Source organism: Cobetia sp. 1CM21F (assembly GCF_023161745.1).
GTDB lineage: Bacteria > Pseudomonadota > Gammaproteobacteria > Pseudomonadales > Halomonadaceae > Cobetia > Cobetia amphilecti.
The window spans coordinates 300,744-358,414 of the sequence record NZ_JALNTQ010000003.1 but is presented as its reverse complement, the minus strand read 5'-3'; the positions used below and the strand labels follow the sequence as shown (position 1 = coordinate 358,414).

Here is a 57,671-nt window from a genome sequence, read left to right as displayed (position 1 = left end):
GCGGCAAGTTCGGCGCTTTGAGCGTCCGTCTCGGTCTGAGCGTACGTCTCGGCCAGGGGGCCTGTCTTGGTCAGCAAGCCCTGCTCGGTCAGCGGCGTATCAGGCGACATCCTCTCCTCCCCTGCCGTCGGCAACCGAGCGGCGCTGGCCGATCACCACACCCGTGAAGGTCTGGTTGATGTGCATGCCGTGGTGCTGCTCACCGTAGGTATTGAAGCCGATCACCCGGTGCCGCCTGAGCATGCGCGAGGCCTCATCCTCCAGCGCCAGCGCCTCGATCTCCATGCGCCGCAGGAAGCAGTCGCAGCCGATGGTCAGCGCGGGCGGCCCCAGGCGCGCCTCCACCTCGGCCAGGCGCTGCTCGAGCTGCTCGAGAATCGGCGTGGCCTGCATGGCGGTGAGCACGATGCCGGTCTCCACCGCGCAGTAGAAACTCAGGCTGGCATCGTCATTCACGCGCTGGATGGAGCGCACGTAATGCGCCTCGCCGATGCGCACCGCCAGCGGGCAACGCGCGAAGACCGCCTCCTCCAGCGCCTCGGGCGCGACGCCGGCCAGCCGGGCGTACTCCTCGGCGGCGGGTTCGGCATTCAGCTCCAGCACGCGGCGCGAATCACGATCCACCGCCGTCACCACCAGCTTGTCGGCCAGCGGCGTGAGGTGATGGGTGCTGATGACCTCGAACGGCAGCCGCGTATTGACCACCACCACGACCGCCGCCTGATCATGGAAGACGCCATCGGCGTAGACATAGGTGTGCGACAGGCGATTGTCATCCCCGGCGGAGCCACCGAAGGCGGGAATGCTGCCCAGCGCCGCATCCAGCGTCGCCAGCACCTGCTCCTCGCTGCTCGAGAGCCCGTCGAGCAACGTCAGCGCGAAGCTGTTGCCCATCACCGGCGCCACGGCCTGCTCGCGACAGCGTGCCAGCAACTCATCACTCAGCGCCTGGGCACGCGGAAGATCGAAACCGCTCAGATCATCGATCAGCACCTGCGCCAGCGCGAAGTCACTGCGCGCAATGCCGATGGCGGTGATGGAGCCGCGCGCATAGCCCGCGGGCGTGATCTCGCCGGCGGTGGTGCAGCCGCTCACCGGCACCTCGCCGAAGGTGGCGGCCAGCGCCTGGCCCAGTGCCGCCAGCGGATAATCCGCCGAGCAGAAGAACAGCACCCCGCCGAGCCGCTCGCGATCTCCCAGCGCCAGATCAAGCGTTCGGGCAATCTCGGCCACTGCCGCCTGCGGGTCCTTGAGCTGACTGGCCGCCGTGGCCAGCGCCACGGCATGCATCTCGCTCTGTGGCTGCGCCCTTTCCTTCACGCGACTGCTGACGTCCGTCATGTCCCCTCCTCCCGTCGAGCGCGGCGGAGCCGGAGATGACGATCATCCGTCGGTGTCCGGCCTAGAGCACCAGCCCGCTGGCTCTCACCACGCGTCGTTCAATGGCGCCTTCCAGCGTCTCGCGGCGGGTTCCCGCCAGCGTGACCCGTGACTTGGCCCGCGTGATGCCGGTGTAGACCAGCTCGCGGGTCAGAATCGGGTTGGCGCCCTCAGGTAACACGAATAACACATGGCGGAACTCGGAACCCTGCGACTTGTGGACCGTCATCGCGAAGACGGTCTCCACCGCCTCGAGGCGTGACGGCAATACCGCGCGCACGCCACGGTGGAAGCGCTGGATGTCGGTGTCCTGCTCATCACGCTCGGTGTCTGGCGTCGCCTCCTCCTCGACCGGGAAGAACACGCGCAGGCGCCCGCCAGCGGCGGGGGCCGGCAGGGTGATGCCGACATCGCCGTTGTAGAGCCCCAGCGCGCGGTCGTTGCGCGTCACCATCACCGGGCGACCGGCGTACCAGCCGCGCTCCTCGGCGATCAGTCCACGCCGCATCAGCACCCGCGCCACACGCTGGTTGAGGCCATCGACGCCGTAGGGGCCACGGCGCAGCGCGCACAGCAGCTGGAACTCGAGCAGCAGGTCGATCACCTCACGCGCCGGACGCCGCTCACGCACGGCCTCCAGCGCCGGGCGGTAGCCATTGACTACCAGCTTCTCGAGATCGCGGTCCTCCGGGCCACTGAGCTTGAGCCAGGCGATGTCGCGATAACCGGCCTTCCAGACCTCGCGCAGTGCCTGACGATCACCGGCGTTGCTGGCGCGTGCCAGCGCGCCGATGCCACTGTCGGCGGAGAAGCGATAGCTCTTCTGCAGCACCACCACGTGATCGGCGAGGCGGCCACGTGTCGCTGATGTTTCCTCCAAGTCCTGGCCATCAGGCACGGCGATGGCCTGCTCCAGGGTTTCGCCGGTCAGGCGGCTCAAGTCGGCACACAGCGCCGGCGAGTAGCGCGGCGGCAGCGCATGCTCGCAGAGATCGCCCAGCACGGCGCCGGCTTCCACCGAGGCCAGCTGGTCCTTGTCGCCGAGCAGAATCAGGCGGGCGTGGGCGGGCAGCGCGCCAAGCAGCGCCGCCATCAGGTCGAGATCGACCATCGAGGCTTCATCCACCACCAGCAGATCCAGCGCCAGCGGGTTGCCAGCGTGATGGCGGAAATAGCGCGAATCCGGGCGAGCGCCCAGCAGGCGGTGCACGGTGCTTGCCTCGCGCGGGATGGCGGCGCGTACCGCGTCTGGCACCTCGAGCTTCGCCACCGCCCCTCGGATCGACTCCGACAGCCGCGCCGCCGCCTTGCCGGTCGGGGCGACCAGGCGGATATCCAGCGCCCGCCGCTCGTGCGGTTGGGCTGTCTCATCGCTCTCCACTTTGCCCTCTGCACCGTCAGCGCCACCCGCCAGCGCCTGAGCCTGCAACAACGCCAACAGGCGCGTGACGGTGGTGGTCTTGCCGGTACCGGGGCCGCCGGAGATCACCGTCAGGCGCTGACGCAGCGCCAGGGCGCAGGCCAGCTTCTGCCAGTCCGGCTCGCCGTGCGGGTCCGGCTGATTGCTGGCGAACAGCTCGCGCAGACGCTCGCCCAGCGCATCACTGACCCGCGTCTCGCCCTCCTCGCTCGGCCCCATCCGCGCACGCAGCCCCGCCGCGACCTCACGCTCGGCCTGCCAGTAACGGCGCAGATAGAGGCGCTCGCCCACCAGCACCAGCGGGCGCAGCGGCAGATGGCCTGCCGGGGAATCGGCCTGCGCCAGCACGCTGACCAGCCGCGATGCCGCCAGCTGCTCGGCCCAGTGGCCGGCATCGATATCCGCCAGGAAGGCTTCCGGCAGGGCCACGCTGACCTCGGCCAGATGCGCCTCGGACTGCTCCAGCGGCGGCAACGACAGGGTCGCACGTGGCTCGGCCAGCGCCCGCGACAGCGACAGGCACACATGCCCGCGCCCCAGCTGGTGGCTGGCCAGCGCGGCCGCCAGCAATACGCTGGCCGGGGCCTCCGGCACATGGCGCGCCATGAAGCGCACCAGATGGGCATCGACGCGCCTAAGCCAGCCCAGCTCCACCCACAGGCCGAGCGTGGCGAGCAGGGTGTCGGCAGTCGGGGCATCAGGGGCAGCGCTGAGCTGCTGCGTTGGCACAGACATGGTGTCAGACATCGAAGGCCCCCTGCTGGCCGCTTTGCGTGAGTGGCGAGGTGTCGGTGGTGTTGAGGAGCAAGCTATCCAATGCGGAGCTGTCGCCGCCCAGCCAGAGATCCAGCGCCTCGATCAGCGCCTGTGATGGCCGCCGCTGGAAGACGCCGGGCGTCGCTGTCCCTTCAAGGGGCCGGCCGGGCGTCGCTTCAGTCTCATCCACCGCAAGCGCGGGTGAGCCACCGCCGGCATCCAGGCCACGCAGGAAGACATACAGCACTCCGCCCATGCAGCGCTCGTAATCGTAGTCCTCACCGAGGCGCGCCTTGAGCAGGCGATGCAGCGCGAGGGTGTAGAGCACGTATTGCAGGTCGTAGCGGTGCTCGACCATGGCGCGGGCCAGCGACTCGCCAAGATAATCCTCGGGGCGCTCGCCCAGATAGTTGGACTTCCAGTCCAGCACGTACCAGCGGCCGCCGGACTGGAAGGTCAGGTCGATGAAGCCCTTGAGCATGCCGTGCATGCGACGTGGCGCGAGCCTGGGCCGCGAGCGCGGTAATGGCTCAAGCGCGGTGACCACGGCATCCAGCGGCAGACTGCGTGCGTGCACGGCCGGCAGCCAGAATTCCAGCTCCGGCAGCCAGGCCTCCAGCCGGTTGAGCAGGATAGGCTCGCCCTCGAAGCCCTGCAGCGGGCGGGTCAGCGCCTGCTCCAGCCAGTCGGTGAGGCGCGGCTGCCAGCTGGCATCGAAGCCACCGAAATGCAGCCGCGAGCCCACCAGCCGTTCAAGCTCGCCGCGATAGTCATCCGCGCCGAGGCGATCGAGGTCCACCGCCTCCAGCAGGCCATGCAGGAAGGTCCCCGGGCGCGGTCCGCGCGGGAAATCATGCAGATGGATCTCGCCCACCGTCATCGGCAGGCCGCCGGCCAGCAGCGGGCCGGACTGCCCCGCCACCTCGCGGTCCGGGCGCGTCAGGCCCTGCTCGCCCTCTTCCAGCGCGATCTCGGTGGCGCCCTCGGGCACGCGGTCATCCGCGGCATCGGCGGTGTCTTCCAGCGCCGCCGTCACCTGACGGGCATCGGTGAGCAAGGCGGTGTAGGAGGCGATCCACCAGTCATCCTCGATACCGCCCGCGAAGTGGCGCGCGCCGTGGAAGTGCTGATCGCGCTCCGCCGGGGGCTGATATTCGTGGCCTGCTGGCATGGGCAGGCCGGAAAGGCGCGCCAGCCCGGCAGACTGCTGATCACACCAGCCGTGCAGCGCGGCCTCGATGGCGCTGGCCTCGATATCCGGGGTGTCACTCAGGCCGAGCAGGTAGCCGACGGCGGTGGACGGCAGGCTCAGCTGCTTGCTGAAACCGCCCTTGCCGATGGGCGCCAGCCCCAGCCAGCAGGCGAACTTGGGACGCGTCAGCGCTACATAAAGCAGACGCACGTCTTCCATCAGCCGTGCATGATCGGCCGCCGCGATGGCCTCCCTGGAGGGCTTCTTGACCAGGATGCTGTCATCGAGAGCGTCATCCTCCTGATCGACTCCCCGAGCAGACACTTCCTCGTTATCGTCTTCCTCGTCAGCGCCTCCCTCGTCATCACCTTCCACGTCAGCCGTGGCCAGCCAGCGCTGCTTGAGGGTCAGCAGGCCGAAATTCCTGTCCGGCTCGGCCGCGCGGAAGCTGGCCATGAACGGCAGCAGCACGATGGGATACTCAAGCCCCTTGGACTTGTGGATGGTGACGACACGCACCAGCCCCTCATCACTTTCCAGTCGCTGACTGAGGCTGTCGCTGTCCAGCGCCTCATGGCCGGATTCCAGCGCCTGATGCCACCAGCGCAGCAACGCCTGCTCACCATCGAGGCGCTGGGCGGCATTCTGGGCCAGCTCGCCAAGGTGCAGCACGTCCGTCAGGGCGCGCTCGCCCCCGGCGCGCGCCGCCAACCGTTCCCCGACCCGGAAGTCACGCATCACGCCGCGCAGCATCGGCAGCACGCCACGCCGCTGCCAGTCGCGGTGATAGCCATCGAAGCGCTCGACCTCACGCTCCCAGGCCAGCTCATCCACCGCGAGGCGCTCGACCAGCGAGAGATCCTCGGCCAGCAGCCGCGTCGCCAGCGCCGCGCGCAGACGGCGGTCATCACGCGGATGGGCCACGGCCTCGAACAGCTGCAGCAGCTCGAAGGCCTCCGGCGTGTCGAATACCGAGCTCTTCTCGCTCAGATAGACGCTGCGGATGCCGCCTTCGGCCAGCGCGCCCCGCACCGCCGCGGCCTCGCGGCCGTTGCGCACCAGCACGGCGATATCGCTGGCGGCCACGCCACGTGGCGTCGCATCCCCTTCGTCCATGAACACCAGCCCCGGCTCGCCCGCCGCCAGACGCTGCTGCCCTTCCAGCAAGGCCTGGATCTGGGCGCGACAGGCACCACTCATGGCGCGGCGATGGTCATCGGCGCTCAGACGCTCACCGCTGGCCCACCACAGATTCAGCGCGCAGGCGGCCTCTTCGCGGCCATCCGCATGACGCAGCACCAGCCGGGTGCGCGTGCCCTGGGCCTCGACCGGCTGGAAGGGAATGTCCTCACTGCCGAAGGGCGCCTGATGCTGGGCGAACAGGGCATTCACCGCGGACACCATCGCAGCGCTGGAGCGGAAGTTGCGCGGCAGGGTGAAGCGCGAGCTGGTGACCTTGCGCGCCGCCAGATAGGTGTCGATATCGGCGCCGCGGAAGGCATAGATGGCCTGCTTGGGGTCACCGATCATCAACAGCGTGCTGGGCGCCTCGCCAGCATTGCCATTGACGGCATCGTTGCCGATGGCATCGTCGTCGGACGGGCCATCGCCCGCCGTCTGCGGATAGATGCGCCGGAAGATGCGGTACTGGACCGGGTCGGTGTCCTGGAATTCGTCGATCATCGCCACCGGCAGCTCCTGACGGATCTGGCGCGCCAGACGCTGGCTGGCCTCGCCATTGAGCGACGGGTCCAGTGCGTGATCGAGATCATTGAGCAGGTCCGAGAATTCCCACAGCCCGAGGCGGCGCTTCTCGCAGATCAGGGCGCGGGCGACGCTGTCACACGCATGCACGGCGACCTGATCCAGCAGTACGGCGTCCGGGGCGGGCACCTCGGCCAGCATGTCCAGCGCCGCGAAGAAGGGATGGCGCGGCGTCTGGCAGTTCTTCTTGGTGCCCTTCTCGAGCTTGGCCTGACTCAGCCAGCACAGCTTCTTGCTGTCGAGCATGTCAGCGGCGAAGTCGTGCTCGCCGCTGGCCAGCCAGGCAGCCGTCGCCGCCAGTCGAGGCTCGAGCTCGGCTTCCTTGTAGCTGTTGCCGTTGAGCGCCTTGCTGGCGAAGGCCTCGCCCATCACCGCGCGGATGGCCGGCTCATCGAAGCTTTCCTCGACGGCGCGCCGGGCGGCCTCCTGCTGCTGACGCCACTGTTCGGCATTGCCGAGCAGCTCGCTCAGATCATGCGGGGCCTCAAGACATTCGCCGTCGCGGTACAGCGGGCGTGGCGTGCCATCCCGCAGCAGGCCGCGCAGCTCCTCTCCCAGCGCGTCGGGCCCGGCCCAGCGCCCACGGATCAACGCCTGCCACTCGCGGGCCAGCGGATAGAACTCGCAGCGCCAGTAATCCTCGACGCAGCGCGCCAGCAGCGACTGGCCATCCTGCAACAGCTCGGCGCCGAAGCGTCCGCCGGCATCGAAGGCATGTCGGCTGAGCATGCGCTGGCAGAAGCCGTGGATGGTGAAGATGGCGGCGTCATCCATCAGGCGCGCGGCCTGATCGAGGCGCCGTGCCGCGGCAGCCTTGAGGCGCGCTGCGTCCTCGGCAGGTGATGGTGTCAGCAGCGGCGCGAGCAACTCGGCCAGCACCGGGTCAGGACTGGCACGCCCCAGCAGCGCCTCACGCGCCTGCTTGAGGCGCGCCCGAATGCGGTCTCTAAGCTCCGCGGTGGCGGCTTCGGTGAAGGTCACCACCAGTATCTCCGGCGGCGTCAGCGGGCGCGGATAGCAGACGCCCGCGTCCTGGCCGGGCAAGGGCCCGAGCACCAGCCGCACGTAGAGCGCGGCGAGGGTGAAGGTCTTGCCGGTACCGGCACTCGCCTCGATCAGATGCTGACCGAGCAGCGGCAGCGTCGGAATATCGAGGGCCTGGCCCTGCTGGCTCTGATCCATCTCGTCACACATTGCCGCTTCCTTGTCCTGAGCGATGCCACTCCTCACGCCACTCTCCACGCCGCGCATGTCTTCCACTCCGGTATCGCTCATGACGTCGCCTTCCCGGTGGCAAGCTCCACCGCGCGTTCGCCGAGAATACCCTGCCGCACACCGATCATGCTCTCGATCAGTGGCTGATAGAGCTGCACGCTGTTGAGCACGCCGCCGGCCTGTGCAAAGGCCTCGAACTCCGGCCACAGCTCGCCCAGCGCGCCTTCCTGACGCCTGAGCGCCTGGGGGCCCTTGAAGATGTCTTCGCTGAAGCGGGTTTCCATGGCGCGCGTCAGGCTGTCGGCAAGCCAGGGCTTGTGAATGGCGGCCAGCGCCGTCTCAAGGTTTGCGCTGCCGTCAGCGGCCTGCGCCTTGAGTGCGCCGAACAGGGCATTGCGATCCTCCTCGCCCACCACCTCCCAGAGGGTGGTCGCCAGTTCCAGCGCGGCCGCCAGCGGTGCCTGCCAGCCCTGGGCATACGCCTTGACGAGGTGGCGCAGCGCGGCCTCGGCCTGCTCGATGCGCAGCGCGGGGAACAGCAGCCAGCGGTCCTCGAACACCGCAAGCCACTGATAGCCTTCACGGCTTGCGTCCTGATCACCTGCCACGTCCCCGAGGCCGGGACGCGCATTGGCCATCAGCCAGTCGAGATAGCCGGCCAGCAGACGATGCGGCTTGCCGAGCTTCTTGTAGCGCCCTTCCTTGCCGGGCTTGAGGGTGCCGAAGTGGGTCGCCTCCAGCGTGGCCAGCAGGCGGCTCTCGCCCTCGGCGTCATCGTGCAGCTGCTGACGGCTGATCAAGCGCGTGGTGAGAGTCACGCGCAGTATCTCGCCGCCATCATCCTGCATGATCAGCGGTACCTCGAGAGTGCGCGGCGGCAGCGAGAGGGCATCGCTGAGCTGGTCACGCCAGCTGGCCAACTGCTGGTCGAGACGCTTGAGACGCGGTTCGATCAAGGCGTCGGCAAAGCCCAGCGCCGGCAGCCGCCCGGCCCGGCGCAGACGTTCGGCGGCCAGCGGCAGTGACTGCCCGGCAAGCGCGGCGTCCAGCAACTCGCGAGTCAGGGTGAAGTTCTCCAGCCCGTCTGGGGCGAAGGGTTCGTTGTCTTCATCCGGCACCTCGGCATCGCGGAAGCGCACGCCGACGCGGTCCAGCCCCAGCTGCCAGGGGCGGCGCAGGAAGCGCGCCAGCGAATCAGCACCGAGGCGCAGATGGGACTCCGGCGCCTGCTCCACCAGCTGCCTCAAGGCGGTCGTTGCCGCCGAACTCACCTGGCTGTCCTCGCTGGGGTTTTCCTGATTTTTTTCAGTCATTTGAGCCTGACCCGCCACGCGATACAGGCTCGACCAGCTGGCGTCATAGCTGAACAGATCGACGGCCGCCTGGGAGGCATGGAAATAGCGCCGCGAGAACGGCTGCAGCGGGTGCTCGGTGATCAGGCGCTCACGCAGCGCCGCCTCCCGCGAACGCTTGGCGGAGTGCGGCTGCTCGGGCTCCCAGCCCAGCTCGATGTAGTCGAGCAGTTCACCGACCAGCACCGAGGGCGGCCGCTCGCCGTTGTCGCGCTGGTCACGCCCGACCCACGAGATCGACAGGCGGTCCCGCGCCGCCAGCAGCGCCTCCAGGAACAGGTAGCGATCATCGTCGCGGCGTGAGCGATCGCCCGCCTGCGGGCGGCTGGCCATCAGGTCGAAATCCTGCGGCATGCGCACCCGCGGGTAGTCGCCATCGTTCATGCCCAGCAGGTGCACTTCGCGGAAGGGAATCGCACGCATCGGCATCAGGGTGGCGAAGTTGACCCGCCCGGCGAGAAAGCGCTGGGCGAGACCGCCGCTGTCCAGCTCGCCGCGCAGCGCCTCGCGCACCACCTTGAGCGACAGGCAGCCCTCGAAACCGGCCTGCTGCCAGCCCTTGTCGAGGCGCGAGAGCGCCGCCTGCAGACGCGCCAGAATGTCGAATTCCTCGGCGCTGTCCGGGCTGAGGCTCTCTTCCCACAGCCGCTGCAGCGTGGTGGCCCAGTCCGCTGGCGTGCGCGAGGTATCCAGCCAGCGGCGCCAGCGATCCAGACTCTCGATCAGCTCGCCGACCTTGCCTGCCAGCTCGGCCTCGAGACCGGCCACTTCATCGAAGGGCACCACGCCGTCGAAGCTCAGGCCGTTCATGTCGACAAGGCCGTCCATCAGATCGTCCATCGGAGCGCCATTTTGCTCATCTCCAAGTTCCCCCTGCGCGGGACCGCCGGCCGCCGGAGAGCCAGCCTCCGGGGAGCCGGCCGCCGGGGCGCCGGTGGCGTAGCCCAGCAGCATGCGCTCGAGGCCGAAGCGCCAGCTGTTCTCGTCGAGGGGCATGAAGCCGAGCTGCTCACGGTGCTCGCCGGAGAGTCCCCAGCGCACGCCGCTGTCGGCCAGCCAGCGCCGCAGACGCTCGAGCTCGCCCTCCTCGATGGCGAAACGACGCCGGAAGGCAGCGACATCCAGCGCATCCAGCACCTCGCTGACGCCGAGGCGGCGCTCCGGCAGTTCCAGCAGCATCAGCACCAGCCCGAGCAGCGGATTGGCCTGACTGGCCACGCGGTCGGCGATGGTGAAGGGAATATGGCGCGGATTGCCCGGCGGCAGCTGACCGAACACCGCCTCGATGTAGGGGGCATATCGGTCGATGTCGGGCACCATCACCAGGATGTCGCGCGGCCGCAGCGGCTCGCCCTCGCCGCGTTTCTCGGCGTCATGGGCCCGCTCGAAGGCCGCCAGCAGGCGGTCGTGGAGGATCTCGACCTCGCGCAGCGCCGAGTGGGCGCTGACCAGACTGATGGAGTCGTCATCGGCCGCGAGCAACCGCGGACTGCCCTCAGCCAGCGCACGCTCGCCGGGGTGGACCAGCTCGAGTATCTCGTCCTGGATCTGCTGCAGCAGCGGTGCCTGCTCGGGTGGCGTGTCCTCGCTGATGCGCGGCACGAAGACGTCCAGCTCGAGATCGAAGCCGCTGTCGCGCCCCGACAGCGCACTCTCGAATTCATACAGGCTGACGATGAAGTCACGCCCCTGTGCGCCAAGCCCTGCCAGCAGCGGGTTGGCCTTGAGGTGCAACTCCTCCTCCGCCAGCCCGATCAGCGCCGGCGCCTCGGGGTGCCGGGCACGCTGTTGCGCGAGGCGCTCGCTGTCCATGCGCTGGCTGTCTGCTCGCGAACTGCGCCGCACGGCTTCGCGGTCGGAGACGATATCGCCCCAGTAATGGCGACAGGGATTGGTGATCATCAGGTAGATGTCCATCACCCCGGACAGCGCATGCAGCGCATCCAGCGTCTGGCCCGGCAACGCCGAGATACCGAACACGAACAGGCGTGGCGGCAGCGGATGACGGCGGGTCGAGGGCAGTGTCTCCAGCGCGCGCGCCGCCGCGACGAAGCGGCCATGCAGGGCGGCGCGGTGATGCTGGCGGCTGCTGGATGGCGCATCGGCCAGCACCGCTCGCCACAGTGCCGGCTGCCACTGCTGGCTGTCCGGCAGGTTGTCGGGCAGCAGATTGGCCGGCAGCTCGCTTGCGGCCTGCTGGCGCGCGAAGGCATCCCGGAAGTTGTCGTCTTCAAGCCCGCTCTCCCAACTGCGCACCCACTCGGGGCGATAGTTGAGGTACTGATCGAACAGGTCCGCCAGCTGGCAGGCCAGCTGCCACTGCTGACGTTCGGCCTCCGGGCCTTCGGGCAGCGCTGGCAATGCGCCCTCACCGACCGCCTCGATCAACTGGCCACGCTCGTCGCGACACAGGTAATCCCTGAGCGGCGCATAGCATTCGGCCTGGGATTCATCGGCCAGCAGCCCCGGCAGCAGGCGCAGCAGACGCCAGGCAAGCGGGCCCTTGTCGAAGGGCGACAGCTCGGGAATCTCGTCGCCCAGCACGCCGCCCAAAACCCCGCGATAGGCACGCCATACGAAGCTTGAGGGCAGTGGAAAATCCACCGAGGCGGCGATGCCATCGGCCTCGGCCAATGACAATCTCAGCCACTGGGCCATGCCGTTGGACTGGACGAGGAAGGTTTCCGGCACCAGCGGAGGCTGAGGCGCGGCCTTGATCACCTTGAGGGCCAGATCGCGCAGGTCCTCGAGGTGATTGGCGTGAAGAACGGTAAACATGCGGGCATCCTGCTGGGAGTGACAACCCGGCCATCGTGGCCGTGGCAAGCCGCTGCGCGGAGAGACAATGAATGGCTCTATCCTAGCGTCGCCGTGGCGCCGGCCCAAACGAAAAACGCGCACCACCCAGAGGGTGATGCGCGTTTTCAGGCAGAGGCAGGCCACAATGGCCTGCCTCTCATCCTGCGATGCCGGATACGCTGATCAGACGATGCGCATCAGTTCGCGGCCACGCGGGCTGATCGCCAGCCACAGGCCGAGCACCACGCCCATTAGCGACAGCGCCGCCACGTACCAGGTGGGCGACAGCGGCGAGACGGTCATCATCAGCGAGACCAGAATCGGCGTGAAGCCACCGAAGATGGCGTAGGCGACATTGTAGGAGAACGAAAGGCCAGTGAAGCGCACCGCCGGCGGGAAGCCGCGGATCGCGATGCTCGGCACCGCGCCGACGATGCCGACGCTGAAGCCGGTCAGGCAGTAGAGCGGCACCAGCAGGCTGGGGTCTGAGTGCATGGTGGCGAGGAAGACCCAGTAGGTGATGCCCAGCAAGGCGCTCCACAGCACCAGGGTGACGCCGGCGCCGATGCGATCGACCATGTAACCGGAGACGATGCAGCCGATGCACACCGCCACGATCGCCAGACTGTTGGCGGAGAAGGCCGCGGCGCGGCTCAGGCCTTCGAGGCCCGCGATCAGGCTCGGCGTCATCAGGATCACGACCACGATGGCAGCGGTCAGAATCCAGGTGACCGCCATCGCCACGGCAATCGCCGGACGCTGTTCCCGCAGGATCATCTTCAAGGGCAGCTCGGCGGCCAGCGCCTTCTTCTGCTGCATCTCGGCGAATACCGGCGTCTCGTGCAACCAGCGACGCAGATAGACCGAGAACAGCCCGAACACGCCGCCGATGATGAACGGAATCCGCCAGGCGAAATCACTGACCTCTTGCGGGGTGTAGACACTGTTGATGGCGCTGGCCATCAGCGAGCCGAGCAGGATGCCCCCCACCAGACCCATCGAGAGCGTGCCGCAGGCCAGGCCATTGTGACGCGGTGCGACGTGCTCGCTGACGAACACCCAGGCACCCGGCACCTCACCGCCGACCGCCGCGCCCTGGAACAGACGCAGGATGATCAGCAGCAGCGGCGCCCACATGCCGATGACGGCATAGGTCGGCAGCATGCCCATCAGCAGGGTCGGCAGCGACATCATGAAGATGGACAGCGTGAACATCTTCTTGCGGCCCAGCGTATCGCCGAAGTGGGCCATGATGATGCCACCCAGCGGGCGCGCCAGATAACCGGCGGCGAAGATGCCGAAGGTCTGCACCTGACGCAGCCACTCGGGAATGTCGGGCGGGAAGAACAGCTGGCCGACGACAGTGGCGAAGAACACGAAGATGACGAAGTCATAGAACTCGAGGGCGCCGCCGAGAGCGGACAGACCGAGCACCTTGATGTCACCACGCTTGAGCGAATTTTCGTTGGGCAAATCGTGAGCAGCGGGGGCGGAGCCCGCTGCGGGGACGGAATCGTTCATGGATCTCTGTTTAGCGGGGGCTGGTGTCCAGCGATGGTCAAGGGTGATTCACGCGTCGCACATCTTGTCTTGGAGGCTTTCAGTCGGGGAGACATCATCCTGTCGAAAGACATCATCGAATCGAGAGACATCATCCTGTCGAGAGACATCATCGAATCGAAAGACATCATCCAACCGAGAGACATCATCGGTCACGGAGCGGAAGTCGTGCTGATGATGACTGAAAGCACCGGGGTTGCCCCGGAGGCGTGGCGATCATGCGGAATCCTGCCAGCGTACGACGCATCACTGTATTGCAAAAAACACAATACAGATCGATGCAATCATGCGTCTCATGTATCGCGTCCAGAGTAGCAAAGGCGACCTTGGCTGGGTAGCGTTCGCTCACTGTTTGGCAGGGGTCTTGCGGGAAATCACGCCGACCTTGCCAAGAGTTGGCATGAAAAACCCCGGCGCCTCGAGAAGGCGGACCGGGGTGGTGGACGTCATCCTGTGCAGTTCAAGCAATGAGGGATGTGGTGGGTGTCATGCAGTGAGTCATCTTCCCGCGCCTGCCGAGCGACGCCCGAGACCTGGATTCAGGCTCAGGTTCATCGACAAGCGTCAGCAGCAGTAGCCCCAGCCTTCCAGGCGTTGGCGAATGTCCTCGACCCGCTGGCGGTTCTTGCCGAGATCGGAATGCCCTCTGCGCGAGACGCTGCGCACATGACAGACCCCCTCCTCTTCATTGCAGACGATTTCCACATCATCGACGAAGCCCAGTACGGGGGTGTGGAACTCGGCGTGCAGATAGCCGCCATCTTCGCTGACGATTTCAGCATGGCCCATCGATTCTATGATGCCGTGCAACTTCTCCATCGCACTGACGCAGCAATCCTGCGGCATCGGGAGTGGCGCGACATAATGCTTGCTGTCAGTGGCCTGGGAACTGACCCCGTTGGGGGTACTGGGGGCCGGAGCCAGCATGCCATCATGCAGGCCGAGATTGTCGGGACGAGGTGAAGCAAAAAGACCTTGGCGCATTTCGAATCCTTCCTGTCATCTCTGGGCGTCGGTAACAGCATCCTCTGTCACCAGCCTGATTGTTATCCAAGTCAGCTTGAAGACTTTGCGAAGACTGTGCGCAAGAAAGCCCCATGCGGGCTTCTCCGCTGATGTGATTCGCTGAGGCAACTCCCACACGCTGCCATCGCGTGGGCTTGTCGATGAATGACAAGGGCCTCGACTTTCAGCGTAGCGACTTTTGTCGATTTTGCCCGTGGAAGGCCTTGATCCAGATCATCTGCCTGATAATGCGCCGCACCTTGAGCGGCTTGAGTCCGTGCCCTCTTCCGCCCCAGCGAAGCCAGACCGTACACTGGGCAGCATTTCACCCGGCTCGGCTTTGTCCCATAAGCAGCCCCAGCCCCAGCCGCCGGCCAGACGACTTCGCAAGGACCCCAACGTGAGCTTCCGCTTTCTGCACACTTCCGACTGGCATCTCGGCCAGAGCTTTCACGGCCAGAGCCGTCACGTCGAGCATGCTGCCTTTCTCGACTGGCTGCTCGGGCAGCTCAAGACTCTGGCGCCGGATGCGCTGCTGATCGCCGGAGACCTGTTCGATGTGGTCAACCCGAGCCTGGCCGCCCAGGAGCTGCTCTACGACTTCATCGTGCGCGCCCACGAGCAGGACGCGGCGCTGGGGATCGTGATGATCGCCGGCAATCACGATTCCGGCTCCCGCATCGAGCTGCCGGCCGCGTTGCTGGCACGTCTCAAGACCCATGCGCTGGGGCGCGTGCGCTGGGTGGATGACTCCGCCGACGGCGGCGATGCCCACAGTCTCGACTGCCAGCATCTGCTGGTGCCCCTGCATGATCGTGACGGCAAGCGCCGCGCCCTGTGCCTGGCGGTACCCTTCCTGCGCCCAGCCGAGGTCACCGGCCTGAGCAGTGGCGAACAAACCGAGCAGGAAGGGCAAGCAGCAGGCAAGGCCGAACGCACCCGCAGCGAGGCCTACCGCGACGGCGTGGCCCGCGTGCACCAGCAGCTGGTCAGTGCTGCGCGCGCCGCCCGCCAGCCCGGCGAGGCGCTGATCGCCATGGGCCATGCCCACATGCGTGACGGCGAGGTGTCCGAGAACAGCGAGCGCCCGATCCTGATGGGCGGCGAAGAGGCGCTCTCGACCAGCCTGTTCCCCGACGACATCGCCTATGTGGCGCTGGGCCACCTGCATCGCCCGCAACGCGTGGGCGGCGAGGAGCGCATCCGCTATTGCGGCACGCCGCTGGCGATGGACTTCTCCGAGGTCGACTACGGCCACCGCATCCTCGATGTCACGCTCAACAATGAAAGCCTGGAGAAGGTCGCGGAGCATCGCGTGCCCTGCCATGTCGCGCTCACGCGCGTCGGGCCTGCGCCCCTGGCCGAGATCACCACCCAGCTCACGGCGCTGGTCGCCGAGGCGCAAGCAGATCTCGAGCCGACACGCTGGCCGTGGCTGGAAGTGACCGTGCAGCTGGAAGCCCCGCTGATCGACCTGCGCGCCCGCATCGAGGCACTGCTTGAAGGCGCGCCGCTGCGTCTGATCAAGCTGGTCACCCGCTACCCGGCCCCCAGTGTCGAGCATCGCGCGCCGAAGGGCGTGAAGCTCGATGAGCTGGGGCCGATGGGGCTGTTCGAGCGTCATTATCGCGCCACCTATGACAGTGAGCCGGACCCGGCGCTGATCGAGGATTTCGCCCAGCTGCTCGAGGAGGTCGAGGCCGCGCGCGAGACGCGCCTCGAAGGCGAGTCGGCCACCCGACCCGCTCGCAAGGCCGACAAGGCGGCTTCGATAGACAAGAAAGCTTCGGCAGACAAGGCCAAGGGAGGTCAGGCATGAAGATTCTCGCCCTGCGCCTCGACAACCTGGCGTCGCTGGCCGGCGCACATGAAGTCGACTTCGAGAAGGCGCCGCTATCCGATGCCGGCCTGTTCGCCATCACCGGCCCCACCGGGGCCGGCAAGAGCACGCTGCTCGATGCCCTGTGTCTGGCGCTCTATGGCACCACGCCGCGCCTGCGCCAGACGCCGAGTGGCGGCCAGCTGGAGGATGTCGGCGAGCATCAGTTGACGCTCAAGGACCCGCGCAGCCTGCTCCGGCGTGGCTGCGGCGAAGGCAAGGCCGAGGTGGATTTCATCGGCCGCGATGGCCTGCGCTATCGCGCCAGCTGGACGGTCAGCCGCGCGCGCAGCAAGCCCGGCGGGCGCCTGCAGAATGCCAAGCAACATCTCCAGTTGCTGCCCGCCGGCGATGACACCCTGCCGGCTCAGACCCTCAACACCACCAGCAATGACGCCAAGGCGTTGATCATCGACAGGCTGGGGCTGAATTTCGAGCAGTTCACCCGCGCCGTACTGCTGGCGCAGAGCGAGTTCAGCGCCTTCCTGCGCGCCAATGACAACGAACGCTCGGAGTTGCTGGAGAAGCTGACCGATACCGGCCATTACTCCGAGATCTCGATGGCCGCCCATGAGCGCGAGCGCGCCGCCCGCGAGGCCGTCAATGAACTGGAGCGCAAGCTGGAAGGCCAGCTGCCGGCCAGCCCGCAGGAACGCCAGGCGCTCGAGGAGGAGGTCCGCCTGCGCCAGACGGCCATGACCCGGCTCAGCGAACAGCATGATGCACTGACGGCCTATCACCAGTGGACCACCACGGCGGGCGAACTCGAACAGGCTCTGCGTCAGGCGCAGCAGGAACAGACCGAGGCTCACGCCGCCAGCAATGGGCTTTCCCGTCAGCGCGAGCAACTCAGCGCCCTGGAAGCCCTCGCGCCGATTCGCCCTGCCCTGCTGCGTCTCACGGCGATCGCGCCGCAGCATGCGCAGCTGGCCACGCAACTGGCCCAGCTGGAGCAGCAGCTTGGCGCCCTGTCACCCAGGGTTGAGCAGGCCAGAGCCGCCAGGCACACCGCCGATGAACGCATGCAGCGCTGTGAGACCTGGCGTGGCGAGCAACTGCCGAAACTTGAAGAGGCACGTCAGGTGGCCTCGCGACTGGCGCAACAACGCGAAGCACACGCCAGCCAGCAGAGTGAACAACAACGCCTGCGCGACACGCTCGGACAACATCAGCAGGAGCTGGAGGCACAGGATCGCCAGCGCCAGCAGCTGGAGCAGCAACTCCAGCAGCTGCAGGCGACGCTGGTCGACGAGTCGGGCCAGCCGCTGCGCGATGCCGAAGATTATCGTGACCAACTGCAACGTCAGCGCGATGCACTACTGGAGCTCAAGCCCGTACTCAGCGAGCAGATCAGTGGTCTGGCTCGCCGTGATGAGGTGCAGCAGCGTCTTGTCGAGCTGGAGCAGCAGCTGCCCCGGCAGCAACAGGCGTTGCGGGATGTGGCTGCCCGGCAGGTGCAGGCATTGCAGGCCCGTGATCAGGCGCGTCACGAGGAGGACGCCGAACGCCGCCAGCAGGAGCAGGAGCGTCTGGCACGCAGCGACAACGTGATGGCGCTGCGCCGTGGGCTGGTCCAGGGCGAGGAGTGCCCGGTGTGCGGCAGCCACGAGCACCCCGCCGCCGGCCAGGCCGCACCGGCCGAGGCGCTGATCGCTCAGCTGGAACAGCAGGCCCGCGAGCGTCTTGACCAGCGCCGCCAGGCCACGGCCACCGCACAGCAAGCCATGGAGACGGCCAGTCACGAGCACGCCCGCCTCGAGCAGCAGCTCGGCTATCTGCAGCAGGAACAGACTCAGCTGCACACGGAGCTGCAACGCCTGCAGCAGCAGGCGCAGAGCTGCCAGACGAATCTGGCCGAGCTTCTGGCCCGGCACTCGCTGTCAGAGCAACCCCAGCTTGCACCCTTGCCGCAGCTGCCGGCTGCCCACGCACTGCAACTGATCGAGCAGCGCCTTGGGGAACTGGACGCCCGCCAGAACACGCTGGTGACGACACTGCGTCAGCTGACGCCGCTGCGTGAGCAACGCCAGGCACTGGCAACACGCCACGCCACGCTGACGACGCAATGCCAGCATGGCGAGGCGCAGCTTCAACAGTGCAAGTCGCAGATCACTGCGCTTGCGCGCGAGATCGAGCAGCTCAGAGCCACGCTTGCCCAGCAGCTTAGCGCAGACCCCAAGCGACAGCATGCCAGCGTGAGCGACTGGTCCGACTGGATCGAGTCGCTGACCACCCGGATGCGCAACGAGCAAGAGGATGCGCGGCAGGCACTGCAGGAGTTGAGCGACCAGCAACAGCAGCTGACGCAGCAGCAGGCCAACCTGCAGCAACGCCAGACGGAGCTGCGCGAGGAGCAAGACTCGCTCGACCGCGAACGCGCCCATTGGCAGACAGCGAATCCCGGCCTGGATGACGCACGCATCGCGGAGTTGGTGGCCGTCGAGGATCACGAACTGCAGGCACTGCGCCAGCAACTGCGCAGCGCCCACGAGCGCGTCGCACGCGCGGATGCCCTGTGTGAGGAGCGCAATGCGCGTCAGCTCAAACACTGGCAGGCCGCTCGGACCTCCAGCTGGCAGACGGTACTCGAGCAGCTGGCAGGACTCGAACAGCTGGCAGCGCCCGCCGTGGAGACGTCAGGAGCAGGTACCGCTGGAGAAGGTCCGGCGAGAGAAGGCACGGCGAGAGAAGGCACCGCAGGAGACGGAGCTTCAGGTACGGAAGAGACGGGCGTCATTCGCGCCCAGGCCCAGCAGGCCCTGGCGCTGCATGCTCGCTTGCAGGCTCATGCGCAACCCTCGCAAGAAGATGCCGCTGGAGAGCCGGAGCATGCGCAGCCACAGCCCGAGGAAGACACCCACGCGCTTGGCGAGGCGTTGGCCACTTTGATCGCGGCGCTCAAGACACCGCTCACTGCCGTGCGCGAGGCCCATCAATCGGCGCAGGCGGCGATACTCAATGATGATCAGCGCCGCAGCGGCAGCGCCGAACTTGGCGAGCAGCTGGCCCGCGCTCGCGCAGTCCATGAGCGCTGGGGCGCGCTGTCGGAGCTGATCGGCAGTGCCAGTGGTGCCAAGTTCCGCACCATCGCCCAGGCCTTCAATCTCGAGCGTCTGATCGAGCATGCCAATCTGCATCTGGCCAATCTGGTTCGCCGCTATCGTCTGGCGCGCGGCGCCAGCCCGCTGGGACTGGTGGTGGTGGATACCGAGATGGGTGACGAGCTGCGCAGCGTGCATTCGCTGTCCGGCGGCGAGACCTTCCTGGTCTCGCTGGCGCTGGCGCTGGGCCTGGCGGGCATGGCCTCCGGTGAGCTGCGCATCGAATCGCTGTTCATCGATGAAGGCTTCGGCAGCCTCGACCCGGATTCGCTGGCCTTGGCGATGGAGGCGTTGGATGGCCTGCAGGCCAGCGGCCGTCGCGTCGGGGTCATCTCGCATGTGGCCGAGATGCATGAACGCATTCCAGTGCGTATCGCGGTGCGACCCTCGGGCAACGGCCAGAGCCGACTGGAGATCGAAGGCTAGCGGCGGCCAAGCGTCACGAAGCCGGGTTCAGCGTAGCCGCTTGAGGCAGCTAGGTATCGCGAAGTCGCTTGAGGCGGCGGCTGGCAAGCTGGTCCGCCAGTCGGGTCGGCTCGGGCAGCTTGGTCTTGCCCAGACAGTGCAGGGTCATCGCCAGCGCTGTGTCCAGGTTCATGCGCTGGCCCGGCGAGACGAACACCGGCTTGACCTTCGCGCGCGAGCGCAGCACGGCACCCAGCTGGCTGCGCTGTTCGCGTTTGGGCAGCTCGCTATTCTCGATGATGCCGAGCTCGCCATCCGCCTCACGCACGCGATCGGTCAGCGCGACCCAGTCGCCGCGCTCATCGCCCGGTTCACCATGCTTGCCGCACAGACGCTTCTTGGCCACGCCGAAGGATGGCAGGTCACACCACAGGCCGAGATGCGCCGCCACGCCCAGGCGGCGCGGGTGCGCGATGCCATGACCGTCCACCATCAGGCATTCGGGCGCACGCTCCAGTGACTCGAGGGCAGCGATGGCGGCGGGCAGCTCCCGAAACGACAGCAAGCCCGGAATATACGGCATGCGTGTCGGCTGGCGGATCAGCTGCTGCTCGAGGGGCTCCAGCGTCGCCAGATCCAGTGTAACCACCACCGCGCGTGTCACCTCGCCCCCATCCTCGAAGCCGATATCGACACCGGTGATGGTCGCTGGCCACTCGCCGGGGCTTGCCCCCCAGGGCGGCGCCAACGTCAGTCGAGTGGCCATTTCGCGTTGCTTGGCAACGGCGGCGGCAGGGTCGAGATTCCAATCGTGCAGTGCTGTCATCCACTCACTCATGCATTCCCTCACGGTGGTTGCGGGTCTCTCTCTCTCAGATGCTATCGATCGCCCTCACCTTCAAGCTGCTTGCCCAGTGAACGCAGCACCTCCGCCGCCTGATTGCGGAAGGTGTCCAGTCCGTTGCCGACCTCCCCCATGCTGCGTTCCAGCTGGCGTGACAGGCGATTGGAAAGCGGCTGGTCCGCGCGGGCCGTCAGCTGCTCCGGCGTCATGTCGAGCACCAGCCGGTAACGGATGTCGCCGGGCGCCGCGGCCGCCAGCGGGTCACTGACCGCCTCACGGGTGAAGCGCGCGAAGTCGATGCTGGCCGCCTTGTCACCGCCGTCAGGGCGAATCAGCAGGCGATGGATCTGACCACGCGTATCACTGAGCACATCCTCGACCTTGCCCAGCGCCTCGCCCTGCGGTGACACCACCGGCGCCAGACGCAGGGCCTCCAGCGAGACCAGCGGGACGCGAATCTCCGGCGTGGCACTGCTGGCCGGCATGCCGGATTCGGCGTGGGCCGCACTGAGTGGCAGCCAAGGGGTCGCCAGCAGAGCGCACAGCATCAGCTGGCGGGCAGGCGTGGCCTGCAGGCCACGGCGCAAGGCATCGAGTGAAGAGATCATGTGGGCATCCTCGGGAAATGATGGGCGGTGGAGCTACGCAAGCACAGAATACCAGCCCCGGTGACGCCTTTCGTCCAGGCACAAAAAAACCGGCACCTCGTGAGAGGTACCGGTCTTTTCAGAAGCCGTGGCCAGCACTGCGATCAGTGCTGACCCGACTCAGGCCTGATCAGGCGCGACGACGGTCGTCGTTGCCACCTTCACGGCGCTGCGGACGAGCGCCCGCACCGTCTTCTGCCAGTTCCAGCGGGCGGCCAGCGACGCGAGCACGCGCCATCTTGGACACGATGCTGGTCGGCAGACCGCTCGGCAGTTCCACGACACTGTGCGTGTTGCGGATGTCGATGCGACCGATGCGTGAACCTTCGATGCCGCCTTCGTTGGCGAGAGCGCCAACCAGCTGGCCCGGCTTGACGCCGTCACGATGGCCGACGGCCACACGGTAGAGCTTCATGCCTTCACGCGCGACCGGCGCGGAGTTGCGACGCTCACCGCGTTCCGGACGCTCGGTGCGCTCACCGCGCTCGGAACGCTCGTTGCGACGCGCACCCGGCTTCGGCAGAGACTGGATCGGCGTCTCTTCGGCGCGAGCCATCTTGACGAAGACAGCGGCCAGCTCGACCGGATCGTGACCTTCTTCGACCAGGCTCTGGACCAGAGCGCGGTGACCGTTGGAGCTGCTGCCCAGGGCTTCGACGACGCGAGCACGGAAGGCGGCGTCACGGTGGCCACGGATCTCTTCTTCGCTCGGCAGCTGGCGTTCGGTGATGCGCTGGCCCAGGGCCTGCTCCATCCAGCGAACCTTGCGCATTTCGCGACCGCTGACGAAGGTGATGGCGCGACCTTCACGACCGGCACGGCCAGTACGGCCAGTACGGTGGACGAAGGATTCGCTGTCACCCGGCAGGTCGTAGTTGAAGACGTGGGTGATACGCGCCACGTCCAGACCACGAGCGGCGACGTCGGTCGCGACCAGCACGTCGACCTTGCCACGCTTCAGGCGAGTCACGGTGCGCTCGCGCAGGGACTGGTCCAGATCACCGGACAGTGCTGCCGCGGAGATACCGCGAGCGATCAGCTGTTCGACGACAGTGGTACAGGCGGCACGAGTACGCACGAAGACGATGGCCGCATCGACGGTCTCGACTTCCAGCAGACGGGACAGCGCTTCCAGCTTGGCGCCGCCTTCGACACGCACCATCATCTGTTCGATGGTGGAAGCGGTACGTGATTCGGACTTGATGGCAACCTTGACCGGATCAACCAGGTAGCGGTTGACGATACGCTCGATCTCGGTCGGCAGCGTCGCGGAGAAGAAGACGCGCTGCGCTTCCTTCGGGGTATCGGCGACGACGCGCTTGACGTCATCGATGAAGCCCATGCGCAGCATCTCATCGGCTTCATCCAGCACGAGGGCTTTCAGGCCGTTCAGGTTCAGGCTCTTGCGGTCCAGGTGGTCGATGACACGACCCGGGGTGCCGACGACGATCTGCGCGCCGCTCTTGAGGCTACGCATCTGCTCGCGGTAGTCCTGACCACCGCAGAGAGTGGCCACTTCCAGGCCACGCATGAACTGACCGTAACGTGTGAAGTTGACGGCGACCTGTTGGGCCAGCTCACGGGTCGGGGCCAGCACGAGAACCTGCGGTTCACGGCGGTCGAGGTCCAGACGGGTCAACAGCGGGAGTGCAAAGGCAGCGGTCTTGCCGGTACCCGTCTGTGCCTGGCCGATCATGTCACGGCCTTCGAGCAGACTCGGGATGGTCTGAGCCTGGATCGGGGACGGAGTTTCGTAGCCCAGCTTCTCGAGAGAGGTCAGGACGGCAGGCAGCAGGGCAAGATCGCTGAAGCGATCGACGACGGAAGTCGTGGTCATGTATATCTCACACCTAAATGGCTACAAGTAAGGCTTGCAGCTGAAGAATGGGTCGGGTTGAACCGACACGAAGCGTAAGGGCTCCGTCTGGCGATGCAGTCAGGCACGAGGCGCTGGCATCATCAGAAAAAACGTACGAGTGCTGGACGTCTTGGCATGGACGGGCCCGGGTTGCTCTGAAGGTGGACGCAATTCCACTTTCAGGCACAACGCTGCGGCGACCGTACAGCAACCAGAGGCTCTTCTACTCAGAGTCTCGGGGCGCTCCATCATGCACACTGTGGACAGGGACGGGTCTTGCATCGCGGCGGCCGGACATCGATCGAATCGAGGGGTCACGGATGGCTGGGGCAAGCTACGCCACGCGGTCCGGGAGGCGCGAAATACCGGCTGATGGCCACAAGAAACGGCGATCACGTCGGGCTCGGCTACTCAGGATGGTGGGTCACTACATGCGAGGAGCTGGCATTCTAGCAGCCTCTCACGCATTCTGCATCCTTTCTTTTGACCTTGGTCGCAGGCCGGCCGCCCTCGGGCAGGCATGCGCCCCGCCATCACGACTCGCTGAACAGCCACCTGACAGGAGCCTGCATGACTGACGCGCAAGACCATGACGCCCCCTCCCCACAACATCCCGCCGAGCATGTCACCACGCTGTGGGTCGACGCCGATGCCTGTCCGCGCGCCGCGCGTGACATCCTGGTGCGCGCGGCGGAACGCACCGCGACCCCCACCTGGTTCGTCGCCAACCATCAGGTGCCGCTGCCGCGCTCGATGCACGTCAAGGCGCTGTCGGTTCCACAAGGGGCAGATGCTGCCGATCAGTTGATCGTCGAGCGCGCCCACCCCGGTGACATGGTGATCACCTCCGACCTGCCGCTGGCGCTGGAAGCGATCGAGAAAGGCGCACTGGTGATGACGACCCGCGGCGAGGCGCTGGACAGCAACAACATTCGCGCCAAGGTGCAGATGCGCGACTTCATGGAGAGCATGCGCTCCAGCGGCGAGCACACCGGCGGCCCGTCCGCCTACGGCCAGCGCGAGCAACGCGACTTCGGCAATGCACTGGACCGCTGGCTGGCGAAGATCAGACGCCCGACACCGCGCGCCTGACCCAACCGCCGCTGCTCGTCATCAACTCGGGCGCCACCAACTCGGGCGCCACCAACTCGGGCGCCATCAACTCAGGCTTCAATATCTCAGGCGTGACGGCGAATGCCCTGGCCCGGCAGACGCTCGCGGTCATGGGGAGCGTCGAGCGCCAGGCTCGGGCCGAGCGGCACGATAGCGGTGGGATTGATGGTCTGCTGACTGGCGTAATAGTGGGTCTTGATATGCGCAAGATCGCAGGTCTCGGCGATGCCCGGCCACTGATACAGCTCGCGCAGATAGTGCGAGAGATTGGGATAGTCGGCGATACGGCGCTGATTGCACTTGAAGTGCCCGAAGTAGACGGCATCGAAGCGGATCAGGGTGGTGAACAGGCGGATGTCGGCTTCGGTCAGCCATTCACCGGTAAGATAGCGCGAGTCGGCCAGCCGGCGCTCCAGTGAATCCAGGCACTCGAACAGCGCCGTGAAGTGGCGCTCGTAGACCTCCTGCCGCGTGGCGAAGCCTGTCTTGTAGACGCCATTGTTGACCTTGTCATAGACCTCGGCATTGATGGCATCGATCTCGCCGCGCAGGTCCTCCGGATAGAAGTCCAGATCATTGCCGGTCAGCGAATCGAAGGCGTCATTGAAGATGCGCACCAGCTCCGCCGACTCGTTGTTGACGATGCGACCGGTCTGCTTGTCCCACAGCGCCGGCACGGTGACACGGCCGGTGTAGTGCGGGTCGGTCAGGGTGTAGAGCTGGTGGTGATAGCGCACGCCATTGATCGGATCACCGCTGGAGCCTTCTTCCTCGAGATAGCTCCAGCCATGTTCGAGCATCAAGGGGCTGGTGTAGGACATGCCGACCAGCGGCTTGAGCCCCTTGAGAGAGCGCATGATCAGCGCGCGGTGCGCCCACGGGCAGGCCAGCGAGACATAGAGATGGAAGCGGTCTGCGCTGGCGGGCACGGCCGCTTGTCCCTGCGGCCCCTCGAGCGGGGCATCGGGCGCCACGACCCAATCCCTGAGCCGCGCGCTCTCGCGCTTGAATTCACCGCCGGTGCTGTCGGTGTCATACCAGCGATCCTGCCACTTGCCGTCGACCAGTAAGCCCATCTTGCACGCTCCTTATATGGCTGAGGGGATGCCACCAGCCTAAGAGCCAAGCGCGACAGCGCAAGCGAATTCACTGCGTGGCAACGATCGAGTTTCTCGAACGATCACGCCGCGCGCTCTTCTCAAGCCCTCACGCTTTTCAGACCCTATACGCTTTCAGGAGCGCCGCTCGCTGGCCTCCTGCTCGACGGCAGCGTGCAGCTGCGCCTTCATCGCGCGGACGGCAGGGCCCGCGCGATCATCGTCCGGCAGATAGAGCATCAGCGACACTTCGCGTTCGCCGCCATTGGCCAGCGGCAGTGGCAGCAGCCGCCCTCGGGCCAGGGCCTCGCTCATGCGGGTACGGGGTAGCCAGGCGAAGCCCAGTCCGCGTTCGGCAAGATCGACTGACGTGGCCAGGTGGCTCACCGTCCAGCGCGCCTCGGCCTTGAGCCAGCCGGCATCCATGCCGCTGGAACGGCTGCTGTCGCGCACCACCAGCTGGCGATGCTGCACGAGATCACGCAGATCCAGCGGCCGTCCGAGGGCGTGCAGCGGGTGCCCCGGCGCTGCCACGGCGATGAAGGTTTCACGCAGCAACGGGGTGCCGAGATGGCCATCCAGCATCAAGCCGCTGATCAACAGGTCCGCTTCCTTCTCCTCGAACAGCTCGCGCCCGCCGGTCAGCGTCGTCTCGTGCAGCTGGACACGCACCTGCGGGTAGGCCGTCGAGAAGGCTTCCAGCGCCCGTGCCAGCACATCCGGCGGAAACAGCTGATCCACCGCGATGGCGATCTCGCTCTCCATGCCTTCCGACAACGCATCGGCCACATCCTCGAGTGCCCGCGCATTCTCGATCAGCTGACGCGCCCGGCGCAGCAGCAATTCACCCGCCTCGGTCAGCCGGACATTGCGCCCGACCGGCTCCAGCACCTGCACGCCCAGCAAGGCCTCCAGGCGATGCACGGCGTGATTCAGGGTCGAGGGGCTCTTGTGGATCGCGGCCGCCGCGCGCGCGAAGCTGCCGTGGTCCACCACGGCGGCCAGCATCTGCCACTGAGCCAGTGTCACGCGTGACGACATCGGGATTCCTCTTGCGGGGCGTGCGGGAGTGCACGGGGCAATCGTGACATGCCAGACGCAAAAAACCAGACACCTGATACTGCAACCCGACGGGAGCAAAAGAGCATTCTGTGCTGTCAGACTCCCGACATCTGGTCGCAATCCTCGGACATCAGGACGGCATCCTCTGAAATGCAGGAGGCCAAATACGCTATTTTGCGTAACTTTACAAAATTTAACACCAAGCAGGATTTACTGCCTGAACAGCGTTTCCTAAGCAAAAATGGCGCTATTTTCGCCAGACCTCATGTTGCCGGTACCGCCAATTGCGCCGTCAATGATCTAAACAGGGTTGAATTACTCATACTGGACATGCGTCCAGCCTATCGAACGATGGGAACCTTGGTTAAGGTTCGAATGCCTCATTGTTGCCATCTTTTCATTTCACATAACTTTATCGGTCACATATGCTGCGAATCCTTCATTCGCTCCCTCGCGCGCACAAGTATCTTCTTTTACCTGTTGCCACCATGGTTACCGTGCTGGGTGCTCACAAGCTTCTCGAAACATTCGATGCTCCTGATGTCTCTACGGCCTCACAGTCCATCGCCATCGACCTGGCCAGTGCAAATTCCAGCACCCCGGCCAAGCTGCCGCTGGCGATTGCTGCCGCCGATGACGCTCAGTCTCCCCTGAGCCCGGCGCAGCTCGCCAATCAGACAGCGGCCAGCTCGGCCTCCGGTGACATTCCGCTGGCAGCGCTGACGCCCAGCGAGATCGTCGCCATCGATTTCGACATGCCGACGCTGCTGACGGATGCCAACTATCATCCCGACAGCCAGACGGCAGGCCCGATCGTGGCACTGGCGCCGGCGGCAGTGAAGACCGCAGAAGCCGTCATCGGCACCGCGACCGACGAACAGGCCGGCGGCACCTCCTATGACGACCTCTCCGTCGACCCGGTCGAGCTCGGCGAAAGCCCGACGCTGCAGACCGAGCTGGCGGCCGAGGAAGTCTATGTGCCCGAGTGGCAGACCTATACCGTGCAGGCCGGCGATACCTTCGCCGTGATGGCGGAGCGCTCGCTGGGCCTTGGCTACAGCGAAACCACGCGCATCCTCAAGGCGCTGCCTGACAAGCGCGTGCTGACGCATTGGCGCATCGGCGACAGCTTCGATTACAAACTGGATGAAGATGGCAACCTGCTGGCGTTGCGCATCATGAAGGACGCGCGTCGCGGCTTCATGGTCAAGCGTGAGGCCGGCGGTGAAAGCTTCAATGTCGCCAAGATCGAGAAAGCGACCCAGGCCACTCAGCGCATGTTCGCCGGTACGGTCAGTGGCAGCTTCTCCCTGTCAGCGGAAGCCACTGGCCTGGGCGTCGCGGAAGTCAGCCAGCTGACCCAGGTGCTGGGCAAGAAGATCGATTTCCGTCGCGATACGCGCAAGGGTGACAAGTTCCAGGTGCTGGTCGAGTCCGACATGATCGACGGCACCAGCATGGATTCCCGCATCCTCGCCGCACGCTATGAAGGGTCTCGCAAGTCACTGACCGTAGTGCGCAACAGCAGCGACGGCCGCTACTACACCCCTGATGGCAAGGGCCTCGACCCGGCCTTCAATCGCTATCCGCTGGCGCACAAGGCGCGCATCAGCTCGCCGTTCAACCTCAGCCGTCGCCATCCGGTGACCGGACGCATCAGCCCGCACAAGGGCACTGACTTCGCGGTGCGCATCGGCACGCCGGTGCTTTCCACCGCGGATGGCGTCGTCGAGCTGGTCGGCAATCATCCGCTGGCCGGTCGCTATCTGGTGCTGCGCATGGACAACGGCTACAAGACCCGTTATCTGCACCTGTCACGCCCGCTGGTCAAGAAAGGTGAGCGCGTGACCATGGGTGAAAAGATCGCCCTGTCAGGCAACACCGGCCGCTCCACCGGCCCGCACCTGCACTATGAGGTGATGGTCAACAACCGCCAGGTCGATGCCATGCGCGTTCAGCTGCCGAACAACAAGTCTCTGTCCGGCAAGGCGCTCGCCAACTTCAAGCGTCAGTCAGAGAACATGCTGGCCAAGCTGGAAGCCGCCGACAACACTGGCGCCATCGCCAAGGCCTCTACCCCAAGCCAGGGTGACGAGAGCTAGACGCGAACCCAGGCGCGGGCCCGCAAGCACAGGGCCTGCGTCTGACATGAAATACGCCTGACATGTAATGTGCCCGACAAAAGAAAAGGCCCCTCACCTCACGGTGGGGGGCCTTTTCTTTTGTCGGTGTCTCGGCCAGAGATCAGGTCACTTCTTCATGCCCTTGTTGGACGCCTGCTCCAGCAGCTCTTCCGCTTCGCTGCTCGCGCCCTCCTCTCGCATCTTGGCCACATCGGCATACAGACAGACGTAGGTACCGCAGGATGCACAGAACACCTTGTCGTCTGGATTGTGGACCTGCGAGACGCGGACTCGCTGGCTGCCACAGTCCGGGCACGGCTTGGGAATACGCAGTTCCTCGGAAAGATCTGACATGAAGCATTCTCCTGTTCGGTGTCTGGGCCGCTCGCCTTGAGGCTGGTCGATTGGCGTCTCCCCAAGACATGGGGCCACTCACACGGCATGCAACCCCGCTGGCGGGGAGTCGCTTGTCATTCGGCTCGAGCTACCTCACCGAGCTACCTCGCCCAGGCACTGCCCGGCACTACGCTCAGACGCAAAGCCCCGGCACGGTGGCCGGGGCTTGAGGGGCAGGCGCGAACAGACAGGTGTCACGCGGCGCTGATGCTGCCGGCAAGCGACTCATGACTGGTGCCGTGACTTGCGGTGTTGGACATGCGTGCGACGGGGCGCTCCGGCACACGGTGCTGGCCGTGTGACCTGGCGCCATCACGCGTCAGGCGGAACTCTTCCTGCAGCGCCATCTCTCGTGCCGCCAGGCGAAAATCGCCCATCGAACACAACGCATGGCCGTTGGGGCACTTGAGGATGTGATCATCCGGCAGATCACGGGCAGGCCAATCCAGCGCTTCGTTGCATTCGGGACACTGAGGGCCATTACGGGTCGGGACTGATGGGGTAAACATGCGCGAACTCCTTTTCGACGCAAAAGATGACGATGTCATGACCAGATTCTCAGTACAGAAAACATCAAGACGTGGCTCGGTTTGCGTGCGCATGATGGAGACAGATAACGACAGACTCCATTGCACTTTCGGTTAGATGCCACAATTTTATCGCTGGTCAGTCTCTGCGCTCACGGCTGCGGAAGGTATCGCGCAGAGCGCGGAACACACTTCATGGCAGCGCGACCGGCAAGAGTCTGACAGCACTATCTTACAGTCTGATAACACCTCGCGAATGACGCAGATCAAACGCATACCAGATCAGGGGGTGTCCGCCGCACCGTTCTTCAGACGGGCGTCAGACGGGTATTCATGGGCTTGAAGCCAAAAAAATCCCGACCAAAGGCCGGGAAAACACTCTCAGGCAGAACAGGACCTATCTCGGAAGCAACGCGGCTCGCCGCAGGTCGACCAGGACGCTGAACAGTCGTCAGCGGTATCACGGAAATCTCGACTCCACCTGCAGTGCCAGACATTCAGTTTCGTTGCCTAGGGCAACAAGCCCGCGACCAGGGCGAAACAACGAATCCGACTGGCACTGAGGTAAAAATTCTTGTGCGCCCTCACACGCACTGGCGAACACTGGACCTTACAGGCGCTTGCTTCAGGCCGATGCATCCAGCTGCTGGACCACCTTCTGCGCCATCAGGGCCGGGTCAATCGCAGCTCGCTTGCGGGCACTGACTTCAAGGCGATCACGCAACATGAACCAGACACCCAGAAACTCATCACATTCTGCACAACTGACGATGTCATCATCTGCCGGGGAATCTTCGAGGTGAACCCGGTTGCTGCCACAGCGTGAACACTCCATGGGAACCTTGCGTACTGTGTTCATCTCGATGCCCTCCATTGGATCCATGATGAAAACCTTGTGCTCGAAACCGGTGGAGCGGGCGGCATGACGATGTGAAAACTTGCGGCAACCTGACAAGGGATTGAAAAAGCGGCTCTGCGGCTCCATCAATGTTGTATCAGGTGATCTCCTGCCTGCCCCGCCGTGCTTCGACAGTTGCAAAGTTAGACACTTCCAAAACCGTGTACAAGTTTTAACGCGTATCAGAACGTATCTGTATAGCTAATGTAGACGCATTGGCAGGCGTTTTCGTGTGCGCTGATCAAGCGTTTACCTCTCCCCATGCGCCCGCTGTGGCACGAGAGCGCCCCGCCAGAGCCGTGTAACACTTCGCTACAAAAAAGCCTCTTTTGACGTGTAAAAACATCCTGCTCCACTCTTCAGGCAGCCAATCAGCGAGCAGAAAAAGCCTTGAACGCGCGCTGATTGCGGCATATCCACGTGCCTTGTCTCGACTTCTTGCCTTGAACGGCGTGAGCATTGATATCCATGCAATCCTTCAGCACCTCACCTCCCTGCTCGCCCCCTCTACTCGAACCCTTCGTCAGGCCCTGCTGACAGAGCGCTTGCGGGCGGCCTGTTCGCGACAGGTACGAAGCACCAGAAAGGTCACTCTCGTGGCACGACGACATTGCCCCTTTACACCTTGCATGTGACAGACAGAGGAATTCTCGTACAAGTTTTTCTTTCACCCCCTTGAAACTTGTCGGTCTCGTCAGGATCTCAGTGGGTAGGGTCATGGTTCTGGCGAATCATTTGCGCCACGAGCGAGAAGGAAGCGCTTGAGGGACCGGACCAGAAGTACCGATTCAACACGCAAGGAGTACGGCATGAGCAATATGAACCGCAAACAGATTCTGGGTGCGATCACCGCGACCACGCTGCTGTCCACTACCAGCATGGCCATGGCCAGTCCGCAGGGGCTCTACTCCGCAGATGAGCTGATGGATGCCGATGTCTACCTGCAGAACGATGACAACAACGTGATCGGTGAAGTCGAGGACATCCTGCTCGACGACAACATGCAGGTCGCCGCTCTGGTCGTCGAAAGCGATGACTCCATGGGGCTGGACGAGAACCAGTACGTCGTGGAAACGGGCAAGTTCACCCTCGAGACCGAACAGGGTGATGATCTGGATGCCCTGGAATATCGCATCCACCTCGACATGGATGTGAGCGAGTTCGAGCAGCAGCCGAACTACACCACCGACTGGTGGCAGGACACGCGCAAGAGCGCCGCAGCGGCCTGGGATGAAACCAAGAACACCGCTGCCAGCGCCTGGCAGGACACTCGTCAAGCGACCGCCAATGCGCTGACCACCGCCGGCAACGCCATCAGCGGTGCCGCCAATGACACTGAGCAGGAAATGGCAGAAGAGACTCAGTGATAGCGACCCTGCAAGAGATCACCCGAATCGGATGATCCTCGCCAATGCAGAGGAAAACGCCTCATGCCCCACGGCATGGGGCGTTCATGGTTCAGGACCACGAGAAATCACGCCATTGATGCACTGGCGGGGGGAAAGAAGGGAAAGAAAGAACAGCAAGAGAGGCCGGAGTGACAGGCACAAAAAAAGCCGCCATTGGCGACTTGTCGGGGCACTGGAGCTTTTTAGCATCAGCTGAATGTAACCCCACTGGCAGGCATGCATGGTGGGCCCAGCAGGACTTGAACCTGCGACCAATCGATTATGAGTCGAGTGCTCTAACCAACTGAGCTATGGGCCCATGCAGCGCGCATATGATAGCGAAAGCATGAGCCTCGGGAAAGCCCGAAAACTCAACAACATAGCGATTCTCCCCTCTCGGCTGCGACGCGAGATGTGCGTTGATCATCCCCGTCAGCCTGCGGCTGCGACGAGTGTCGCGAACCCTTGGAGCCGCCGCCTGTCCAATGTCCCATCTGCAGCATCGAATCTTTTCCAGGCGCTCATGGCGGGCCTCGCCCGATCAAGCCCCTGGCCATCAGGAGTCATGACATGTCATTGCCTTTCTCTCGCTGGACCCGCGCCCTGAGTCGCACGCTTGCGCGTCGCTCGACCGGCAAACCCGCCAGCCGCCTCACCACCACAGCCGCCAAAAGCCGCTTCGGCGCCCCGATCAAGGCCGCGGCACTGGCCTTCGCCATGAGTGGCATCGGTGTCAGCCTGCCGACACAGGCCGCCTGGCAGCTGGTGCCCGACAGCAGCGGCGCTACCGCGACGCTGACCGCGCAGGGCAGCCAGGGCAATGTGGAGCACGTGCATCATCTCAATGGCCTGAGCGGCACCGTGGGAGATGACGGCAAGATGAGCATTCCCTTGAGCGTCGGACAGACCGATCTGCTCGACAAGGTCGGCGAGCTGCCGCCGTGGCTGTCCGGCGTCAGCCAGATGCGCCTGGCCACGCTGACCCTGAATCTTGATCCGCTGGCCATCGCGGCGCTGGAGCCCGGTCAGACGACGCGCATGCAGGTGCCCTTCTCGGCAACCGATGGCAACCGCACCCACCGCGAGACCCTGCCACTGGAGGTCACCCGTCAGGATGCCACCCACCTGACCTTCATCAACGCCGACCCCATTTCACTGGACAGTGCAGAAGTCGCCAGGAATCAGGTCGGCAGCACCCTGCTCAACCTGCTGGGCTACGGCAAGCTGGTAGGCGACATTCCCGTCACGCTGCAGGGCGAGATGGTCGACCAGTAACCTTCAGCACAGCGCGACGCCGCCAAGCGAGCGCGACCCAATCGCGAGCCTGCGCATCGCGTCATCAGAACCGCCCCACGGGGCGGTTTTTTTGTGTCGGTAGCAGCCGAGGATGACGGCCTGCGCCAGCCAGCGAGGGCGCGCATGACGGCGATGGTCAGCCCTCATGACACCACGACATAAGAGAATAATAAAAATAATTCTCATTCATGGTTCAGAAAGCTGACATCTGAACGTCTACCCACAGGAGAGAACGACGAACAAGAATCATTCCTATATAAATCATTCCGGATGGAACACCGCGCTCATGAAAGACTCCGCCGCACATAAAGCCACTCGCTCCCTGCTGATGACCCTGCCCAGGCACCCTCTGGCACTGGCGATTGGCCTTGGCCTGCCCTTCGCCGGTCAGGCCATGGCGGCCGACCACCGTGAGTCTCAGGACGAGACCCTCGACACCATGACGGTGACCACCACAGCGGCTACCAAGACCGACACCGGCTACCTGGAAACCCCACAGGCCGTCTCCACCATCACGCGCGACGATATCGACAAGCGCGCAGCCGAGACAGTCCAGCGTGCCGCGGACTACACGCCGGGCGTCTTCACCAACCAGATCGGTGCCTCCAACCGCTATGACTATCTGGTGCTGCGTGGCTTCTCCGATGGCAGTGTCAGCAACACCTTCCTGGATGGCCTGAAGCTGATGGGCGACTCGGGCTCCTACAGCTCGATGACCATCGACCCCTACTTCCTCGACAGCATCGAGGTGGTGAAAGGGCCGTCCTCCGTTCTCTACGGTCGCTCCTCCCCGGGTGGTCTGGTCGCGATGCAGTCCAAGCGCCCCGAGTTCCAGGACTCCGGCCAGGTCCGCTTCACCGTCGGCGATGACAACGAACGCAGCGCGGCCTTCGACCTCACCGGCCCGCTGGATGACGAGAAGCGTATCGCCTATCGCCTGACCGGCCTCGCCAGTGCCGAGGACACCCAGGTCGACTCCGTCGAGGAAGAGCGTTACGCCTTCTCGCCGCAGATCACCATGGACGTCACCGACGACACCACCGTCACTCTGATGGGCTACTTCCAGAAGGACCCGGAAGGCGGTTACCACTCCGGCCTGCCCTATGAAGGCACGGTGGTCAGCTACAACGGCACCAAGCTCGGCAACGACTTCTACGAAGGTGACGAGGACTACGAAGAGTTCGATCGCACCGAACGCATGCTCGGTTACGATTTCGAGCACCGCTTCAATGACGATGTGACTGCACGCCAGAAATTCCGCTATCTGCGCTCCGATGTCGACCTCGAGCAGGTCTACGCCTATGGCTGGGCCTCGGACACCGAGCTGACCCGCTACTACTCCGGCGGCGAAGAAAGCCTGCGCGCCTGGACCGTCGACAACCAGCTGGAGAGCCGCTTCTCCACCGGCGCCTTCGATCACACCCTGCTGTTCGGTGCCGACTATCAGACGCGCACCAATGACGTGGACTGGGAATACGGCACCGCCAGCACGCTGGATGTCTCCAGCAGCAGCGATGCCGATGTCTCCATCTATGCCACCGAGAACCAGAAGCGTGAACTGGACCAGACTGGTGTCTACCTGCAGGACCAGATCAGCTGGGGTCGCTGGAACCTGGCCGCCGGCCTGCGTCAGGACTGGGTCAACATCAAGAACACCGATCGTGACTACAACACCACCAGCGAGCTGAACGACAACGAGATGAGCGGCCGTATCGGCCTGATCTACGGCTTCGACAACGGCATCTCGCCCTATGTCAGCTACTCCACGTCCTTCTCGCCGAACTCCTACACTGATGAAGACGGTGACCTGCTCGACCCGACCACCGGCAAGCAGGTCGAGGTCGGCATGAAGTACCAGCCCAACGGCACGCGTGATCAGTACAGCGTCTCGCTGTTCCGCATCAATCAGGAAAACGTCGCCTCCAAGGACCCGGAAGACAGCTACTACACCGCCTACGGCGAGATCGAGTCCCAGGGCCTGGAGCTGGAAGCCCGCACTCAGGTGACCCGCGACTTCGCGCTGCAGGCCGGTTACAGCTACACCGACGTGACCTATGCCAAGGCGGAAGATGGCACCGAAGGCAACGATGCCAACCAGGTGCCCAAGCACCAGGTCAGCGTCTGGGGTGACTACGCCTTCAATGAAGGCCCGCTCACGGGGCTGAATGCCGGCCTTGGCGTGCGCTACTACGCCGACATGTGGGCGGATTCCGAGAACACCGAGAAGGTGCCGAACTACGCGCTGGTCGATGCCCTGGTCGGCTACGACCTGAGCCAGATCGGCTGGAGCGGCACCAGCGTGCAGCTCAACGTCAGCAACCTGTTCGACAAGGAATACATCGCGTCCTGCTACAACACCAGCTACTGCTACTACGGTGCAGAGCGCAGCATGACCGCGACACTGACCTATGATTTCTGATTTCGAAAACTCCGCAGTCCGTCGATTCTGAATCGACCCGCACGACCCGCCGGCGGCAAGGATGTCGCCGGCACCATCGCCCTGAACCACTCATCGTCTGATAGCTCTGGCGTGTCCAGCACATGACACCGGGGATGCCGGCCACCGTATTTGTCCGACACAGGGGCGCTCGGTGACGACTCACTCTGCCGATGCCCACGGCAGACGTGACTGACCACGCCGACGGCTTTGCCAATGGCTTGACCCACAGCTTCACCAACAGCAACAGCTTCACCAACAACAACGACCGCAAACGCGGCACTTGATGAATGTCCTGACTGGTCCTCGCACCTGAGCCATCTGTCCCAGCTGGCTGCGAGTCTCTTCCAAGTCTTTATCTGCGAACATTCGCATAAGGTTATGTAATGCACAGCCTTCAAGATTCCGCCGCCACCTACGGCGCTGCCGCAGGATCCTCCGTGTCTGACGCCCAGACCGACGCCTGTGCGCGCTCACTGTCCAGCTCGCCGCGCGCCGCCTTGTTCTCGCCTGCCAACATGGATGCCTGGCAGACAGGCATGGACCGCATCAGCCAGCTGGTGGCCGAACAGCTCGACAGTGTTCAAAAGCCGTTCAGTGGCATCACCCCGGAGGCCCTGCGTCCGGCCTTTGCCGACCTCGATCTCGAGACGCCCCTCGAGAACCTCGAAGCCGGCCTGGAGGAGCTCAAGTCGCTCTACCTGAAGGATGCCGTCTACTTCCATCACCCCCGCTACATCGCGCACCTCAACTGCCCGGTCGTGCTGCCCGGCGTGTGGGCCGAGAGCCTGCTGGGCGCGATCAATTCCTCACTCGACACCTGGGACCAGAGCGCCGGCGGCACCCTGATCGAGCAGCGCCTGATCGACTGGACCACCGAGCGCCTGGGCCTGGGCCCGACCGCCGATGGCATCTTCACCAGCGGCGGCACCCAATCCAACCTGATGGCGCTGCTGCTGGCGCGTGACGCGGTCTGCGAGAAGCTGCCCAACCACCCCGGCAACCAGACCCACGGCCTGCCGCCGGAAGCCGGACGCCTGCGCGTCTTCGCCTCCGGCATCAGTCATTTCAGTCTGCAGAAGGCCTGTGCCCTGCTCGGCCTCGGCCACAACGCCGTCATCCCAGTCGCCGTGGATGAGCGCCGCCGCATGGACCCCGTGGCCCTGCGTGACGCCCTCGACAATGCCCGCGCCGAAGGCCTGATCCCGATGGCCGTGGTCGCCACTGCCGGTACCACCGACTTCGGCAGCATCGACCCGCTGCAGGCCATCGGTCGTGAATGCCACGCCCGCGGCATCTGGTTCCATGTCGATGGCGCCTATGGCGGCGGCCTGATCACTTCTCGCCGCCACGGTCACTGGCTCAAGGGCACCGAGATGGCCGACTCCGTCACCATCGATTACCACAAGACCTTCTTCCAGCCGGTCAGCTGCAGTGCCTGCGTGGTACGTGATCGCACCCAGCTGCGCCACGTCACCTATCACGCCGACTACCTCAACCCGGAGCTTCAGGCCCGCGAAGGCACGCCGGATCAGGTCAACAAGAGTCTGCAGACCACGCGTCGTTTCGACGCCCTGAAACTGTGGATGACACTGCGCCTGATGGGCGCCGATGCCCTCGGCGACATGCTCGATTGCGTGATCGACCTCACCCGCGAGGGCTACCAGCTGCTCGAGGCGGCGCCGGACATCGATGTCGTCCAGGCGCCGGAGCTCAGCACCCTGGTGTTCCGCTTCCATGACGCCAGTGAAGAGACCCTCAGCGCCGAGCAGTGGGACGCCTTGAACCGCGAGATCCGCAAGCGCCTGTCACGCAGCGGTGAGGCCATCGTTGCCGCCACCAAGGTCTCGGGCCGTCAGTACCTGAAGTTCACTCTTCTGAATCCGGAAACGCGCCAGGAAGACCTGGCCGCCGTGGTCGAGTTGATCCGCCAGCACGGCCAGGCGCTGGTCAAGGCGCATCAGCTGGCCGTCAGCACCACCGCCCAACCGAACCATGGCGCACCACTGGCCGACATTCCGGCCGCCAGCCGTCGCAGTCACACCACAGAAGCCAAGGAAAGCCGTCATGCATGACACCTCGAACCCTCACGTCACAGACACTCTGGAAGCGCGCGATGATGTGCTGGACTTCGTTGCCATCGGCATCGGCCCCTTCAACCTCAGCCTTGCCTGTCTGAGCGAGCCGCTGGAAGACGTCCAGGGCGTCTTCCTCGAGCGCAAGGCCGCCTTCGACTGGCACCCGGGCATGCTGCTGGAAGATGCCAGCATGCAGACGCCCTTCATGGCGGACATGGTCTCGCTGGCCGACCCGACCAGCCACTTCAGCTTCCTCAACTATCTGAAGCTGCATGACAAGCTCTACAACTTCTACATCCGCGAAGACTTCTTCCTGCTGCGTCGCGAGTACAACCAGTACTGCCAGTGGGCGGCGCGCGAGCTGAGCTGCCTGCGCTTCGATCACGACGTCCAGGACATCCAGCATGTCGGCGACATCTATGTCGTGCGCGGCACTCGCCCCAGCACCGGCGAAGCCTTCGCCTATCGCGCACGCAAGCTGGTGCTGGGCACCGGCACCCAGCCCTATCTGCCGCAAGCCGCCGATGCCGTGCGTGACGTGGTGCCGGTCGCGGGCAGCCGCGTGTGTCACAACGCCCACTATCTGGCGCGCAAGGAGGAGCTGACCTCCCAGCCGGCCATCACCATCATCGGCTCCGGCCAGAGCGCCGCCGAGATCTATCTCGACCTGCTGCGTGAGATCGACCAGCACAGCTACCAGCTCAACTGGATCACGCGCTCGCCGCGCTTCTTCCCGCTGGAATACGGCAAGCTGACGCTGGAGATGACCTCGCCGGATTACATCGATTACTTCCACGCCCTGCCGCGTGAGCAGCGCAACACCCTGCTGGCGACCCAGAAGGGCCTCTACAAGGGCATCAATCTCGAGCTGATCGACGAGATCTACGACACCCTCTACGCCAAGCAGCTGCAAGGCGTGGTGCCCACCACCCTGATGACCAATACCGAACTGACCTCGCTGAACAAGCAAGAGACCGACGGCGACTTCACGCTGGGGCTCTATCAGCGCGAACAGCAGCAGGCCTGGCGTCATGACACCAGCGCCGTGGTGCTGGCCACGGGCTATCACTACGTGGCACCGCCCTTCCTGCGCAGCATCGAGTCACGCATTCGTCGTGACGAGGAAGGCCGCTACGCCGTCGGTCGCTTCTACGCCGTCGACACGCAAAGCACCGCAGACGCTGACGGCAACGAGGGCGATCAATCACCGTTCGCCGGCGAGATCTTCGTCCAGAATGCCGAGCTGCATACCCACTCGCTGGCCGCGCCTGACCTGGGCATGGCCTGCTATCGCAACAGCTGCATCCTGCGCGCCATCACCGGTCGTGAGGTCTATACCATCGAGCGCCGCATCGCCTTCCAGAGCTTCGGCGCGCCCGGCTCTGAAAAGGGCTGTGGCAATGGCTTTACACCACTGCCCGCCGCACACCTGCCCTACGGCGAGACGGATATTCACGCCGGCACCGCCTCTACCGACGCCGTCTCTGACACCCAGGCCAACACGACTCACACCGCTGCACCGCAACACCGGGAGACCACCGCATGAACATGCCAGTCGACATCACCAGCGCCGCAAGCGCCGAACAGTCCAGCAGCGCGGCAAGTTCTCACAGTGCGGCGACCCCGTCACAACAGATATTCGGGACGACCTCACTCGCCGCGCCTGCAACGATCAATCTGCTCAGCCCGGCGCCGGGAACGCGCTTCACCCGCCGCGCGGTGGAGCTGGAACAAGCCCAGGCACGCCTGCGCAAGCCGCAGGATGACAGCACGAGCGAGCGCGCCGAATTCGCGCTGCGCCCGCTCGACCTTGCCGCCGACATGGCGATGGTGGATGAGTGGACCAGCGGTGATCGCGCCAGCTTCTGGGGCATGAGTGATGACCTAATCACCACCAAGTACGACTTCTACCAGGGCCTGGAAGACAGCCAGCACGCCCAGGGCTGGGTCGGTTTCTACAACGACCAGCCGGCCTTTCTGGTCGAACTCTATGACCCGGCGCACGACCCGCTCGGCAAGCATTACAGTGTGCAGCCCGGCGACTTCGGCATGCACTTCCTCGTCGCGCCGCGCAGCGAGGACCAGGCCCCCATCAGCGGCTTCTCGCGGGCGGTGATCGAATCGATCATGGCGATGATCTTCGCCGGCCAGTTCCGCGATGAGCATGCCGATGAAGGGAAAGATGCAGTCCGTCCCGTGTCCCGTGTGGTGGTGGAGCCGGACAGCCGCAATCGCGCCATTCACCCGCTGAATTCCGCGGTGGGCTTCGTCGATCATGGCCCGCTGGATCTCGACGGCAAGCCGGCGCGCCTGTGCTTCTGCACCCCGCAGGACTTCCGCGCCGCCCTGGCCACTCGCAGCCCGCGTCTGGACAGCGGCGTGACCGCCAACCCGGCCGCGGCCAGCCAGCATCTCACCGGCCCGGACTGGCAGCAGGCCAATCGCCTGCTGGTGCGCAAGGCACTGGCCGAGTTCAGCCACGAGCGTCTGATCCACCCGCAATGCGCCGATGACTGCGGCACCCGCACCGCCTGCCAGAGCCATGACAACTGGCATCACTTCCGCCTGCCGCTGGCAGCGCAGGTCAGCGACACGCCGCCGGTCAGCCGCCGCGCGGCGGAATATCGCTTCGTGGCGCGCCGTTTCCAGCTCGATCACTGGCTGATCGATGCCGCCTCCATCCAGCGTCTGGATGCCGACGGCAACGCCCTGCCGCTGGACGCGCGTGAGCTGATTCTGGAACTCAACGACGTGCTGGAGATTCCGCCGCGTCTGCTGCCGGTCTATCTCGAGGAGGTCAGCGCCACGCTCGCCTCCAGCGCATGGAAGATGCAGCGCGCCGTGCGCGAGAATCAGTCCGCCCGCGTGCTGGCAGGTGCCTCCTTCCAGACCCTGGAATCGGCGATGAGCGAAGGCCACCCGTGCTTCGTCGCCAACAATGGCCGCATGGGCTTCGATGCGCTGGACTATCGCGCCTACGCGCCGGAAGCCGCGCAGCCGTTCTCGCTGGTGTGGATCGCCGTGCATCGCGACAACGCCCATTACTCGGCCGTGGATGGTCTCGATCCGCGCCGTCTGCTCGAGGAAGAGCTGGGTGAAGCCGAGCTGGCACGCCTGGAACAGCAGTTGACCGAGAAGGGCCTTGCGCCCTCCGACTACCTGATGATGCCGGTGCACCCGTGGCAGTGGAGCCACAAGCTGGCGATCACCTTCGCCGCCGAGATCGCCAGCCAGCACATCGTCTGTCTCGGCCTGGGGGAGGACCGCTATCAGGCGCAGCAGTCGATCCGCACGCTCTACAACCGCAATCAGCCGAACCGTCGCTACGTGAAGGTGGCGCTGTCGATCCTCAACATGGGCTTCATGCGCGGCCTGTCGCCCTATTACATGCGTGCCACTCCGGTCATCAATCAGTGGCTGCAGGGCCTGATCGATTCGGACCCGTCCTTCGAGAAGTGGGGCTTCCGCCTGCTGCGTGAAGTCGCGGCCATCGGCTATCGCGATGATGTGCTGGAAGACGCGGACCCTGCGGCCGTCGGCTATCGCAAGATGCTGGCCAGCCTGTGGCGCGAGAGCCCGGAAGACGTCAAGGACGAGGGCGAGCGCCTGATGACCATGGCCGCGCTGCTGCATGTCGACAACGATGAGAAGGCCTTGCTGCCGGCGCTGATCGAGCGTTCCGGCATCGGCGCCGAAGCGTGGATCGACAAGTGGCTGACGGCTTACATGACGCCGCTGCTGCACTGCTACTTCAAGCACGACCTGGTGTTCATGCCACACGGCGAGAACCTGATCATGCGTCTGCGCGATGGCGTGCCATGTGGTGCGCTGATGAAGGACATCGCCGAGGAAGCGGCGCTGTTCGCCACCGAGGAGACGCGTGCTCTCGAACTGCCGGCAGGGGTCGAGCGTCTGGTGGTCGAGGTGCCGGAACCGATCCGCATCCTGTCGCTGCTCACCGATGTCTTCGACTGCATCTTCCGCTTCGCGGTACCGCTGCTGGTGCGCGAGCAGGTGATGACGGAGGAGGCCTTCTGGTCTCGCGTCGCGGCCTGCATCCATGACTATCAGGATGCCCACCCGGAGATGGCCGACAAGTTCGCGCGTCATGATCTGTTCGCACCGCGCTTCACGCTGTCGTGCCTCAACCGCCTGCAGCTGCGCAACAACCAGCAGATGGTCGATCTCACCGATCCGTCCGGCGCCCTGCAGCTCAAGGGCGAGCTGGATAACCCCATCGCGGCCTTCGCCCGCCGCTGAGCGGTGACACTTGGCGATCACCAGGTCGCGATGACCTGGTGATCGCCATGACCCGTCAGCCAAGACCCGTCAGCCAAGACCCGTCAGCCAAGACCAGCTAACTACGACCAGCTAACTACGACCAGCTAACTACGGCCAGCTAACTACGGCCAGCTAACTACGACCAAGCAGCACCGGGACCGCCCTCGTCATGCACGGGGGCGGTCCTTGGCGTGCCTGACACACAATCATTGATAATGATTCGTAACAACAATACCATTACCCTCCCATCACGACAGATCTCATTGCGAGCCGTGGATGTCCTCTCACGCCAAGCCCCCAGTTCGGCCTCATCGCGACACGGATGAGCGAACGCCTGACGCACACGGGCCAGAAGCTGAATCGCCCGCTGAGCTGCAGGCTTGTGCTGCACAGCAATACCGCCACTCGCTGGACCAGCTGTTTGCCGAGCATCGTCACGAACTGACCGGCTTTCTGGTGCGCCAGCTGGGCTCGCATGAGCTGGCGGAAGACATCAGCCATGAGGTCTATCTGCGCCTGCGCCTGACCGGCGACTGGCCTGCCAACCCGCGCGCCTGGCTGTTTCGCATCGCTCGCAATCTGATCATCGATCATCACCGCCACCAGTCCCGCGCACCGGAATTCGAATCGGTGTCCGAGGGCGATGAGCGCGTGGCGGCCGCCCATCTGGACCCGGAGAGGAGCCTGGCGCGCCGCCAGAAGCTGCAGGTCGTCGATGCGGCACTCTCCGAGCTGGCGGGCCATTTTCGCCTCGCCCTGACCTGGTATCGCCTCGAGGGCCTGACCAAGCGTGAGATCGGCGAGCGACTCGGCGTGTCCGAGCGCATGGCGGGCCGCTACGTCACCCAGGCGCAGCAGCACTGCGAGATGCGACTGGCCGCGGCGGGCTGTTATCGCAATGAAGTCAGCCGCGACTGCGCCGCCTGCCAGCAGGACACCGCGGATTCGCCGCCAGCCGTGCGCCAAACGTCAGCCGCGCCCGGCAAGGCGCGACGACGAAGCCGGCGTGCTGACATCCCGACAACAAGAGGCGATCAGCACTGATGGCCCCGCGGAGCACGGATGGGCGAACGTCTCCGCGTCATGTCGCCCAGAATGAATCGCCCTTAGCCTGACGCCCTAGCCTGACGCCCTGACCACGGATGACGATGCTTTCATGTTCACTCTCGACCACCTGCGCTTTGACCTCGGCGAGCGCTGCCTGCTCAAGACGCAGTCTCTCGATTTCGCCCCCGGCCAGGTGCATGGCCTGATTGGCCACAATGGCTCCGGCAAGTCGACACTGCTCAAGCTGCTGGCGCGTCAGAACACGCCGACCAGTGGCAAGCTGGCGCTGGACGATCGCCCGCTCTCGCAGTTCGGCAGTCGGGAATTCGCGCGGGCAGTGGCCTACCTGCCGCAGCATCTGCCGGCGGCCGAAGCGCTGACCGGCCGCGAGCTGGTCGCCTTCGGCCGTTATCCGTGGCACGGCCTGCTCGGCCGTCCCGGCCCCAAGGATGAAGAAGCCATCGAGCGCGCCATCGCGCTGACCCACACCGAAGCCTTCGCCGAACAGCAGGTCGATACCCTCTCCGGTGGCGAACGTCAGCGCGTGTGGCTGGCCATGCTGCTGGCCCAGGGCAGCCGCTATCTGCTGCTGGATGAACCGCTGGCGGCGCTGGATATCGCCCATCAGATCGAGGTGATGGAGCTGGTCTCGCACCTGAGCCACACCCTGGGGCTGGGCATCATCATCGTGCTGCACGACATCAATCTGGCGGCGCGTTACTGCGATCGCCTGGTGGCGCTGCACGGCGGCCAGGTGCTGGCTGAAGGCGCGCCCGACGCGATGATGAACCCCGTCACGCTCAAGGATATCTACGGCGTCGAGATGCAGGTGATCACCCCGCCGCAGAGCCAGCAGCAGATCGCGGTGCCGCTATGAAGTGGCTGTTGGCACTGATCAGTCTGAGCCTGCTGGCGGTGGGGTCCGCCAGCGCTGCCGCAACGGATGAGGCAGCTCGGCCACCGGCCGGCTTCGTCGATCGCCCCATCGTGGCACTGGACTGGACCCTGGCCGAGACCCTGACCGGAATCGGAGTGCGCGCCATGGGCGTGGGCCAGGTCGCGACCTACGCAAGCTGGGTGAACCAACCGGCGCTACCGCAGGGCACGCGGGACCTCGGCCTGCGCACCCAGCCGAACCTGGAGCAGCTGGCCGCCCTCGCCCCCGCCGACATCCTGATCAGCCCGATGCTGTCCAGCCTCGCGCCGCGCCTGTCGGCCATCGCGCCGGTCACCAGCATCGCCATCTATACCCCGGACGCCGATACCTGGCAGACACTGGTCAAGGCGACCCGCCAGCTGGGCAAGCTGACGCAGCGCGAGCCCCAGGCCGAACAGCTGATTCGCCTGAGCACCGCTCGCCTGGCGGGTTACAACGCCGCGCTGCGCCAGCAGGCGGCACGCAAGGGTCAATCGCCCCTGCCGCTGTTGATGGTGCAATTCATGGATGATCGCCATGTGCGCATCTTCGGCGACAACAGCCTGTTCCAGGCCGTGATCGAGCGCATGGGCATCGACAACGCCTGGCAAGGGGACACCAACGCCTGGGGCTTCGCCACCGTCAGTCTCGAGAAGCTGGTGACGCTAAAGGGGCGCATGGTGGTGGTGGAACCGTTGCCGCCCGGCGGACACCAGGCACTGGCACATAACGGTCTGTGGCAGGCAATGCCCGGCGTGCGCGAGAACAGCCAGGCCTCGGCGCCGCTGTTCCTGCCGCCGGTCTGGAGCTTCGGCGCCCTGCCCTCGGCCAATCGTTTCGCCGCACTGCTCGCCAGCCATCTGATTGATGATGAGGCGACACTTGAGGGGGAGACCACCGATGGCAACCACTGAGCAGGCCATGAGCACTCGCCCCGCATCAAACCATCGCCCGCTGCACCTCACGCCGGGCCGGGCCTGCAGCCTGTTGGCCCTGGCCCTGGTGGTGCTGGGCAGCCTCGCGCTCAACCGTGAAGGCCTGAGCCTGATGCAGGGCCTGACCGCACTGTGGGCCTCGCCCGACTTCAGCGCTACGGCCAGTCTCGGCCAGGCAGACAGTGCACTGCTTTCTGCGCAGCTGGTGGCGCATGTCAGCTGGTGGCCGCGTCTGGTCTGCGCGCTGCTGGCCGGTGGCGCGCTGGGCATGGCCGGCGTGCTGATGCAGCAGGTGCTGCGCAATCCACTGGCCGCGCCCACCACCCTCGGCGTCGCCAGTGGCGCGAGTCTGGCGATGATGCTGGCGACGCTGTTCGCCCCGGCGCTGATGGCTGGCACGGGCGTCTCAGCCGGCATGGGGGATGACGGCTTCCAGCTGGGCCGTGAATGGGTCGCGCTGGCCGGCGGCCTGGCCGCCATGGGGCTGGTGTTCGCGCTGGCCTGGGCGCGAGGCATGTCGCCGACCGTGGTGGTGCTGGCAGGGCTGGTGGTCAACCTCTATATCGGCGCGTTGGGCATGGTGCTGTTGCTGTTCAATCAGGAGGCTCTGCACGGCACCCTGGTATGGGGCGCAGGCTCGCTGGCCCAGAACAGCTGGGATGGCGTGATCACGCTGCTCACCCGCCTGCTGCCGGGCATGTTGCTGGCGCTGGTGCTGATGCGCCCGCTGGCGGTGCTGGATCTCGACGAGGCCAACGCCAGAAGCCTGGGCGTCTCGCTGCGCAAGCTGCGCCTGATGAGTCTGGGACTGGCGGTATTTCTCAGCGCCTGCGTGGTCAGCGTGCTGGGCATCATCGGCTTCATCGGTCTGGCCGCGCCGGCCTGTGTGCGTCTGATGGGGGCGCGCCGCCTGGGCCAGCGCCTGCTATGGGCACCATTGTTCGGGGCGCTGCTGCTGGCGGTGACGGACCAGGTGGTCGCCAGCCTCGATGGCCTGCTGCCCAACCTGATTCCGACCGGCGCGATGACGGCGGCCCTCGGCGCGCCGCTGCTGCTGTGGCTGATTCCGCGCCTCAAGATGGCGCAGGGGGCTGGCCCCGCCAGTCATCACGGCATGTCACTGACGCATCGTCACCCCCGCCCCGACCGCCTGCTCGGCTGGCTGCTGGCCGGGGTCTGCGTGGCCCTGATGCTGGCACTGCTGGTCGGCAATGGCGCCGATGGCTGGACCCTGGGCAGTGACATGCTCGAACAGTTGCTGACCGGCCAGACCAGCGTGCTGGACTTCCGCCTGCCACGAGTACTGGCGGCGGCAGGCGCCGGCGTGCTGCTGGCCCTGGCCGGCACCCTGTTGCAGCGCCTGACCAGCAACCCGATGGCCAGCCCCGAGATTCTCGGCATCAGCGGCGGTACCGCCATCGCCCTGATGCTGACGCTGCTGCTGGTCCCGGCGCCGGGGCAACTGACCCTGCTGGGCGCAGGCATCTGCGGGGCGCTGGCCTGTCTGGCACTACTGGTGGTGCTCAATCATCGCAGTGGCTTCATTCCCGAACGCGTGCTGCTGTGCGGGGTGGCGATCACGGCGCTCTACGATGCGGTGCGCGGCATCATCCTCGCCGATGGCGACCCGCGCGGTCAGCAGATTCTGGCCTGGCTGTCCGGCTCCACCTATTACGTGGGTCTCTCCGCGGCGGTCGGCGTGCTCGCGCTGGCGGTCATCGCGGTCCTGCTGGTGCGTCCGCTGGCGCGCTGGCTGGATATCCTGCCGCTGGGCATGGCGAGCGCCAGTGCGCTGGGCATCGGCGTGACCCGCGCCCGCCTGGTGCTGTTGGGTGCGGTGGCGGTGCTGACCGCGCTGGCGACCCTGATCGTCGGCCCGCTGTCCTTCGTCGGCCTGCTGGCCCCGCATCTGGCGCGCCTGCTGGGCCTGAGCCGCGCCCGCGAGCACATGCTCGGCGCGGTGCTGTGCGGCGCGCTGTTGATGGTGCTGGCCGACTGGCTGGGCCGCCAGCTGCTGTCGCCCTACGAGATTCCCGCCGGCCTGATGGCCTCGCTGATCGGCGGCAGCTACTTCCTGTGGAGCCTGCGCAGAAGCTGACGCGCATACGCACACGCACAAACGACGAAGCCCGCCACCGAAAGGTCGCGGGCTTCGTCATTGGTGGAGTCTGTGAGGTTCATGAACAACAGAGTGAGCTGACGGACGCAGCCCGGGCTCAGTTGCCGAACACCACCGTGCGCTTGTCATGCAGGAAGACACGACGCTCGAGGTGATAACGCACGCCGCGCGACAGGGTCAGGCACTCGATATCACGGCCCTTGGCGATCAGATCTTCGGGATAGTGGGCGTGATCCACCGTCTCGACGCCCTGGGTGATGATCGGCCCTTCATCGAGATCATCATTGATGTAGTGCGCGGTGGCACCAACCAGCTTGACGCCCTTCTCGTAGGCCTGGTGATAGGGGCGCGCGCCCTTGAAGCCCGGCAGCAGCGAGTGGTGGATGTTGATCGCCCGCCCCGAGAGCTTCTCGCACATGTCGCTCGACAGCACCTGCATGTAGCGCGCCAGAATCACCAGCTCAGCCCCGGTGTCCTGCACGATCTGCCATACCCTGGCCTCCTGCTCGGCCTTGGTCTCGGCGGTGATCGGCAGGTGGTGATACGGCAGGCCATGCCACTCGGCCAGCGGTGCCATGTCCGGATGGTTGGAGATGACGGCGGTGATGTCCATCGGCAGCTGGCCGATGCGATGCCGGTAGAGCAGGTCGTTCAGGCAGTGGTCCGAGCGCGAGACCATGATGACCACCTTCATGCGCTCATCCGGCGCACTCAGGCTGACGTCCATCTCGAAGTCGGCGGCACGCGTGCCCAGGCCCTGCTCGAAACTCGCGGCATCGAAGCCATCATCGAGGGCACCGGCCTCGGTCTGCGGACGAAATTCGGCCCGGATGAAGAAGCGCCCCGACAGGCGGTCATCGAAGGAATTGAGCTCGGTGATATAGCAGCCCTGCTCGCGCAGGTAGCGTGTCACGACGTCCACCGTGCCGATGCGGCTGGGACATTGGGCGGTCAGAATCCAGGTATCACGCATACGTAGGTGCCTGTCATGTAAGGATTATCTATTGTTGGAAGCAGCAACGTCAGGGTTGCATCCGAGGCCCTGCGCGACAAACCAATATTATTGAGGCGGGCTTCAGTATTTCTGAAGCCCGCCTCCTGGCCCGGGCAAGGCCCCTGGCAGTCGATTCAGGTCATGGCGTGCGCCTGTGACAGACCTCTCTCCAGACGCAGATCTCTCCAGACGCAGACCTCTCTCTCCAGACGCAGAATCAGCCCTTGATGCAGACCCCGAATTCCTCGCTGGCATCCAGCAGCCAGCGGCCGAGGTAATCGGCGAAGCTTCTGCGCACCACCAGCTCGAATTCGCTCTCGCTGACGCGGCGCAGCACCAGTGTCGCCTTGGCGAACACCGCCGGCACGCCACGTCCGACCGGGAAGGCACGCGGGTGCACATCGGTGGGCGTCGACTTCATCAGCACCTGACGCGCCTGGTCGCCACTCAGCGAGATGACGGTCTGACCACCGCTGACGTTGACCACCTGATAGCGACCGGCCAACGCCTCATGCAGCGCCTTCTCGACAGTGAAGGCTTCCTCGCCGGGCACCAGGATCAGCCACTCATCCGGTGACAGCCACTGGATCGAGCGCCCCCCCTCATTCTGATGGAGGGTCGCCGGCGTCAACGGCAGCGCCAGACCCAGCGCCGCCTCGACACCCTCGGCGAAGCCCGGCTGCGCGGGGTCACCGCGCAGCGTCAGGTGACCGAGAAACGCCTTCTCCTGCAGCACGACGCCGGCATCGCCGTCATCGCGGGCCGTGAACAGATGCGCCAACGGCGAACGGGCGCACTGAGCGTGGACCTCGGGCGTCGGGCGCTGGTCGATCACCGACGTCTGGGAACTAGTCATGTCCTGCGGCTGCGCATCGACGGCGGCACCCGCTTGCGGGTCGAGTGTGGTGGCATCAGACATGCTGGCGCTCCCCTTTCTTGTCGTAGAACACCGGTGAGGTGATTTCGGCTTCCAGCGTCGTACCATCGGCCTGCGGCAGGAACACCGTCTCGCCGATGCGCTTGGCACCGCCCTTGACCACCGCCAGCGCGAAGCCATGTCCCAGCGTCGGGCTGTAGTAGCTGGAGGTCACGTGGCCGACCATTGGCATCGGGATGGCGTGATCGGGGTCGAAGACGATCTGCGAGCCTTCCGGCAGCACGATGCGCTCATCGCCGGCCTTCTTGCGCGTCGGAATCAGGCCGACCATCTGCTTGCGGTCGTCGCGGCGGGTATCCGGACGCGACAGCGCACGCTTGCCGATCCAGGAATACGGCTTGTTGTAGCCGACACACCACTGCATGCCGAGATCTTCCGGGGTGATCGAGCCATCGGTGTCCTGACCGACGATGATGAAGCCCTTCTCGGCGCGCAGCACGTGCATGGTTTCGGTGCCGTAGGGCGTGAGGCCGTACTTCTTGCCGCATTCGAACAGGCGCTTCCAGACATGCAGCCCGTAGTTGGCCGGCACGTTGAGCTCGTAGGACAGCTCGCCGGTGAAGGAGATGCGGAAGATGCGCCCGGGAATGTCGGCGATCAGCCCTTCACGCACTTCCATGAACTTGAAGCTGTCGCGATCGAGGTCGATGTCGGTCAGTTCGCCGACCAGCGCACGCGCCTCGGGGCCGGTGACGGTCAGGGTCGCCCAGTGATCGGTGACGCTGGTCATCTGCACGTCCAGTTCCGGCCATTCGGTCTGGTGCCACAGCTCCAGCCATTCCAGGATCGAGGCCGCGCCACCGGTGGTGGTGGTCATCAGGAAGTGGTCTTCGGCCAGACAGGTGGTGACACCGTCGTCCATCACCATGCCGTCGTCGTGACACATCAGGCCGTAACGCGCCTTGCCGACGCCCAGCTTGGCCCAGGCGTTGGTGTAGATGCGGTTGAGGAATTCGCGCGCATCGCGACCGGTGATGTCAATCTTGCCCAGGGTCGAGGCGTCCAGCACGCCGACCTTCTCGCGCACCGCCAGACACTCGCGCTCGACCGCGGCATGCATGTCCTCACTGCCCTGCGGGTAGTACCAGGGACGCTTCCACTGGCCGACATCCTCGAACTTGGCGCCCTGCGCTACGTGCCATTCGTGCATCGCGGTGTAGCGGATCGGATCGAACAGCTCGTTGCAGTGACGACCGACGATGGCACCGAAGGTCACCGGCGTGTAGTTGGGGCGGAACACGGTGGTACCGGTGTCGGGGATGGTCTGCCCCAGACAGCGCGCGGCGACCGCCATGCCGTTGATGTTGCCCAGCTTGCCCTGATCGGTGCCGAAGCCCATCGCGGTGTAGCGCTTGACGTGCTCGATGGACTCGAAGCCTTCGCGGGTGGCGAGTTCGATACCGGCGGCGGTGACGTCGTTCTGCAGATCGACGAACTGCTTGGGCGCGCGTGCGGTGGGCTTGTCATGCGGCACCTGATAGAGCGGCAGCATCGGCGTTTCCGCAAGCTCGGAGACCGCAGGCACCTCGGCCTGGGCGGTCTCGAACTCGCAGGCTTCCACCGCGGCGACACCGCTGGCGTAAGCCGCGACCAGCACATCTTCCAGCGCGAAGCTGCCATTGGCGGCGCCGCAGGCATCGAAGCCCTTGAGCATCGGTGCGCCCAGCGCGGGCAGGAAGCCGTGGATCTCGTCGCTCCATACCGGACGCGCACCGGTGTGCGCCGCCAGGTGAACCACCGGGCTGTAGCCGCCGGAGCTTGCGATGGTGTCGCAGGCGAGCTCTTCCACTGCCCCCGTCACGCTGAAGGAATCGATATCGATGGCCGCAATGCGCGCGCCTGTCACGCGGCGTTCGCCCTTGGCTTCGATCACGGCGGCGCCGGCGATGATGCGGATGCCCGCGGCACGCGCCGCCTCGACCATCACGCCGGATGGCGTCGGACGCGCATCGGCGATCGCGACCACTTCACGACCGGCCGCCGCCCAGGCAAGCGCCGCGCGATAGGCGTGGTCGTTGTTGACCGACAGCACCAGCTTGTCACCGGCGGCGACGCCGTAACGGGTCAGATAGGTGGTGACGGCACCGGCCAGCAGGTTGCCCGGCACATCGTTGTGGCTGTAGACCAGCGGCCGCTCATGGGCGCCGGTGGCCATGATGACGCGATGGGCACGCACGCGGTGCAGGCGGGAGCGTGCCTGACGCGCACCACGGGCATTCAAGGGCGCGAGATCGGCCTGATGCTCGGTACGGCGCTCGTGCAGGGTCACGAAGTTATGATCGTGGTAGCCATTGGCGGTGGTGCGCGGCAGCAACTGCACATCCTCACAGGCTTCGAGTTCCGCAAGCACCGCGTCACGCCATTCGATGGCAGGCTTGCCGTCCAGGGTCTGATCGAGGCAGTCCGCCGACATGGAGAGCAGCGAGCCACCCAGCTCTTCCTGCTCATCACACAGGATGACGCGCGCGCCGCTGCGGGCCGCGACCAGCGCCGCCATCAGGCCTGCCGGGCCGGAGCCGATCACCAGCACATCGGTGTGCTGATGCAGGTGATCATAGATGTCCGGGTCCTCCTCGAGCGGAGAACGCCCGAGACCGGCAGCCTTGCGGATGTACTTCTCGTAGGTCATCCACAGCGAGGCCGGCGCCATGAAGGTCTTGTAGTAGAAGCCCGGCGGCATGAACTTGCCGCCCAGCTTGCCGACCTGCGGCAGGAAGCGGCTCATCAGGTCCTTCTGCGCCTTGACCCAGCCGCTGACGGCGTGGGCTTCCAGGCCGTCGTAGAGCGCCTGCTGGGTAGCACGCACGTTGGGCACCTGACCCGCTTCGGTGCTGCCCAGCTGCAGGATGGCATTGGGCTCTTCGGCACCGGCGGCGACCAGGCCGCGCGGACGCGCATACTTGAAGCTGGCGTTGAGCACATCGAGGCCGTTGGCCATCAGTGCCGAGGCGAGGGTATCGCCTGCCAGGCCCTGATAGCGCTTGCCATTGAAGGTGAAGGCCAGCGGCGTGGCGCGGTCGATGCGTCCACCCGAGGCGAGACGGCGCGGGGCAGCGGCGGTCTGGTTGTCTTGCTGGCTCATGCGCTCACCCCCTTGGCTTGCGTGGTCGGATCGGCTTTCGTCTCACCGGTGATGGTGGGCTGCTCGCCCATGCGATAGGTCTCGAGAATCTCGTAAGTCACGGTGTGGCGGGTGATGTTGAAATACTTGCGACAGCCCACGGCGTGAATCCACAGCTCGTGGTGGACGCCACGCGGGTTGTTGCGGAAGAACAGATAATCCCCCCACTCGGCATCGGAGCAGGCTTCGGGGTCCTTCGGGCGCTCGATATGCGCCTGGCCCTTGACGTGGAATTCCTCTTCCTCGCGCAGCTCGCCGCAGTAGGGACAGAAGATATGCATCATGGTCGGTCGTCTCCTGACGGCAGGTTCAGTGCGCGACGCCAGCGGCGCCGTGTTCGTCGATCAGCTTGCCCGTGTTGAAACGGTCATAGGAGAAGGGTTCTGCCAGCGGATGGGTGCGCCCCTTGGCCAGTGTCCAGGCAAAGACGTTGCCGGAACCCGGCGTGGCCTTGAAGCCACCGGTACCCCAACCGCAGTTGAAATAGAGCCCCTTCACGGGCGTCTTGGAAATGATCGGGCAGGCGTCCGGGCAGGTGTCGACGATGCCGCCCCACTGACGGTTCATGCGTACCCGCGAGAAGATCGGGAACATCTCGACGATGGCCTGCAGGGTGTGCTCGATGGTCGGGTAGCTGCCACGCTGGCCGTAACCCACGTAGCCGTCGATGCCGGCACCGATGACCAGGTCGCCCTTGTCCGACTGGCTGACATAGCCGTGGACGTGGTTGGACATCACCACGGTATCGAGAATCGGCTTGAGCGGCTCGGAGACCAGCGCCTGCAGCGGGTGGGATTCCAGCGGCAGGCGGAAGCCGGCCTTCTCGGCCATCACGCCGGAGTTGCCGGCGGTGACCACGCCGACACGCTTGGCACCGATGAAGCCGCGCGAGGTTTCCACCCCGACGATGGCGCCATCCTGCTTGCGGAAGCCGGTGACCTCGGTCTGCTGGATCAGGTCGACGCCGAGACTGTCGGCACCGCGCGCGAAGCCCCAGGCCACGGCGTCGTGACGCGCCACGCCACCGCGCGGCTGCCAGGAGGCGCCGAGAATCGGGTAGCGTGCGCGGCTCGAGCAGTCCATCGCCGGTACCAGTTCCTGCACCTGCTGGGCGTCCAGCACCTCGCCATCGATGCCCTGCAGACGGTTGGCATTCACGCGGCGCTGGATGTCACGCATGTCCTGCAGGGTGTGGCCCAGGTTGAGCACGCCACGCTGGGAGAACATCACGTTGTAGTTGAGATCCTGGGACAGGCCTTCCCACAGCTTCATGGAGTGCTCGTAGAGCGCCGCCGCCTCGTCCCACAGATAGTTGGAGCGCACCAGGGTGGTGTTGCGCGCGGTGTTGCCGCCGCCCAACCAGCCCTTCTCGATCACCGCGACATTGGTGATGCCGTGCTCCTTGGCCAGGTAGTAGGCCGTGGCCAGACCATGCCCGCCGCCACCGACGATGACGACGTCGTATTCCTTCTTGGGTTCTGGGCTACGCCAGACCTTCTGCCAGTTCTCATGGTGGCTGAGCGCATGCTTGACCAGCCCGAATCCCGAGTAACGCTGCATTTGCCACCCTCCTCACATCTTTGCCACCGCAAGCGCTGTCCGGTGCTCTCGACCGAGTGATGTCTGTTGTTGTCACCCGAGTGATGTCTCTGCGCTTGCGGCATGTGTCGTTGTTATCGTTGTCTCTCGCCAGCGCCTTGTTCAGGCAAGCGCGGCGGGGTCGGTCACGCTGTTCGATGCGTAGACCGGGAAGCGGGCACAGACTTCCTCGACCTTGCCGCGCACCTCGGCTTCCACCTTGGCGCTCTCGCCGGTGGACAGCGCATCGAGCAGATCACAGATCCAGCCGGCCAGTGCCTCGCATTCCGCTTCGCCGAAGCCGCGCGTGGTGGCGGCCGGGGTGCCGATGCGCAGCCCGGATGTCACGAAGGGGCTCTGCGGGTCATTCGGCACGCTGTTCTTGTTGACGGTGATGTGGGCGCGGCCCAGTGAGGCATCCGCGTCCTTGCCGGTCACGCCTTGGCGGATCAGCGAGACGAGGAACAGGTGGTCATCGGTACCGCCGGAGACCACGTCATAGCCGCGCGCCATGAAGACCTCGGCCATCACGCGGGCATTGGCGATCACGCGGGCCTGATAGCTGACGAAGTCCTGGCTCATCGCTTCCTTGAAGGCCGCGGCCTTGGCGGCGATGACGTGCATCAGCGGGCCGCCCTGCTGGCCGGGGAAGACGGCGCCATTGAGCTTCTTGTGCAGCGCTTCATCACCGGTGGCGGAGAGAATCAGGCCACCGCGCGGGCCGCGCAGCGTCTTGTGCGTGGTGGTGGTGACGACATGGGCGTAGGGCAGCGGGCTTGGGTAGTGACCCGCCGCGACCAGACCGGCCACGTGGGCCATGTCGACCATCAGCCAGGCGCCGATCTCGTCGGCGATATCGCGGAAGCGACGCCAGTTGACCACCCGCGAGTAGGCGGAGAAGCCGGCGATGATCATCTTAGGCTTGTGCTCACGCGCCAGACGCTCCATCTCCTCGTAGTCCAGCTCGCCGCTTTCGGTCAGGCCGTACTGGATGGCGTTGTAGTGCTTGCCGGAGAAGTTGGGCGCCGCGCCGTGGGTCAGGTGACCGCCATGCGCCAGGCTCATGCCGAGGATGGTGTCACCCGGCGAGACGAGTGCCATGAACACGGCCGCGTTGGCCTGGGCGCCGGAGTGCGGCTGCACGTTGGCGTAGTCACAGCCGAACAGCGCACAGGCGCGCTCGATGGCCAGTGTCTCGACCTTGTCGACGAATTCGCAGCCGCCGTAGTAGCGCTTGCCGGGATAGCCTTCGGCGTACTTGTTGGTCAGCTGGCTGCCCTGAGCCTCCATCACCAGCGGGCTTGCATAGTTCTCGGAGGCGATCAGCTCGATATGCGCTTCCTGACGCGCTGTCTCTTCGAGGATGGCCTCGGCCAGTGCAGGGTCGAGTCTGGCCAGTCGGTCATCACGGGTGTAGCCATGTTGCTGAGACATTGCGCGCCTCCGGTAAGCGGATCGTTGTTGTTGGAATGGTTCGATGAAGGGTGATCAGTGATCGTCTGTTCGCTCAAATCCTGTCGAGTCAGCCGGCGCCAAGGCCTTGAGTGGCTGTCTTGACCCGATACTAGCCCTGCCCCCCTGCGGCAAACTGCTTGTCAGCGTCACCCCGCAGCGCGAATGCGACATCGGCAGGCAAAAGCGACATCTCGACGGCCCGCGCAGAGCTGCTGCGAATAGTGGCTGCCCGCCACTGGCGCTACACCGAAGCCCCTGCGGGCAGGTATGCTAGACACCGATATCGTGCGATCAGGCGCCGAATGACGACTGATCCATGCAAGCGCGCGCCTGGTGAAGGGAGTTGAGAATATGCTGATGGAATTGCTGGCGGTGATGGCACCGGTACTGTGTGGCGCCGCCATCGGCTTCTTCTGGGTCAGGCTGGGCAACGACTACCCGATGGCCTTCGTCACCCGGCTGGTGCTCTACATCGGCACGCCGGCGCTGATCCTCAATGCGCTGGGCAGCGCCGAGATCGACAACTCGAGCTTTTTGCGCACGGGCCTGGCGACGCTGTCCGTGATGGCCCTGCTGCTGGCGCTGAGCTGGCCCTTCGCGCGCCTGATCGGCAAGCCCTGGAAGGTCGCGGTGGCGCCGTTGCTGTTCTCCAACGTCGGCAACATGGGCCTGCCCGTCTCGCTCTACGCCTTCGGCCAGGCCGGCTTCGCCTACGCCATCACCATCATGGTCACCATGTCGCTGCTGCAGTTCACCCTCGGCGCCTGGCTTGCCAGCACCAGCGGCAACCCGCTGCGCAGCGTGGTGCGCTCGCCGACCATCTGGGCCAGCATCGTCGCCACCCTCATGCTGCTCTGCGATGTGCACATGCCGCGCTTCGTCGCCAACAGCCTGGAGCTGATCTCCGGCTTCACCGTGCCGCTGATGCTGATCACCCTGGGCGTGTCGCTGGCCAGCATTCGCGTCAAGAATCTGGCCGCGGGCGTGGGCTTCAGTGTCCTGCGCATTCCCTTTGCCGCCCTGTGTGCCTGGGGGATCGGCACCCTGCTGGACCTGCCCCCGCTGGCACTGCACGTGTTGACCATGCAGATGGCCATGCCGGTGGCGGTCTACAACTACATGTTCGCCCAGAAGGCCGGGCGTGAGCCGGAGTACGTGGCTACGCTGGTGTTCTGCTCGACGCTCGCCGCCTTCCTCTATCTGCCCATGCTGCTGGCGGCGATGGGGGCGACACTGGGCTGACCCGATGGAAGCCGCCCGAGCCTTTCCGCAGTGAATGACAGGCACAAAAAAACCACGCGAGCCTGAGCTTGCGTGGTCGTGTGACACCTTCCTGCGGAAACTGCCGTGCCGTGAAGAAGACGGTATTGCACCATCCCGATATTGAGCAGCACGGCGCTTCCTGTTGCGACGATCAGCCTTGTAGTCCTGCTGGCACCCGCTCCCGGCCTGGAGGTGGCGCACCGTTCCCCTGTGTCATCATTGCCCTTTTGACCAAACCCGTGACTGGAGTGGCAGTCGTGGACCTGACGTGAACGCTCTCCGCTCTCGACCCGCAGCTGAAGAGGGCATGCAGCCCAACGGGGCCTTGTGCTTATGGCACCAGGGCGAACCCTGGCGTGGCCTGGCGGGACTTCCCGCAGAGCCCCCTGCACTGCATGCGCTCATTCACGTGGCAACATCTGAAGGGTAGCCCCGAAGTCGTCTGCACCTCCAGATGGTTTGTGCCGTCTTCCTGCGCGAGTCGACTTGCTCATGAACCTGAGCATGAAGTCTTAGAGTACTCATCCCGAGCAGACTGTCAGCGCACCTCGGGCGTGGCGGCTTGCAGTCCCGCCAGGCCCTCGGCCTGCTGCTGACGCAGCTGGGCCAGCGTTGTCACGGCATGTCCCCTGGCTTGCCATTCGGCGCGCTCGGCATCATCGGCCCGGATGATGAAGCGTCCAAGCAGGGTGTAGAGCAGCCCCAGCAACGGTGACAGCCAGCAGGCGAAGGCCAGCGGAATGTAAAGCAGCCCCTCCATGCCCGCGCCACCGGCCATCAGCCCCAGCGAACTGACCACCACCGCGCCGCCGGCATTCCAGGGAATCAGCGGCGAGATCAGCGTGCCGCCCTCTTCCAGTGAGCGCGACAGGTTGAGCGTCGAATATCCCTCACCCCGATAGATCGGCGCGTACATGCGACCCGGCAGAGCGATGGAGAGGTAGGGGTCGCCCGCGATGACATTGGTCAGCGCCGCCGTGGAACTGGCCGCGACCTGCAGACCGAAGATACCGCGCACCTTGACCAGCACCGCGGCACACAGCGCCTCCAGACAGCCGATGATTTCCAGCAAGCCCCCGAAGGCCAGTGCGATCATCACCAGCAGGATGACCCAGGCCATCGACATGATGCCGCCGCGATTGAGCAGGCTGTCGATCTCGCTCACGCCGGTGCTCAGGGCGTAGCCGCCCTGCATATAGCCGAACAGTGCCTTGACCGCCTCGCCCTGTACGCCGAATGCCACGACCGCCCCGGCCAGCACCCCGACGAACAGCGCCGGGAGTGCCGGCATGCGCGCGATCGCCAGCGCCATCACCAGCAGCGGCGGCATCAGTACCCACAGATTGAAGGTGAAGTGCCCGGAAAGCCCTTCGGTGATGGCGGTGATGCGCTCGAGATCCAGCACCTGACCGGCGGCGAGCAGGTTGCCGGCG

General features: G+C 65.2%; 37 protein-coding genes and 1 tRNA gene (2 of these 38 cut by a window edge). 15 read left to right on the top strand and 23 right to left on the bottom strand.

Annotation, left to right across the window (positions count from 1 at the left end; genetic code table 11):
• The 7 genes from MSG32_RS12800 to MSG32_RS12770 all read right to left on the bottom strand — a co-directional run.
• On the bottom strand, positions 1-110 hold the start of the coding sequence (locus MSG32_RS12800; RefSeq protein WP_248380047.1) for a hybrid sensor histidine kinase/response regulator. The gene continues 1,396 nt to the left of window position 1, outside the view; 110 of the gene's 1,506 nt are visible here — the first part of the coding sequence; its start codon is at positions 108-110; the stop codon falls past the left edge of the window.
• Entirely contained in the window at positions 100-1,290 is a 1,191-nt protein-coding gene (gene nosP, locus MSG32_RS12795) for a nitric oxide-sensing protein NosP (RefSeq protein WP_248380172.1), read from the bottom strand. Before nosP ends, MSG32_RS12800 begins: the two co-directional genes overlap by 11 nt.
• 112 nt (positions 1,291-1,402) lie before the next feature.
• The gene (recD, locus tag MSG32_RS12790) at positions 1,403-3,535 is read right to left on the bottom strand and encodes an exodeoxyribonuclease V subunit alpha (protein WP_248380045.1); all 2,133 of its coding nucleotides are present in this window, start codon (positions 3,533-3,535) and stop codon (positions 1,403-1,405) included.
• Between the two features lie 4 nt (positions 3,536-3,539).
• The gene (locus tag MSG32_RS12785) at positions 3,540-7,787 is read right to left on the bottom strand and encodes a UvrD-helicase domain-containing protein (protein ID WP_248380043.1); all 4,248 of its coding nucleotides are present in this window, start codon (positions 7,785-7,787) and stop codon (positions 3,540-3,542) included.
• Positions 7,784-11,857: an exodeoxyribonuclease V subunit gamma gene (locus MSG32_RS12780; RefSeq protein WP_248380041.1), complete on the bottom strand. Its 4,074-nt coding sequence runs from the start codon at positions 11,855-11,857 to the stop codon at positions 7,784-7,786. Before MSG32_RS12780 ends, MSG32_RS12785 begins: the two co-directional genes overlap by 4 nt.
• Positions 11,858-12,061: 204 nt before the next feature.
• On the bottom strand, positions 12,062-13,399 hold the full coding sequence (locus MSG32_RS12775) for an MFS transporter (protein WP_248380039.1): 1,338 nt from the start codon (positions 13,397-13,399) through the stop codon (positions 12,062-12,064).
• A 603-nt stretch (positions 13,400-14,002) separates the two neighbouring features.
• Positions 14,003-14,422 (bottom strand): DUF1499 domain-containing protein, encoded by a 420-nt coding sequence (locus MSG32_RS12770; protein WP_248380037.1) that lies wholly within the window; start codon positions 14,420-14,422, stop codon positions 14,003-14,005.
• 421 nt (positions 14,423-14,843) lie between these two features.
• Between MSG32_RS12770 and MSG32_RS12765 the strand changes: the two genes are divergently transcribed.
• Positions 14,844-16,262, top strand: coding sequence for an exonuclease SbcCD subunit D C-terminal domain-containing protein (locus tag MSG32_RS12765; RefSeq protein ID WP_248380028.1), 1,419 nt, complete (start codon positions 14,844-14,846; stop codon positions 16,260-16,262).
• Complete coding sequence (locus MSG32_RS12760; protein WP_248380026.1) at positions 16,259-19,849, top strand: AAA family ATPase; 3,591 nt, start codon at positions 16,259-16,261, stop codon at positions 19,847-19,849. The genes MSG32_RS12765 and MSG32_RS12760 overlap by 4 nt, the downstream gene beginning before the upstream one ends.
• 49 nt (positions 19,850-19,898) lie before the next feature.
• On the opposite strand, the gene MSG32_RS12755 is transcribed toward MSG32_RS12760, so the two are convergent.
• From MSG32_RS12755 to MSG32_RS12745, 3 genes are all read right to left on the bottom strand, one after another.
• Positions 19,899-20,654 carry an endonuclease V gene (locus MSG32_RS12755; protein ID WP_248380024.1) on the bottom strand — a complete coding sequence of 252 codons (756 nt, stop codon included), beginning with the start codon at positions 20,652-20,654 and terminating at the stop codon, positions 19,899-19,901.
• Positions 20,655-20,707: 53 nt separating this feature from the next.
• The gene (locus MSG32_RS12750) at positions 20,708-21,280 is read right to left on the bottom strand and encodes a hypothetical protein (protein ID WP_248380021.1); all 573 of its coding nucleotides are present in this window, start codon (positions 21,278-21,280) and stop codon (positions 20,708-20,710) included.
• A 169-nt stretch (positions 21,281-21,449) separates the two neighbouring features.
• Positions 21,450-23,156, bottom strand: coding sequence for a DEAD/DEAH box helicase (locus MSG32_RS12745; protein ID WP_043333127.1), 1,707 nt, complete (start codon positions 23,154-23,156; stop codon positions 21,450-21,452).
• Between the two features lie 591 nt (positions 23,157-23,747).
• On the opposite strand from MSG32_RS12745, the gene MSG32_RS12740 reads away from it, so the two are divergent.
• Positions 23,748-24,269, top strand: coding sequence for a YaiI/YqxD family protein (locus MSG32_RS12740; protein WP_084589335.1), 522 nt, complete (start codon positions 23,748-23,750; stop codon positions 24,267-24,269).
• A gap of 86 nt (positions 24,270-24,355) precedes the next feature.
• On the opposite strand, the gene MSG32_RS12735 is transcribed toward MSG32_RS12740, so the two are convergent.
• Both MSG32_RS12735 and MSG32_RS12730 read right to left on the bottom strand, forming a co-directional pair.
• A complete protein-coding gene (locus tag MSG32_RS12735) occupies positions 24,356-25,366 on the bottom strand; it encodes a glutathione S-transferase family protein (RefSeq protein ID WP_248380014.1) in 1,011 nt (336 codons plus the stop codon).
• 156 nt (positions 25,367-25,522) lie between these two features.
• Positions 25,523-26,428: a LysR family transcriptional regulator gene (locus tag MSG32_RS12730; protein WP_175090186.1), complete on the bottom strand. Its 906-nt coding sequence runs from the start codon at positions 26,426-26,428 to the stop codon at positions 25,523-25,525.
• Positions 26,429-26,937: 509 nt separating this feature from the next.
• Between MSG32_RS12730 and MSG32_RS12725 the strand changes: the two genes are divergently transcribed.
• A complete protein-coding gene (locus MSG32_RS12725; RefSeq protein WP_248380012.1) occupies positions 26,938-28,551 on the top strand; it encodes a peptidoglycan DD-metalloendopeptidase family protein in 1,614 nt (537 codons plus the stop codon).
• Between the two features lie 147 nt (positions 28,552-28,698).
• Here the strand turns inward: MSG32_RS12725 and MSG32_RS12720 are convergent, their stop codons facing one another.
• From MSG32_RS12720 to MSG32_RS12710, 3 genes are all read right to left on the bottom strand, one after another.
• Positions 28,699-28,926, bottom strand: coding sequence for a hypothetical protein (locus MSG32_RS12720; RefSeq protein WP_054555349.1), 228 nt, complete (start codon positions 28,924-28,926; stop codon positions 28,699-28,701).
• A gap of 236 nt (positions 28,927-29,162) precedes the next feature.
• On the bottom strand, positions 29,163-29,477 hold the full coding sequence (locus tag MSG32_RS12715) for a hypothetical protein (protein WP_043333132.1): 315 nt from the start codon (positions 29,475-29,477) through the stop codon (positions 29,163-29,165).
• A 643-nt stretch (positions 29,478-30,120) separates the two neighbouring features.
• Positions 30,121-30,534: a hypothetical protein gene (locus MSG32_RS12710; protein ID WP_159055792.1), complete on the bottom strand. Its 414-nt coding sequence runs from the start codon at positions 30,532-30,534 to the stop codon at positions 30,121-30,123.
• Positions 30,535-31,202: 668 nt separating this feature from the next.
• On the opposite strand from MSG32_RS12710, the gene MSG32_RS12705 reads away from it, so the two are divergent.
• Entirely contained in the window at positions 31,203-31,760 is a 558-nt protein-coding gene (locus tag MSG32_RS12705) for a PRC-barrel domain containing protein (RefSeq protein WP_248380010.1), read from the top strand.
• Positions 31,761-32,023: 263 nt separating this feature from the next.
• Here the strand turns inward: MSG32_RS12705 and MSG32_RS12700 are convergent.
• Positions 32,024-32,100, bottom strand: a tRNA-Ile gene (locus tag MSG32_RS12700).
• A gap of 251 nt (positions 32,101-32,351) precedes the next feature.
• Between MSG32_RS12700 and MSG32_RS12695 the strand changes: the two genes are divergently transcribed.
• The 9 genes from MSG32_RS12695 to fhuB all read left to right on the top strand — a co-directional run bounded on the left by MSG32_RS12695 (position 32,352) and on the right by fhuB (position 46,869).
• Positions 32,352-33,056 carry a hypothetical protein gene (locus tag MSG32_RS12695; RefSeq protein WP_248380008.1) on the top strand — a complete coding sequence of 235 codons (705 nt, stop codon included), beginning with the start codon at positions 32,352-32,354 and terminating at the stop codon, positions 33,054-33,056.
• A 307-nt stretch (positions 33,057-33,363) separates the two neighbouring features.
• The gene (locus MSG32_RS12690; protein WP_248380006.1) at positions 33,364-35,496 is read left to right on the top strand and encodes a TonB-dependent siderophore receptor; all 2,133 of its coding nucleotides are present in this window, start codon (positions 33,364-33,366) and stop codon (positions 35,494-35,496) included.
• Between the two features lie 458 nt (positions 35,497-35,954).
• The gene (locus MSG32_RS12685) at positions 35,955-37,589 is read left to right on the top strand and encodes an aspartate aminotransferase family protein (RefSeq protein ID WP_248380004.1); all 1,635 of its coding nucleotides are present in this window, start codon (positions 35,955-35,957) and stop codon (positions 37,587-37,589) included.
• Positions 37,582-39,138, top strand: coding sequence for a SidA/IucD/PvdA family monooxygenase (locus MSG32_RS12680; protein ID WP_248380002.1), 1,557 nt, complete (start codon positions 37,582-37,584; stop codon positions 39,136-39,138). The genes MSG32_RS12685 and MSG32_RS12680 overlap by 8 nt, the downstream gene beginning before the upstream one ends.
• Positions 39,135-41,852, top strand: coding sequence for a GNAT family N-acetyltransferase (locus MSG32_RS12670; protein ID WP_282460365.1), 2,718 nt, complete (start codon positions 39,135-39,137; stop codon positions 41,850-41,852). The genes MSG32_RS12680 and MSG32_RS12670 overlap by 4 nt, the downstream gene beginning before the upstream one ends.
• A 297-nt stretch (positions 41,853-42,149) precedes the next feature.
• Positions 42,150-42,917 carry an RNA polymerase sigma factor gene (locus MSG32_RS12665; protein ID WP_248380000.1) on the top strand — a complete coding sequence of 256 codons (768 nt, stop codon included), beginning with the start codon at positions 42,150-42,152 and terminating at the stop codon, positions 42,915-42,917.
• Positions 42,918-43,029: 112 nt separating this feature from the next.
• On the top strand, positions 43,030-43,797 hold the full coding sequence (locus MSG32_RS12660; protein ID WP_043333135.1) for an ATP-binding cassette domain-containing protein: 768 nt from the start codon (positions 43,030-43,032) through the stop codon (positions 43,795-43,797).
• Between the two features lie 8 nt (positions 43,798-43,805).
• Positions 43,806-44,750, top strand: coding sequence for an ABC transporter substrate-binding protein (locus tag MSG32_RS12655; protein ID WP_248379998.1), 945 nt, complete (start codon positions 43,806-43,808; stop codon positions 44,748-44,750).
• Complete coding sequence (gene fhuB / locus MSG32_RS12650; RefSeq protein WP_248379996.1) at positions 44,737-46,869, top strand: Fe(3+)-hydroxamate ABC transporter permease FhuB; 2,133 nt, start codon at positions 44,737-44,739, stop codon at positions 46,867-46,869. Before MSG32_RS12655 ends, fhuB begins: the two co-directional genes overlap by 14 nt.
• Positions 46,870-46,987: 118 nt before the next feature.
• Here the strand turns inward: fhuB and purU are convergent, their stop codons facing one another.
• The 6 genes from purU to glyA form a co-directional block, all read right to left on the bottom strand.
• Positions 46,988-47,863, bottom strand: coding sequence for a formyltetrahydrofolate deformylase (gene purU / locus MSG32_RS12645; protein ID WP_107335546.1), 876 nt, complete (start codon positions 47,861-47,863; stop codon positions 46,988-46,990).
• Positions 47,864-48,101: 238 nt separating this feature from the next.
• Complete coding sequence (soxG, locus tag MSG32_RS12640; protein ID WP_248379994.1) at positions 48,102-48,803, bottom strand: sarcosine oxidase subunit gamma family protein; 702 nt, start codon at positions 48,801-48,803, stop codon at positions 48,102-48,104.
• Positions 48,796-51,903 carry a sarcosine oxidase subunit alpha family protein gene (locus tag MSG32_RS12635; RefSeq protein WP_248379992.1) on the bottom strand — a complete coding sequence of 1,036 codons (3,108 nt, stop codon included), beginning with the start codon at positions 51,901-51,903 and terminating at the stop codon, positions 48,796-48,798. The genes soxG and MSG32_RS12635 overlap by 8 nt, the downstream gene beginning before the upstream one ends.
• Positions 51,900-52,226 carry a sarcosine oxidase subunit delta gene (locus MSG32_RS12630; protein WP_043333138.1) on the bottom strand — a complete coding sequence of 109 codons (327 nt, stop codon included), beginning with the start codon at positions 52,224-52,226 and terminating at the stop codon, positions 51,900-51,902. The genes MSG32_RS12635 and MSG32_RS12630 overlap by 4 nt, the downstream gene beginning before the upstream one ends.
• Positions 52,227-52,251: 25 nt before the next feature.
• Positions 52,252-53,502, bottom strand: coding sequence for a sarcosine oxidase subunit beta family protein (locus MSG32_RS12625; protein WP_043333139.1), 1,251 nt, complete (start codon positions 53,500-53,502; stop codon positions 52,252-52,254).
• Between the two features lie 141 nt (positions 53,503-53,643).
• The gene (gene glyA / locus MSG32_RS12620; RefSeq protein ID WP_043333140.1) at positions 53,644-54,954 is read right to left on the bottom strand and encodes a serine hydroxymethyltransferase; all 1,311 of its coding nucleotides are present in this window, start codon (positions 54,952-54,954) and stop codon (positions 53,644-53,646) included.
• Positions 54,955-55,326: 372 nt separating this feature from the next.
• Here glyA and MSG32_RS12615 point away from each other — a divergent pair, with 372 nt between their 5' ends.
• Positions 55,327-56,217: an AEC family transporter gene (locus tag MSG32_RS12615; protein WP_054555340.1), complete on the top strand. Its 891-nt coding sequence runs from the start codon at positions 55,327-55,329 to the stop codon at positions 56,215-56,217.
• Between the two features lie 559 nt (positions 56,218-56,776).
• On the opposite strand, the gene nhaC is transcribed toward MSG32_RS12615, so the two are convergent.
• Positions 56,777-57,671: the 3' portion of a Na+/H+ antiporter NhaC gene (gene nhaC, locus MSG32_RS12610; RefSeq protein ID WP_248379990.1), read on the bottom strand. The gene runs 638 nt beyond the window's last position; the window shows 895 of its 1,533 coding nt (coding positions 639-1,533); the start codon falls outside the window, past its right edge — the gene reads right to left on this strand; its stop codon occupies positions 56,777-56,779.

Bases quoted from the DNA above. Each gene is read 5' to 3' on its own strand.
- nosP (WP_248380172.1), bottom strand. From the start codon at position 1,290: ATGCATGCCGTGGCGCTGGCCACGGCGGCCAGTCAGCTCAAGGACCCG.
- recD (WP_248380045.1), bottom strand. From the start codon at position 3,535: ATGTCTGTGCCAACGCAGCAGCTCAGCGCTGCCCCTGATGCCCCGACT.
- MSG32_RS12785 (WP_248380043.1), bottom strand. From the start codon at position 7,787: ATGAGCGATACCGGAGTGGAAGACATGCGCGGCGTGGAGAGTGGCGTG.
- MSG32_RS12780 (WP_248380041.1), bottom strand. From the start codon at position 11,857: ATGTTTACCGTTCTTCACGCCAATCACCTCGAGGACCTGCGCGATCTG.
- MSG32_RS12775 (WP_248380039.1), bottom strand. From the start codon at position 13,399: ATGAACGATTCCGTCCCCGCAGCGGGCTCCGCCCCCGCTGCTCACGAT.
- MSG32_RS12770 (WP_248380037.1), bottom strand. From the start codon at position 14,422: ATGCGCCAAGGTCTTTTTGCTTCACCTCGTCCCGACAATCTCGGCCTG.
- MSG32_RS12760 (WP_248380026.1), top strand. From the start codon at position 16,259: ATGAAGATTCTCGCCCTGCGCCTCGACAACCTGGCGTCGCTGGCCGGC.
- MSG32_RS12755 (WP_248380024.1), bottom strand. From the start codon at position 20,654: ATGACAGCACTGCACGATTGGAATCTCGACCCTGCCGCCGCCGTTGCC.
- MSG32_RS12750 (WP_248380021.1), bottom strand. From the start codon at position 21,280: ATGATCTCTTCACTCGATGCCTTGCGCCGTGGCCTGCAGGCCACGCCT.
- MSG32_RS12745 (WP_043333127.1), bottom strand. From the start codon at position 23,156: ATGACCACGACTTCCGTCGTCGATCGCTTCAGCGATCTTGCCCTGCTG.
- MSG32_RS12740 (WP_084589335.1), top strand. From the start codon at position 23,748: ATGACTGACGCGCAAGACCATGACGCCCCCTCCCCACAACATCCCGCC.
- MSG32_RS12735 (WP_248380014.1), bottom strand. From the start codon at position 25,366: ATGGGCTTACTGGTCGACGGCAAGTGGCAGGATCGCTGGTATGACACC.
- MSG32_RS12730 (WP_175090186.1), bottom strand. From the start codon at position 26,428: ATGTCGTCACGCGTGACACTGGCTCAGTGGCAGATGCTGGCCGCCGTG.
- MSG32_RS12725 (WP_248380012.1), top strand. From the start codon at position 26,938: ATGGTTACCGTGCTGGGTGCTCACAAGCTTCTCGAAACATTCGATGCT.
- MSG32_RS12720 (WP_054555349.1), bottom strand. From the start codon at position 28,926: ATGTCAGATCTTTCCGAGGAACTGCGTATTCCCAAGCCGTGCCCGGAC.
- MSG32_RS12715 (WP_043333132.1), bottom strand. From the start codon at position 29,477: ATGTTTACCCCATCAGTCCCGACCCGTAATGGCCCTCAGTGTCCCGAA.
- MSG32_RS12705 (WP_248380010.1), top strand. From the start codon at position 31,203: ATGAGCAATATGAACCGCAAACAGATTCTGGGTGCGATCACCGCGACC.
- MSG32_RS12695 (WP_248380008.1), top strand. From the start codon at position 32,352: ATGTCATTGCCTTTCTCTCGCTGGACCCGCGCCCTGAGTCGCACGCTT.
- MSG32_RS12690 (WP_248380006.1), top strand. From the start codon at position 33,364: ATGAAAGACTCCGCCGCACATAAAGCCACTCGCTCCCTGCTGATGACC.
- MSG32_RS12680 (WP_248380002.1), top strand. From the start codon at position 37,582: ATGCATGACACCTCGAACCCTCACGTCACAGACACTCTGGAAGCGCGC.
- MSG32_RS12670 (WP_282460365.1), top strand. From the start codon at position 39,135: ATGAACATGCCAGTCGACATCACCAGCGCCGCAAGCGCCGAACAGTCC.
- MSG32_RS12665 (WP_248380000.1), top strand. From the start codon at position 42,150: ATGTCCTCTCACGCCAAGCCCCCAGTTCGGCCTCATCGCGACACGGAT.
- MSG32_RS12660 (WP_043333135.1), top strand. From the start codon at position 43,030: ATGTTCACTCTCGACCACCTGCGCTTTGACCTCGGCGAGCGCTGCCTG.
- fhuB (WP_248379996.1), top strand. From the start codon at position 44,737: ATGGCAACCACTGAGCAGGCCATGAGCACTCGCCCCGCATCAAACCAT.
- purU (WP_107335546.1), bottom strand. From the start codon at position 47,863: ATGCGTGATACCTGGATTCTGACCGCCCAATGTCCCAGCCGCATCGGC.
- soxG (WP_248379994.1), bottom strand. From the start codon at position 48,803: ATGTCTGATGCCACCACACTCGACCCGCAAGCGGGTGCCGCCGTCGAT.
- MSG32_RS12635 (WP_248379992.1), bottom strand. From the start codon at position 51,903: ATGAGCCAGCAAGACAACCAGACCGCCGCTGCCCCGCGCCGTCTCGCC.
- MSG32_RS12630 (WP_043333138.1), bottom strand. From the start codon at position 52,226: ATGATGCATATCTTCTGTCCCTACTGCGGCGAGCTGCGCGAGGAAGAG.
- MSG32_RS12625 (WP_043333139.1), bottom strand. From the start codon at position 53,502: ATGCAGCGTTACTCGGGATTCGGGCTGGTCAAGCATGCGCTCAGCCAC.
- glyA (WP_043333140.1), bottom strand. From the start codon at position 54,954: ATGTCTCAGCAACATGGCTACACCCGTGATGACCGACTGGCCAGACTC.
- MSG32_RS12615 (WP_054555340.1), top strand. From the start codon at position 55,327: ATGCTGATGGAATTGCTGGCGGTGATGGCACCGGTACTGTGTGGCGCC.